The sequence below is a fragment of the Rothia sp. HMSC08A08 genome, from assembly GCF_001808385.1.
Taxonomy (GTDB): domain Bacteria; phylum Actinomycetota; class Actinomycetes; order Actinomycetales; family Micrococcaceae; genus Rothia; species Rothia dentocariosa.
The window spans coordinates 42,451-100,121 of the sequence record NZ_KV793057.1 but is presented as its reverse complement, the minus strand read 5'-3'; the positions used below and the strand labels follow the sequence as shown (position 1 = coordinate 100,121).

General features: G+C 49.5%; 51 protein-coding genes, 3 tRNA genes, 1 other RNA gene and 1 riboswitch (1 of these 56 running past the window's edge). Of the genes, 17 read left to right on the top strand and 38 right to left on the bottom strand.

The annotated features are described in order from the left end of the window. The 4 genes from HMPREF3164_RS10785 to HMPREF3164_RS11290 form a co-directional block, all read right to left on the bottom strand. A protein-coding gene (locus HMPREF3164_RS10785) for a transcriptional initiation protein Tat (RefSeq protein WP_246822567.1) crosses the window boundary here: on the bottom strand, window positions 1–462 show its 5' portion. The gene continues 183 nt to the left of window position 1, outside the view; only the first 462 of its 645 coding nucleotides appear in the window; the start codon lies at window positions 460–462; its stop codon lies beyond the left edge, outside the window. Window positions 463–710: 248 nt separating this feature from the next. Beyond that, a complete protein-coding gene (uvrB, locus tag HMPREF3164_RS02400; protein ID WP_048754322.1) occupies window positions 711–2,879 on the bottom strand; it encodes an excinuclease ABC subunit UvrB in 2,169 nt (722 codons plus the stop codon). A gap of 114 nt (window positions 2,880–2,993) precedes the next feature. Continuing rightward, window positions 2,994–4,193 (bottom strand): hypothetical protein, encoded by a 1,200-nt coding sequence (locus HMPREF3164_RS02395; protein WP_246822566.1) that lies wholly within the window; start codon window positions 4,191–4,193, stop codon window positions 2,994–2,996. A 139-nt stretch (window positions 4,194–4,332) separates the two neighbouring features. Beyond that, window positions 4,333–5,025, bottom strand: coding sequence for an IMPACT family protein (locus tag HMPREF3164_RS11290; RefSeq protein WP_371326039.1), 693 nt, complete (start codon window positions 5,023–5,025; stop codon window positions 4,333–4,335). 33 nt (window positions 5,026–5,058) lie between these two features. Here HMPREF3164_RS11290 and coaE point away from each other — a divergent pair, with 33 nt between their 5' ends. Continuing rightward, window positions 5,059–5,679, top strand: coding sequence for a dephospho-CoA kinase (coaE, locus tag HMPREF3164_RS02390; RefSeq protein ID WP_246822564.1), 621 nt, complete (start codon window positions 5,059–5,061; stop codon window positions 5,677–5,679). 116 nt (window positions 5,680–5,795) lie between these two features. Here coaE and rpsA read toward each other — a convergent pair whose 3' ends face one another. Beyond that, the gene (gene rpsA, locus HMPREF3164_RS02385; protein ID WP_004004572.1) at window positions 5,796–7,256 is read right to left on the bottom strand and encodes a 30S ribosomal protein S1; all 1,461 of its coding nucleotides are present in this window, start codon (window positions 7,254–7,256) and stop codon (window positions 5,796–5,798) included. Between the two features lie 321 nt (window positions 7,257–7,577). Then, on the bottom strand, window positions 7,578–10,523 hold the full coding sequence (gene polA / locus HMPREF3164_RS02380) for a DNA polymerase I (protein WP_080972532.1): 2,946 nt from the start codon (window positions 10,521–10,523) through the stop codon (window positions 7,578–7,580). A 229-nt stretch (window positions 10,524–10,752) separates the two neighbouring features. Here polA and HMPREF3164_RS02375 point away from each other — a divergent pair, with 229 nt between their 5' ends. Further along, window positions 10,753–12,030: a dicarboxylate/amino acid:cation symporter gene (locus tag HMPREF3164_RS02375; protein ID WP_048754319.1), complete on the top strand. Its 1,278-nt coding sequence runs from the start codon at window positions 10,753–10,755 to the stop codon at window positions 12,028–12,030. Window positions 12,031–12,109: 79 nt separating this feature from the next. Here HMPREF3164_RS02375 and HMPREF3164_RS02370 read toward each other — a convergent pair whose 3' ends face one another. Continuing rightward, window positions 12,110–12,523 (bottom strand): nuclear transport factor 2 family protein, encoded by a 414-nt coding sequence (locus tag HMPREF3164_RS02370; RefSeq protein WP_037230878.1) that lies wholly within the window; start codon window positions 12,521–12,523, stop codon window positions 12,110–12,112. Window positions 12,524–12,635: 112 nt separating this feature from the next. On the opposite strand from HMPREF3164_RS02370, the gene HMPREF3164_RS02365 reads away from it, so the two are divergent. Continuing rightward, window positions 12,636–13,100: a PaaI family thioesterase gene (locus HMPREF3164_RS02365; RefSeq protein ID WP_037231482.1), complete on the top strand. Its 465-nt coding sequence runs from the start codon at window positions 12,636–12,638 to the stop codon at window positions 13,098–13,100. A gap of 440 nt (window positions 13,101–13,540) precedes the next feature. On the opposite strand, the gene HMPREF3164_RS02360 is transcribed toward HMPREF3164_RS02365, so the two are convergent. Beyond that, window positions 13,541–14,155 carry an ANTAR domain-containing response regulator gene (locus tag HMPREF3164_RS02360; RefSeq protein WP_004004567.1) on the bottom strand — a complete coding sequence of 205 codons (615 nt, stop codon included), beginning with the start codon at window positions 14,153–14,155 and terminating at the stop codon, window positions 13,541–13,543. Between the two features lie 211 nt (window positions 14,156–14,366). On the opposite strand from HMPREF3164_RS02360, the gene HMPREF3164_RS02355 reads away from it, so the two are divergent. Further along, window positions 14,367–14,446 (top strand) — tRNA-Leu (locus HMPREF3164_RS02355). 199 nt (window positions 14,447–14,645) lie between these two features. Here the strand turns inward: HMPREF3164_RS02355 and pyk are convergent. Further along, entirely contained in the window at window positions 14,646–16,124 is a 1,479-nt protein-coding gene (gene pyk / locus HMPREF3164_RS02350) for a pyruvate kinase (RefSeq protein WP_070448651.1), read from the bottom strand. 509 nt (window positions 16,125–16,633) lie between these two features. Here pyk and HMPREF3164_RS02340 point away from each other — a divergent pair. After that, window positions 16,634–17,206: a flavodoxin domain-containing protein gene (locus tag HMPREF3164_RS02340; RefSeq protein WP_013398977.1), complete on the top strand. Its 573-nt coding sequence runs from the start codon at window positions 16,634–16,636 to the stop codon at window positions 17,204–17,206. A gap of 228 nt (window positions 17,207–17,434) precedes the next feature. Here the strand turns inward: HMPREF3164_RS02340 and lgt are convergent, their stop codons facing one another. From lgt to pnuC, 12 genes are all read right to left on the bottom strand, one after another. Further along, complete coding sequence (gene lgt / locus HMPREF3164_RS02335; RefSeq protein WP_083297320.1) at window positions 17,435–18,571, bottom strand: prolipoprotein diacylglyceryl transferase; 1,137 nt, start codon at window positions 18,569–18,571, stop codon at window positions 17,435–17,437. A gap of 1 nt (window position 18,572) precedes the next feature. Beyond that, a complete protein-coding gene (trpA, locus tag HMPREF3164_RS02330) occupies window positions 18,573–19,424 on the bottom strand; it encodes a tryptophan synthase subunit alpha (RefSeq protein WP_070448649.1) in 852 nt (283 codons plus the stop codon). Further along, window positions 19,421–20,752 carry a tryptophan synthase subunit beta gene (trpB, locus tag HMPREF3164_RS02325; RefSeq protein ID WP_070448648.1) on the bottom strand — a complete coding sequence of 444 codons (1,332 nt, stop codon included), beginning with the start codon at window positions 20,750–20,752 and terminating at the stop codon, window positions 19,421–19,423. The genes trpA and trpB overlap by 4 nt, the downstream gene beginning before the upstream one ends. A gap of 187 nt (window positions 20,753–20,939) precedes the next feature. Then, the gene (gene trpC / locus HMPREF3164_RS02320) at window positions 20,940–21,734 is read right to left on the bottom strand and encodes an indole-3-glycerol phosphate synthase TrpC (RefSeq protein ID WP_070448647.1); all 795 of its coding nucleotides are present in this window, start codon (window positions 21,732–21,734) and stop codon (window positions 20,940–20,942) included. Between the two features lie 94 nt (window positions 21,735–21,828). Then, window positions 21,829–22,083 carry an HGxxPAAW family protein gene (locus tag HMPREF3164_RS02315; RefSeq protein ID WP_048751642.1) on the bottom strand — a complete coding sequence of 85 codons (255 nt, stop codon included), beginning with the start codon at window positions 22,081–22,083 and terminating at the stop codon, window positions 21,829–21,831. A 173-nt stretch (window positions 22,084–22,256) separates the two neighbouring features. Further along, the gene (locus tag HMPREF3164_RS02310; RefSeq protein WP_070448646.1) at window positions 22,257–22,940 is read right to left on the bottom strand and encodes a Trp biosynthesis-associated membrane protein; all 684 of its coding nucleotides are present in this window, start codon (window positions 22,938–22,940) and stop codon (window positions 22,257–22,259) included. A gap of 24 nt (window positions 22,941–22,964) precedes the next feature. Then, entirely contained in the window at window positions 22,965–24,557 is a 1,593-nt protein-coding gene (locus tag HMPREF3164_RS02305; RefSeq protein WP_070448645.1) for an anthranilate synthase component I, read from the bottom strand. A gap of 139 nt (window positions 24,558–24,696) precedes the next feature. After that, the gene (ribH, locus tag HMPREF3164_RS02300) at window positions 24,697–25,170 is read right to left on the bottom strand and encodes a 6,7-dimethyl-8-ribityllumazine synthase (RefSeq protein WP_048751639.1); all 474 of its coding nucleotides are present in this window, start codon (window positions 25,168–25,170) and stop codon (window positions 24,697–24,699) included. A gap of 82 nt (window positions 25,171–25,252) precedes the next feature. Beyond that, window positions 25,253–26,014 (bottom strand): GTP cyclohydrolase II, encoded by a 762-nt coding sequence (locus HMPREF3164_RS02295; protein WP_070448644.1) that lies wholly within the window; start codon window positions 26,012–26,014, stop codon window positions 25,253–25,255. Further along, window positions 26,011–27,288 carry a 3,4-dihydroxy-2-butanone-4-phosphate synthase gene (gene ribB, locus HMPREF3164_RS02290; RefSeq protein ID WP_048751637.1) on the bottom strand — a complete coding sequence of 426 codons (1,278 nt, stop codon included), beginning with the start codon at window positions 27,286–27,288 and terminating at the stop codon, window positions 26,011–26,013. The genes HMPREF3164_RS02295 and ribB overlap by 4 nt, the downstream gene beginning before the upstream one ends. Window positions 27,289–27,479: 191 nt before the next feature. Beyond that, complete coding sequence (ribD, locus tag HMPREF3164_RS02285) at window positions 27,480–28,727, bottom strand: bifunctional diaminohydroxyphosphoribosylaminopyrimidine deaminase/5-amino-6-(5-phosphoribosylamino)uracil reductase RibD (protein WP_070448643.1); 1,248 nt, start codon at window positions 28,725–28,727, stop codon at window positions 27,480–27,482. Continuing rightward, window positions 28,724–29,443, bottom strand: coding sequence for a nicotinamide riboside transporter PnuC (gene pnuC / locus HMPREF3164_RS02280; protein WP_070448642.1), 720 nt, complete (start codon window positions 29,441–29,443; stop codon window positions 28,724–28,726). The genes ribD and pnuC overlap by 4 nt, the downstream gene beginning before the upstream one ends. A gap of 123 nt (window positions 29,444–29,566) precedes the next feature. After that, window positions 29,567–29,706, bottom strand: a riboswitch (FMN riboswitch). Between the two features lie 484 nt (window positions 29,707–30,190). On the opposite strand from pnuC, the gene HMPREF3164_RS02275 reads away from it, so the two are divergent. Continuing rightward, window positions 30,191–31,666 (top strand): GH25 family lysozyme, encoded by a 1,476-nt coding sequence (locus tag HMPREF3164_RS02275; protein WP_070448641.1) that lies wholly within the window; start codon window positions 30,191–30,193, stop codon window positions 31,664–31,666. Window positions 31,667–31,874: 208 nt separating this feature from the next. Here the strand turns inward: HMPREF3164_RS02275 and fabF are convergent, their stop codons facing one another. From fabF to orn, 14 genes are all read right to left on the bottom strand, one after another. Beyond that, window positions 31,875–33,143 (bottom strand): beta-ketoacyl-ACP synthase II, encoded by a 1,269-nt coding sequence (gene fabF / locus HMPREF3164_RS02270; RefSeq protein WP_070448640.1) that lies wholly within the window; start codon window positions 33,141–33,143, stop codon window positions 31,875–31,877. A gap of 88 nt (window positions 33,144–33,231) precedes the next feature. Next, entirely contained in the window at window positions 33,232–33,474 is a 243-nt protein-coding gene (locus HMPREF3164_RS02265) for an acyl carrier protein (RefSeq protein ID WP_004004541.1), read from the bottom strand. 202 nt (window positions 33,475–33,676) lie between these two features. After that, on the bottom strand, window positions 33,677–34,702 hold the full coding sequence (locus tag HMPREF3164_RS02260; RefSeq protein ID WP_070448639.1) for a beta-ketoacyl-ACP synthase III: 1,026 nt from the start codon (window positions 34,700–34,702) through the stop codon (window positions 33,677–33,679). A 56-nt stretch (window positions 34,703–34,758) separates the two neighbouring features. Continuing rightward, a complete protein-coding gene (locus HMPREF3164_RS02255; RefSeq protein ID WP_070448638.1) occupies window positions 34,759–35,658 on the bottom strand; it encodes an ACP S-malonyltransferase in 900 nt (299 codons plus the stop codon). Window positions 35,659–35,952: 294 nt separating this feature from the next. Continuing rightward, entirely contained in the window at window positions 35,953–37,023 is a 1,071-nt protein-coding gene (locus HMPREF3164_RS02250) for a tyrosine recombinase XerC (RefSeq protein ID WP_083297319.1), read from the bottom strand. Between the two features lie 61 nt (window positions 37,024–37,084). Further along, window positions 37,085–38,419 (bottom strand): DNA-processing protein DprA, encoded by a 1,335-nt coding sequence (gene dprA, locus HMPREF3164_RS02245; RefSeq protein ID WP_246822563.1) that lies wholly within the window; start codon window positions 38,417–38,419, stop codon window positions 37,085–37,087. A gap of 200 nt (window positions 38,420–38,619) precedes the next feature. Next, window positions 38,620–40,164 carry a YifB family Mg chelatase-like AAA ATPase gene (locus HMPREF3164_RS02240; RefSeq protein WP_070448636.1) on the bottom strand — a complete coding sequence of 515 codons (1,545 nt, stop codon included), beginning with the start codon at window positions 40,162–40,164 and terminating at the stop codon, window positions 38,620–38,622. Next, window positions 40,164–40,610, bottom strand: a complete 447-nt coding sequence (locus tag HMPREF3164_RS02235; RefSeq protein WP_238789094.1) for a YraN family protein — start codon at window positions 40,608–40,610, stop codon at window positions 40,164–40,166. The genes HMPREF3164_RS02240 and HMPREF3164_RS02235 overlap by 1 nt, the downstream gene beginning before the upstream one ends. A 280-nt stretch (window positions 40,611–40,890) precedes the next feature. Beyond that, window positions 40,891–41,226, bottom strand: a complete 336-nt coding sequence (locus HMPREF3164_RS02230) for a DUF2469 domain-containing protein (RefSeq protein ID WP_037230865.1) — start codon at window positions 41,224–41,226, stop codon at window positions 40,891–40,893. Further along, window positions 41,226–42,020, bottom strand: a complete 795-nt coding sequence (locus tag HMPREF3164_RS02225; RefSeq protein ID WP_070448635.1) for a ribonuclease HII — start codon at window positions 42,018–42,020, stop codon at window positions 41,226–41,228. Before HMPREF3164_RS02225 ends, HMPREF3164_RS02230 begins: the two co-directional genes overlap by 1 nt. Before the next feature lie 163 nt (window positions 42,021–42,183). Further along, complete coding sequence (gene lepB, locus HMPREF3164_RS02220) at window positions 42,184–43,314, bottom strand: signal peptidase I (protein WP_048754298.1); 1,131 nt, start codon at window positions 43,312–43,314, stop codon at window positions 42,184–42,186. 105 nt (window positions 43,315–43,419) lie between these two features. Continuing rightward, on the bottom strand, window positions 43,420–43,980 hold the full coding sequence (gene lepB / locus HMPREF3164_RS02215) for a signal peptidase I (protein WP_239664683.1): 561 nt from the start codon (window positions 43,978–43,980) through the stop codon (window positions 43,420–43,422). A gap of 94 nt (window positions 43,981–44,074) precedes the next feature. Next, window positions 44,075–44,422 (bottom strand): 50S ribosomal protein L19, encoded by a 348-nt coding sequence (rplS, locus tag HMPREF3164_RS02210; RefSeq protein ID WP_004004530.1) that lies wholly within the window; start codon window positions 44,420–44,422, stop codon window positions 44,075–44,077. Between the two features lie 255 nt (window positions 44,423–44,677). Further along, window positions 44,678–45,313 (bottom strand): oligoribonuclease, encoded by a 636-nt coding sequence (gene orn / locus HMPREF3164_RS02205; protein ID WP_048779816.1) that lies wholly within the window; start codon window positions 45,311–45,313, stop codon window positions 44,678–44,680. Window positions 45,314–45,568: 255 nt separating this feature from the next. On the opposite strand from orn, the gene mptB reads away from it, so the two are divergent. Continuing rightward, window positions 45,569–47,212, top strand: a complete 1,644-nt coding sequence (mptB, locus tag HMPREF3164_RS02200; protein WP_070448634.1) for a polyprenol phosphomannose-dependent alpha 1,6 mannosyltransferase MptB — start codon at window positions 45,569–45,571, stop codon at window positions 47,210–47,212. A gap of 172 nt (window positions 47,213–47,384) precedes the next feature. Further along, window positions 47,385–47,457, top strand: a tRNA-Arg gene (locus HMPREF3164_RS02195). 104 nt (window positions 47,458–47,561) lie between these two features. Here HMPREF3164_RS02195 and HMPREF3164_RS02190 read toward each other — a convergent pair. Further along, on the bottom strand, window positions 47,562–48,467 hold the full coding sequence (locus HMPREF3164_RS02190) for an HNH endonuclease family protein (RefSeq protein WP_048754295.1): 906 nt from the start codon (window positions 48,465–48,467) through the stop codon (window positions 47,562–47,564). A 384-nt stretch (window positions 48,468–48,851) separates the two neighbouring features. Here HMPREF3164_RS02190 and HMPREF3164_RS02185 point away from each other — a divergent pair, with 384 nt between their 5' ends. The 4 genes from HMPREF3164_RS02185 (at window position 48,852) to def (ending at window position 51,612) form a co-directional block, all read left to right on the top strand. Continuing rightward, window positions 48,852–49,514, top strand: coding sequence for a single-stranded DNA-binding protein (locus HMPREF3164_RS02185; protein ID WP_070448633.1), 663 nt, complete (start codon window positions 48,852–48,854; stop codon window positions 49,512–49,514). Window positions 49,515–49,647: 133 nt separating this feature from the next. Continuing rightward, window positions 49,648–49,720 (top strand) — tRNA-His (locus HMPREF3164_RS02180). 64 nt (window positions 49,721–49,784) lie between these two features. Then, entirely contained in the window at window positions 49,785–50,978 is a 1,194-nt protein-coding gene (locus HMPREF3164_RS02175) for an acyl-CoA dehydrogenase family protein (protein WP_070448632.1), read from the top strand. 61 nt (window positions 50,979–51,039) lie between these two features. Then, a complete protein-coding gene (gene def / locus HMPREF3164_RS02170) occupies window positions 51,040–51,612 on the top strand; it encodes a peptide deformylase (protein ID WP_004004524.1) in 573 nt (190 codons plus the stop codon). Window positions 51,613–51,697: 85 nt separating this feature from the next. On the opposite strand, the gene rnpB is transcribed toward def, so the two are convergent. Further along, window positions 51,698–52,087, bottom strand: an RNA gene (gene rnpB / locus HMPREF3164_RS02165) — RNase P RNA component class A. 65 nt (window positions 52,088–52,152) lie between these two features. Here rnpB and HMPREF3164_RS02160 point away from each other — a divergent pair. Both HMPREF3164_RS02160 and HMPREF3164_RS02155 read left to right on the top strand, forming a co-directional pair. Continuing rightward, window positions 52,153–52,938, top strand: a complete 786-nt coding sequence (locus HMPREF3164_RS02160; RefSeq protein ID WP_070448631.1) for a YaaA family protein — start codon at window positions 52,153–52,155, stop codon at window positions 52,936–52,938. Window positions 52,939–53,209: 271 nt separating this feature from the next. After that, entirely contained in the window at window positions 53,210–53,968 is a 759-nt protein-coding gene (locus tag HMPREF3164_RS02155; protein WP_238382316.1) for an S-layer homology domain-containing protein, read from the top strand. A 169-nt stretch (window positions 53,969–54,137) separates the two neighbouring features. On the opposite strand, the gene HMPREF3164_RS02150 is transcribed toward HMPREF3164_RS02155, so the two are convergent. Then, window positions 54,138–55,028, bottom strand: a complete 891-nt coding sequence (locus HMPREF3164_RS02150) for a Nif3-like dinuclear metal center hexameric protein (RefSeq protein WP_070448630.1) — start codon at window positions 55,026–55,028, stop codon at window positions 54,138–54,140. Window positions 55,029–55,162: 134 nt separating this feature from the next. On the opposite strand from HMPREF3164_RS02150, the gene msrA reads away from it, so the two are divergent. The 3 genes from msrA to HMPREF3164_RS02135 all read left to right on the top strand — a co-directional run bounded on the left by msrA (window position 55,163) and on the right by HMPREF3164_RS02135 (window position 57,483). Next, the gene (gene msrA / locus HMPREF3164_RS02145; RefSeq protein WP_070448629.1) at window positions 55,163–55,687 is read left to right on the top strand and encodes a peptide-methionine (S)-S-oxide reductase MsrA; all 525 of its coding nucleotides are present in this window, start codon (window positions 55,163–55,165) and stop codon (window positions 55,685–55,687) included. A gap of 134 nt (window positions 55,688–55,821) precedes the next feature. Further along, window positions 55,822–56,586 (top strand): DUF6318 family protein, encoded by a 765-nt coding sequence (locus HMPREF3164_RS02140; RefSeq protein ID WP_070448628.1) that lies wholly within the window; start codon window positions 55,822–55,824, stop codon window positions 56,584–56,586. A gap of 129 nt (window positions 56,587–56,715) precedes the next feature. Beyond that, entirely contained in the window at window positions 56,716–57,483 is a 768-nt protein-coding gene (locus tag HMPREF3164_RS02135) for a DUF6318 family protein (protein ID WP_239661835.1), read from the top strand. Window positions 57,484–57,671: the final 188 nt, after the last annotated feature.

Below are 57,671 nucleotides of genomic sequence, written 5' to 3'. Positions count from 1 at the left end.
TTGTCCAGCGGGGTCGGTGGTATATCGAAGAGTTTTCCCGTTAATAAGTTTTCCTCGAGGATCTCTCAGGGTAATAGTTACTTTAGGATTACCACGGTATTCTCCGGAAGCTGCTCGTGTTTCTATAGCCGTCATATAGATACGTACACGATACATACCACATTCAGTATTTAAAATACTGCTGTCATCAGCTCCTGATTCAAACCCCGCAGTAATCCTAATAGTAGCGGGTTCTTCGCCTAAAGCAGTTGTATTTGAAATCCAATATTCTTTTCCATGAAACGTGCTCGGACGATTAGATCCAGCGGACTTGAGTTTTCCTCTGTCTGGATTCTTAATGGCCCACGAACCCGCCTGGCGAAATCCAGGGGCGCTCTTAGGGTCACATCGGGATGCAGCAACTGCTGGAACCGCTGTAGAAGCGACCACTATCGGGGTAGCCCATGCGACGCCCTTAGCCACAGCACGTCGATTAATAGGTATTGACTTATTTCTGGGCAAAAGCTTCTCCTTGAATGCCTATGCATATCTTGTGAGTGAGTGTAATTGCTTCTCTGCTAACAAGTAATTATAACGCGCAAATTCCTATACATCTGTGAAGTGAAAATAACGCATATCTTCATCGAAGCAATATTCTAAATTTTAGGACAAAACACAATATCTCAACAAGTATAAGGTTGAACCTTTATATTTTCATTCTTAATAAGACATTACGCATGCCCAGCTTCTCGCATCTGCCGAAATTCTTTTTTGAGATCGGTAAGTTCATCACGTAAACGTGCCGCTAACTCAAACTGCAGGTTTTCTGCAGCCAGACGCATCTGCTCACTCAATTGTTCGATAAGTTCCAACAGATCCTCAGCAGGCTCAGCTGCGAGACCATCGGCGCGAACACGGTCTTGAGCTTTGGCAAGAAGAGCATCCGACTCTGGGGTACTTGCTGCGATCTTCGAAGAAGTACTTAACCCTGTCTTCGCTCCGGCTTCAACTGTTCGAGAACCTTTCTTACCGCTCTTGCGTAATTGCAAAAGCTCATGGGTGTCTTCCTCTTCGCGAGCGAGAACATCTGTAATATCCGCAATTTTCTTCCTCAGAGGCTGCGGATCTATGCCGTGCTCCCGGTTATACGCCTGCTGAATCTCTCGACGACGGTTCGTCTCGTCAATAGCAGTACGCATTGAATCGGTAACAGTATCTGCATACATATGTACCTGCCCCGAGACGTTACGCGCTGCACGACCAATCGTCTGGATGAGCGAGGTCGTCGAACGTAAGAATCCTTCTTTATCAGCGTCCAAAATAGCCACCAGTGAAACCTCAGGAAGGTCCAGTCCCTCACGAAGCAGATTAATACCTACCAGAACATCAAAAGTGCCCATGCGAAGCTCACGTAACAGCTCTACGCGTTTGAGAGTATCTACATCGGAGTGCAAATATTGCACACGTACTCCATGCTGCACCAAATACTCGGTCAAGTCTTCTGCCATACGTTTGGTTAGAGTCGTCACCAAAACACGCTCGTCGCGTTCAGTACGCTCTTGAATTTGTTCAAGAAGGTCGTCAATCTGCCCCTTCGTAGGCTTTACAATAATCTCTGGGTCCACCAGTCCTGTTGGACGAATAATCTGCTCAACATAACCATCAGCCTGCGAAAGCTCATACTTGCCGGGAGTAGCCGAAAGATAAATAGTTTGCCCTATGCGCTCTAAGAATTCATCCCATTTTAGAGGGCGGTTGTCCATGGCAGAAGGCAGACGGAACCCATGTTCCACGAGCGTACGTTTACGAGACATATCGCCCTCGTACATGGCGCCGATTTGAGGTACCGTCACGTGTGACTCGTCGATAATAAGCAGGAAATCATCGGGGAAATAGTCTAACAGACAATGCGGAGCCGAACCTGCTGAACGACCGTCGATATGGCGTGAATAGTTCTCAATACCACTGGTGAACCCCATCTGTTCCATCATCTCAAGGTCATAGGTGGTACGCATACGTAGCCGCTGTGCCTCCAGAAGCTTCCCCTGAGATTCTAGCGTTTGTAGACGTTCCTGGAGCTCGTCTTCGATGGAGGCAATAGCGCGAGCCATACGCTCATGACCAGCAACATAGTGGCTCGCCGGGAAGACATACATCTCGTCTTCTTCTCGAATAACCTCACCCGTGAGCGGGTGCAGAGTATAGATAGCCTCAATTTCATCGCCGAAAAATTCAATACGAATAGCATGCTCTTCGTACATAGGGATGATTTCGACAGTATCGCCCCTCACCCGAAAGGTTCCACGGTGAAAATCCATGTCGTTGCGGGCGTACTGCATATTCACGAATTGGCGCAGCAGATCATCACGATCTATCTCATCCCCGCGCTTAAGAGTGACCATCTGCTCCACATATTCTTCGGGCGTACCCAAACCGTAAATACACGAAACAGTCGAGACCACAACAACATCGCGGCGAGTCAAAAGGGAATTCGTAGCAGAGTGCCGCAGACGTTCTACTTCTTCATTGATTGAGGAGTCTTTCTCAATAAAAGTATCCGTCTGCGGAACATAGGCCTCAGGCTGATAGTAGTCATAGTATGAGACGAAATACTCGACTGCGTTATTGGGCAAGAGCTCACGTAGTTCATTGGCTAACTGAGCAGCAAGAGTCTTATTCTGCACCATAACAAGCGTAGGGCGCTGCACAGATTCGACCAGCCATGCCGCCGTAGCAGATTTACCGGTGCCGGTGGCGCCCATCAGAACGATATCTTTTTCACCGTTCTCCACGCGCTCAGTAAGCTCAGCAATAGCCTTAGGCTGATCACCAGCTGGCTGATATGGACTGACAACTTCAAAAGGGGCTACGACTCGTTTAATCTCCGGGGCAAGACTCATACATCTATTCTAGTTGATGTATTCGAGAAATCAGAGGGTTTCACTCTAGGAAGATGCATGCCACCATCTAAGAAATTGATGGGTCTAATATTCCACACGATCCAAACTTGATACTTATTTAACTATAGCTCCCGATAGCTGCATGAAATCTCGTACTGTCATGGGCAGGTAGCCATTTAGCGCTCCCATGAGAGCAACGAGCGTATCGTCTTCGTCAGCTTTCATTGGAATGCCGACCGCAGGCATAGTAATTCGTTGCTTATAAAGATCGAGTACGGCACAAACCGTGCGCCCTGGAACATCCAGAACGTGAAAATTACCGCGATGTGCAACCGGGCGAATATTTTTATCCGGGGTAATAATCAAAGATCGCAGATCTGGCGCAACCCGAGAATCAAACCGTGGAGCGCCATTTTGCGACGATGCATTACAGGTATCATCCTCATCAGTGCTCTGAGGAAAGCACTCACCTACAAGAGCCGTCACCACAATATACCGCGCTCCCATTTTCATGACGCGGTGCACGTTAATTTCAGCGTATTCTTCAACACGGTATCCCAGCTCAAGCCCACATCGAATATCGTTCTCTGAATCTTCTACTTCTTCATCCCAGAAACATGAGAAACATGTATCTGGTGCACCCCGCTCTATGGTATGCACGCGTTGGTAGTCATCGTCGAGGAGCATAACAGATAGCTCATACCCGTCAGGAATTTCGCGTATACCTGTAGCACTCAGCGCCACAGCTTCATTGAAGTTTCCCAACGGAAAAGTTTCCCACAGACTGGGTATAAAGGGGTTAACTGCACCATCGAGCGCTGGATTACATGAGACCGGCTGGGGTTCGGCTTCCATAGGCTGGTAAAAATCTTGAGGCGGCATGGTCACAATTAGTCCACGCATCTTAGGTGCCAAACAGAGCTCTAGGGCTAGGAGTAGACGGGCAGCATGAGCACGAGTTATCAGAGGAGCCTGGATGATATGCAGCATACGAGAATTATCTTGAGAGATTTTCTCCCCCACGCCGCGAGCTGCGTTGGAATACTGATTATAGAGGCGAACTAGGGTTCCTTGAGGAAGATTTTCGCCTACTTCTTGAAGAGTGACTGCAATACGTTCAATTTCAGAAGGAAAAGCACGGCAAATACAGTTAAGCTGTTGCGCAAAATCATGCGGCCGCTGCGTCAACACATTCAGGAGCGTATCTAGGTTACCCTGCGCATAAGCATTGAGAATCTGCTCAACAGTCGCAGGTCCAATATCGGGTTTAGACGTATGTGTGATGGAGCTATGCTGTTCAGAGTTAAAATGCACGGGAAAATTCTCGGCTTTCACTTGCGGTGTATGTGGCAGACAATGCTGCACCGTATTCAACGTACCACAATCAACACCAAGATACTATGCCTATCCTAGTTTAAAATTTAGGGTATGCTCCAAATCTAATATGGCTAGGCTAAAAACAGGGAATATCTACCCACCGGGTATCGCCCCATACGATATTTTTCCGACCAGAAGTTATTGCTATAACACGTTCCTGTGCCTCGCGCTTCTTCTGCTCCCGGTCGAAAACACCTAGAGAGATCTGGGCGCCGTCTACAAGATAATCCGTACCTAATACTTCAATTCCTGATGCCCGAATCTCATTCTCCACTCGCCCAACCTCAGCCAGAGAAACTAAAACGGTGCCTACCCGCATCCGTTCCCGAGAATCAAAATGGGCGTTATCGAGAGTCTGCACCACCGCATCGGTATAGGCGCGCACCAATCCGCCAGCGCCCAGTTTGATACCCCCAAAATAACGCACAACAACGGCCACAAGATCAGAAAGATCAGTACCGCCCTCATCGATGCGTGTCTGGCGTGCTAAAAGAGCTTGAAGCATTGGAATTCCTGCAGTACCGGCAGGCTCGCCATCGTCCGATGAACGTTGAATTTCACGGTCCGCTCCAAGAACAAATGCTGAACACACATGACGGGCATCGTGATAGCTCTTCCGAAGCGAATCTATGTAAGCACGTGCCTCATCTGTTGTGTATACGCGTTTAACATGACCAATAAATTCGCTACGCTTAATCTCAAGAAGACTCTCATAGGGTTCTATTCCATGCAATACTGTGTATCGTTGTGTGCGGGATTCTTGGAACATTTGAGTACTCACAACTACTATTCTAGGGGTTTCATGGACGTTACACAGTACCGTCGCTACGCTCTGACAGGCGGCATTGGAAGCGGTAAAAGCACAGTCGCGCGGATGTTCAGGGATCTAGGCGCCGTTATTATTGATGCAGATGCGATCTCGCGTGAACTCATGGAGCCTGGGCAGGAAGTCCTCACTCGCACAGTCAACCTCTTCGGAGAGTCCGTCCTCAATGCAGACGGAACCCTTAATCGCGCTCGTTTAGCGGAACGTATCTTTGCCCATGACGCAGAGCGAGAGAAACTCAATGCTATTGTGCATCCCAAAGTTCGTGCTCGCGCCGCTGAGCTTGTTGACGATGCAGTAAACTCCCCCAACTTTTCGGGCATTATCATTGACGATATTCCCCTCCTGGTTGAGACTCAACGCGCTGCAGAGTTCGACGGTGTCATTGCGGTACAGACAGATCTCCCCATTCGTCTAGAGCGACTTAGCAAAAATCGGAATATGTCTTATGCAGAAGCTCAAGCACGCATTTCTGCTCAAGCCACCGACCAACAGCGCTCCGCCATTGCTCGGTGGGTTATTACCAATAGCGGATCTCGTGATGATACTCAAGCACAGGTTCAAAAGGTCTGGGACGAGCTACGTGCTGAGGTCTAGATCTGTACGTGAGAAAAAGCGCACAAATACTACATGAGGGTTCCCCAGGTTTGGGGAACCCTCATGCGTGATACTTATACTCTAGAACTAGAGGCTACTACATAAACGAGTAAACCTTAGTTGCCAGTCAGTTTCTTACGCAGTTCTGCTAGAGCCTCGTCAGATGCGAGAGTACCAGCGGAAGACTTCTCATCGGAAGAGTAAGATGATGCGGGTGCTGGCTCAGCTGCGGCAACGGGAGCAGCAGCGGCTGCCTCTGCGTCAGCTTCAAGTGCTTTAGCAACCTGAACCTTGTGTGCCTCGAAACGAGCCTGTGCTTCTGCATACTGTGCTTCCCAAGCCTCGCGCTGTGCGTCAAAGCCTTCAAGCCATTCGTTAGCTTCGGGATCGAAGCCTTCGGGGTACTTGTAGTTGCCAGCTTCATCGTATTCAGCTGCCATACCGTAGAGTGCGGGATCGAACTCAGTAGCGTTAGGATCAACGCCTTCGTTAGCCTGCTTGAGGGACAGGGAGATACGACGACGATCCATATCAATATCAATGATCTTGACGAAGAGCTCTTCGCCCACCGAAACAACCTGCTCTGCCAAATCAACATGGCGCACAGCAAGCTCAGAGATATGAACCAGACCCTCAATACCATCTTCAACACGAACAAACGCACCGAAGGGAACGAGCTTAGTAACCTTACCGGGTACGATCTGACCCAGAGCGTGAGTGCGAGCAAATGCCTGCCACGGGTCTTCCTGGGTAGCCTTCAAGGACAGCGAGACACGCTCACGATCCAGATCAACCTCAAGAACTTCAACGGTTACAGGCTGACCAACTTCGACAACCTCGGAGGGGTGGTCGATGTGCTTCCAGGAGAGTTCGGAAACGTGAACCAGACCGTCCACGCCACCCAAATCGACGAAGGCACCGAAGTTGACGATAGACGATACAACACCTTCGCGTACCTGGCCCTTTTCGAGCTGGTTGAGGAAAGTGGAGCGAACCTCGGACTGAGTCTGCTCAAGCCATGCACGGCGAGAGAGAACAACATTGTTGCGGTTCTTGTCAAGCTCGATGATCTTAGCTTCGAGCTGCTGACCGATGTAGGGTGCAAGATCGCGAACACGACGCATCTCAACGAGGGATGCGGGCAGGAAGCCTCGCAGACCAATGTCAAGGATAAGACCGCCCTTGACAACCTCAATAACGGTACCGGTGACGACGCCGTCGTTTTCCTTGATCTTTTCGATGTCGCCCCATGCACGCTCGTATTGTGCGCGCTTCTTGGAGAGGATCAGGCGACCTTCCTTGTCTTCCTTAGTCAGGACGAGAGCCTCGATTTCATCGCCAACTGCGACTACTTCACCGGGATCTACATCGTGCTTGATAGAAAGCTCGCGAGAGGGAATGACGCCTTCGGTCTTGTAACCGATGTCGAGCAGAACCTCGTCGTGATCAACCTTAACAACCTGACCGGAGACGAGATCGCCATCGTTGAAGTACTTGATGGTCTCGTCAACTGCCTTGAGGAATTCTTCCTCGTTGCCGATGTCGTTGATTGCGACCTGAGGGATGTTGGTGCTCATGTAGTTAGGGCTCCAATTGGATTAATAATAGGTCGACGTCTCCGGCAAGTTTGCGAGCGCTCACTTACTGTTTCCTACTCAAAGCACGAGAGGTGACGTCGAGTCTGACGGATACTTACCGCGCGTATCATCCGGAAGATGCGTAGGTACATGCCTCTGGTGCATAGGGATGCTGATACACGCGATTACTAGTGTACGTGTTTTTCGGGCGTGTCGTCAATGAACGACGCGCATCGATGCGGGTATTTCTTGCACTATTCTGTGTGCAATATATTCCGAATAAGTCCGACGGCATCGTTCATCTCTCTTCGCGGCTTCTGACTAGTGTCCGGCTTCTTCCCAGGACTTGCCCCAGCCAACTTGCACGTCGAGAGGAACCTTCAGCTCAATAGCTTCACTCATCTCCTCTACTAGGATGCGCTGCGCTGCTTCGCGTTCACCGACGGCAACTTCGAGGATAATCTCGTCGTGAACCTGCAAGAGCATGCGGGTCTTGAGATTCTCTTCTTGAAGTCGGCGGTGAATGTTAATCATTGCGATTTTAATGATGTCTGCAGCTGTCCCCTGAATTGGAGCGTTGAGGGCAGCTCGTTCGGCTGCCTCACGTCGAGTTCGGTTTGGAGAGTCAAGATCTGGCAGTGAACGTCGGCGCCCATAAATAGTTTCGGTATAACCGTCGTTATGAGCCTGTTTGACGACCCCGCGCAGGAAACGCCCCACACGACCAAATCGTTTGAAGTAGTTGGTACGCAACTCCCCTGCCTCATCGGAACTAATATTGAGCTGCTTTGCGAGACCAAACCGAGAAAGACCGTATGCCAATCCATAAGACATTGCTTTAACTTTCGCACGCATCTGGGGTGTCACCTCTTCGGGGGCAACCCCGAACACCTCAGAGCCAACGTACCGATGCAGGTCTTCACCATCCGCATAAGCCTGGATTAATTTCTCATCGGCGGCAAGATGCACCATAATACGCATCTCAATCTGCGAGTAGTCGGCGGTGAGCAAACCTTCATACTCTACACCGTCTAAAACTTTTGGAGCCACGATAAAGGCACCGCGGATACGTCGTCCTTCATCAGTGCGGATTGGGATATTCTGCAGGTTCGGTGCCGTCGAGGAAAGACGCCCCGTTGATGCAGCATTTTGCTGGAAAGTAGTGTGTACACGACCATCTGTGACTGCCGCTTTTTGTAAACCTTCGACAGTCTGCTTGAGCTTGATATTATCTCGGTACGCCTGGAGCGCAATCAAGAATTGAGCACCATCTGATTCCGGCGATACTTTGGTCAACAAGTCAGCCACAGATTCTGAATCCGTTGAATACCCGGACTTAATTTTGCGGGTCTTCGGAAGACCGAGCCTCTCAAAGAGTACAGTTTGGAGCTGTTTCACAGATGCCAGGTTGAGGGGCTCACCATTGACGTCACCGCCAATAAGTACTTTCGCCTGTTCCTCGGCCATGGATGCGCGTGAGCTAAACGTATCATTAAGCTCGTTTAGTAAGGCATCTGAGACAGCGATACCCGCCTGCTCCATATCAGCCAGAACGTACAGAAGCGGCAGCTCAATATCTTCATAAATCTTAAGCTGGCCCTGTTCTTGCATTTCGAAGTGCAGAATACGCGCCAGTTCGTGAATAACCCGTGAAACCTGGGTAAAGTAACGTAGGTTCTCTTCACCAGGCATCTCAAAAAGTGAGGGTGCTTCCTCTGGGAAGACAAGTTCACTGAATTCCTGTTGGGGAATCCAAAGATATTTCTCAGCTAAATCCTCAATACGTTCAGCAAAGAGCCTACGATTCGCAGCTGCTATGTATCCGCACATGTACGAGGATAACGACGGATCTTCGATGGCTCCATCGAGTTTATACCCGTACTCACGTAAGAGTTTCCGCTGATTTTTGAGATCCATCACGATCTTACGCATTTGAGGGTCAGAAACCCACTCCGCGAATGCTGAGGCGAGATCTTCGGAAATATTCGTCAGGTTGATCCACAGCGACGATTCTTTCGAGGTCAGAATAATTCCTCGCAGTACCGGATTCTCTTCAGCAGCACGAATCTTAGTCTTGGTAACTTTCACACCTTCACGAGCTACAGGCACATCAATCACAGGGAAGAGCGTAACCGCGCCTTCAAGCCTTTCGGGGACCTCTATGGCATTCCCCGATGCGTCACGCCCATACCCAACGTGGGTTGCATGCTCGCACCATGCACGAAAATCTGCGGCCGATGTCACGGTGATCGAATCATCGGTACGAATCGGCTCAAAGGTGGGACCACTCGGAACCCCGTTATCTGTCATGGGTTCTTCACCTGCGGTACGAGCTTGCGCGCCCAAAGCACGTATGACAGGCCCTAATATATCCTGGGCCCGCTTACGAATAGTGCGGAATTCCACTTCATCGAAGAACGTTTCAAGCTCCTGAAGGTCCGGAATAAACCGCATTTGATCGAACTCAATATCCAAATTGAGCGTGTCAACAAGCTGGTTGAGGCGACGGTTCCTGCGCACATTCTCAATGTTTTCGCGCAGAGCCTCACCTTTTTTACCTTTGATGTTCTCGCTATTAGCAAGTACACCTTCAAGATCACCGTACTCGTGAAGCCATTTAGCAGCAAAGCCTGGTCCAACTCCGGGGACTCCAGGCAGATTATCGGCTTGCTCACCGGTGAGCGCAGCGAGATCCGGATACAGCCGAGGTGGTACTTTTGTTTTTTTCTCAACCGCTGCAGGATCCATACGCTGAATACCTTTGGAGGGACCAGTCGTTACGGGATACAGCAATGTAACATCGTCCGTAACAAGCTGGAAAATATCGCGGTCTCCTGAAAGAATGAGCACTTTGTATTGAGCTTCTGATCCCTGCCGTGTCAGGGTCGCGACGATATCATCTGCCTCATAATTCTCCTGGGTGAGCGCCGGGATTTTCAGAGCTCCGAGCATCTTCTTGATGAGATCAAGCTGCCCGTCGAAGGCTTCAGGGATAACGTTACGACCGCTCTTATATTCGCTGTATTCCTCCGTGCGAAAAGTACCACCGGGCAGATCGAATGCCACCGCAATATGGCTGGGGTTATGGTCTTTAATAATGTTCAGCAAGGTAGACAGGAAGGCATGAACTGCTTCCGTATGCTGCCCGTCGCTTCGCACAAAAACATGGTTTCCCGTTTTCTCTGCCATTGTATAAATGCCAAAGAAAGAGCGAAGGGCCAGTGAATGTCCATCAATAAGGAGCAGGGTATTTTCTGAGTTACTCACAATCCCATTCTAGAGGTTTTCGACGGGGGGAGTGATAGTGAACGCAACACGCCTGAAAACTTCTAAAAGGCCTAGTACCGGCTAGGCGTTTTCATGTCATGAACGTCTGTCCTGTCGCTGGATAAACATATTCATTCACGCTAGGATATAACTCTATACTTGAGTGTTCCCTGAGAATACCGGGGATGAGCGGCATGGATCTTATCGGTCCCAACACACATAGGAAATTATGAAACTACTCAAAAAGATCCCTCTCCTTGCCTGGATTGTGATTGCAATTCTTGCAGGTGTTCTTATCGGTGCTACAACTCCTGGGATGATCGGTGGCATAAATAGCGGGCTGGGTATCTCTATCCCTACCGATGTTGTAGTTCAGATCTTTGTCTCGTTCTCTACTGTTTTCAGTGCGTTCCTGAGCTTCTCTATCCCGCTTATTATTATCGGTTTTATCGTTCCAGGAATTGGTTCGCTAGCCCAAGGTGCAGGTAAGATGCTGGGCATTACCGTAGCTCTGTCATATCTTTCCAGTATTGTTGCTGGATTTTTAGCTTTAACGGCGGCACTATTCCTGTACCCTATTTTGTTGAAGGGGCAACGGTTAGAATCTTTTGATAACCCTGAAAATGCACTCTCGACAGGATACATCAAGTTTGAGCTTGACCCCATTATGGGAGTGATGAGCGCACTTATTCTGTCCTTTATCCTAGGTCTGGGAATAACAGCCCTCAAGACTCGTAGCATGCTCAATCTCTTCGAGGATTTTCAAGTTATCATTGAGAAGCTTCTCAGCTACGTTATTATTCCGCTTCTACCCATCCATATCGTGGGTGTCTTTGCGAATATGACCCTTGCGGGCCAGGTTGCTAAGATTCTCTCGGTCTTTGGCATGGTATTCATTATGGTCATTATCTTGCACTGGGTAACGCTAACGCTACAGTACACAGTTGCCGGAAGCGTTTCAAAACGCAACCCGTTTAGGATGCTCAAGACCATGATGCCCGCCTATTTCACGGCCATCGGAACCCAGTCCTCAGCAGCTACCATCCCGGTAACGGTTCGATCCGCGAAGAAGGCTGGTATTTCTCCTCGCGTGGTTGATTTCGCTATTCCGCTATGCGCTACCATCCACCTTTCGGGTTCTATGATCACGATTACTTCATGTGCAGTCGCAGTCCTGTATATGACTGGGCAAAACCCCAATTTTGCCTCGGTAACTCCAGTAGTGCTTATGCTAGGCATTATGATGGTCGCGGCCCCGGGTGTACCCGGCGGAGGCGTGATGACCGCCATTGGGCTGCTGGAGTCGATGCTTGGTTTCAATGAATCCATGATCGCCCTCATGATTGCTCTGTACCTTGCGCAAGACTCTTTCGGTACCGCAACTAATGTCACCGGAGATGCCACCATTGCAACGTTTACCGAACGTATCTCTAAGATATTGGGAGTTGATCCAACTGCCGGGATTAGCGATGAAGACATCGAAAAAGCAGAAGCAATTTCGGCATAGCCTTGATCTAAACGACGGGGTGCGCGTCCAGAAACCTTGGATGCGCACCCCGTTATTCATATGGAGCTTTACTTACACCTTACTTATTCCGTACGAGGGCTTCGCTAATATGCTGACATCCTTTCCAACCCCAATAGATGCGATGGTTCACAATAAGCCCATCAGATATTTCCATGAGCTCTAAGATATCTATTTGTTCTCCTTCAGGAGTTTCTCGCGGATATTCCCACACCAAAGTTTTCCCATTAGTCAGATACTCCCCCGTGCGGTACCAACGTACAAGTTCATTCGGACGACGGTGGGTGCCCTCTTCCAGAAAATGCTTAATCGCTTCTCGTCCCCGCAAAACTCCGCCGCCAGCTCCGGGAATTATTGCTGGCACGAGGGGGCTTTCAAAAACTGCGTCCTCAGCATAAAGGCTGAGCAGTCCTTCAGTATCACGGTTTTTAGCGTACCGATGCCATTCTTCATAGATACGTGCATGATCATCCATATTCTTACACCTTCCAAAGCAGGAATCTCGTTTCTTCTCAATCCCGACAAACAGATACTTGATAAGAGCTCTTTTTCTACTCCACCCTATCACTGGGAGTACACTTGAAGGCATGACTGAATCTACCCCTAAACTATCTGCTGACCTTATAGCGCAGCTCAACGAGTACGGTGTACCCGCAGAGGCTCATAAATTCTTTCCGAAGGGTTTGGGAGAGCTAATCCCCCGTATGGGAATTATCTTTAGTGAGCTAACTGCTGAGCGAGCTGTGGCATCCATGCCTGTGCAGGGGAATACCCAGCCTGTCGGTTTGCTCCACGGAGGTGCCTCGGCTGTTCTTGCAGAAACTCTTGGTTCATTAGCAGCAGGTATCCATGGAGGAGTTGACTCCATAGCCGTTGGGGTAGATCTCAATGCAACTCACGTGCGCCCCGCTATTAGTGGCCACGTTACGGGAATCTGTACGGCAGTTAAGCTGGGACGTACCGTTTGCGTACACACTATAGAGATTATGGATGAGTCCGATCGAACTATTTGTACAGCTCGTATAACTAATATGATCATTCCACGACCCTAAAGCAGACATATAGAGGATTGATATGGCGCGCCAACCGTATTCCAAACGCTATCCAAAAATCGTCCGTGCAAAACGTATTACATTGCCCTTAGCCATAGCTGCTCTACTGGTATGTTGGGTTGCCGCTATGGGAAATCCAGGAAGTTTCTGGTGGTTAGGACTTTTCATAGCAGCTGGCGTTTTACTCTGGGCTGGGTCCCCAACAGCACGCCCGATTAAAGGTCCTCATGGTAGTGATGACGATGACGACATAACCCGTATAATGCGACGCTAATACATTCATTTCAAGGCTGTCGTGAGCAAATAAAAGCGTAAAGCAGGAGTGTGGATTTTCAGGACAACAAGAGTCTTGTTGTCCTGAAAATCCACACTCCTGAATTTTATATTCTAGAGCAGCAGCTAATCATCGTTTGGGACTTGACACTAAGGTCCCAAGAAGATTACTCAGACAGCTGCTTGATAATAGTATCGGATACCTCTCGCATAGAGAGGCGACGGTCCATTGAGGTCTTCTGAATCCACCGGAATGCCTCAGGTTCGGTGAGGTTCATTTTGGTGATAAGCAAAGACTTGGCACGATCTACGAGCTTTCGAGTCTCAAACTGATCACGAATAGTTGTAACCTCTTTCTCTAGCGTACGCAGCTGTTCATATCGAGAAAGCGCCACCTCGATAGCGGGGAAAAGGTCATTAGGAGTAAAGGGCTTGACCACATATGCCATGGCCCCAGCTTCAACAGCACGATCCACCAGCTCTTTCTGGCTGAAAGCAGTCAGGAGCACCACAGGCGCTATTTTTTCCTTTCCGATTTCCTCGGCGGCTGTAATACCGTCCATAATCGGCATTTTGACATCCATGAGCACCAAATCGGGATGGTGTTTTTTGGCAAGCTCGATAGCGGTTTTACCATTATCGGTCTCTGCCACGACCTCGAACCCTTGGTCCTTCAGGATTTCGACGATGTCCAGGCGAATCAATGCTTCGTCTTCGGCAACCACAACGGTGCGCGCCGAGACCTGATCTCCCTCGTGTTCGTGAGCGGTCTTCTCTGACATAACTCTCTCCTTGGTCTATTTTCAGTCGCCTTTATTCTACAGTAGTTAATAAAACTTCATCTACTGTATAAGGTTGAAATTTGTATGTTTCTCGTCTAGATGCAAAACTATCGTCGAGGATTCAAAGAATACTGTGGACATTTCTCACTCTTTGTAATTCGATTTTATGCCAATCGATAGGGTAAAATCTTATGCGTACCTTTGAGTGCAAGCCCGAGTGGCGGAATTGGCAGACGCGCCTGACTCAAAATCAGGTTCTTCGGAGTGTGGGTTCGAGTCCCACCTCGGGCACATTTACTAAACTCGTCTTGACCATAGTTATGGTTTTGAGACGAGTTTTTATTTTCTTGGAGCTCCAGTTCAATAGATTGTGTACCCGCAACTCATATGGTGGGTCTTTCCGCATATAGAAAGTCCCGCCTCCTGCATCAAAGAGGCGGGACTTCTCATAGATTCAGTTCGAAAAATGTTTACACGATAAAGAAGAACCTTACTTGTGTTCGTCTTCCCCGTAGGGGCGCAGGTGCTCACGCTCTTCCGGTTCATGTTCGCCGGAACCCTGTTCCTTAATACGGTGTACCTTAACCATATTGGTTGATCCCGCCACCCCGGGAGGGGAACCTGCAGCAATCACAATAAGATCACCCGGTTCTGCGAGCTTATGCTCGACCAGGTAGTCATTTACGATGTCGGTCGTACCGTCAATGTTGGTCGCCACCGGCGCATGCGCAGCTTCAACACCCCACAACAGTGAGATAAAAGCACGCACCTTTGGGTTGGGGGTGAAAGCAAGTACCGGCTGCGCAGGGCGTAGACGTGCTAAACGGCGTGCTGAGTCACCCGTCTGGGTAAAAGTACTAATGTAATCTACATCCAATTGTTCCGCAATGTTTACAGCTGCACGCGTGATGGCACCACCACGGGTACGGGGCTTACGGTCCAGCTGTGGTACGCGGTATAGACCTTTTTCCTCAGTATCACGAATAATGGAGGCCATTGCCGCAATGGTAATAATGGGGTAATTACCCACCGAAGTCTCGCCGGAGAGCATCACCGCATCGGCGCCATCCAAGATTGCGTTTGCACAGTCAGAGACTTCCGCGCGCGTAGGAGTCGGGCTAGAGATCATGGACTCAAGTACCTGAGTTGCCACGATAACGGGCTTAGCCCAGCGGCGAGCCATCTCAATAGCTTTCTTCTGAACCAGTGGCACCTCAGAGAACGGCAGTTCCACGCCAAGGTCGCCACGGGCAACCATGATGCCATCAAACTTGTCGATAATATCTTGCAGATTATCAACGGCTTGAGGCTTTTCGATCTTGGCAATCACCGGAATACGGATACCCTCTTCGTCCATGATCTCATGAACGCGGTTTACGTCTTTCCCGCTACGTACAAAGGAAAGAGCAATAATATCTACGCCCAAATTCAGGGCAAAACGAAGGTCAGCCTCATCCTTCTCGGTCAGTGCGGGAAGAGAAACGGCCGCCCCAGGAAGGTTGATGCCTTTATTGTTTGAAATAGGTCCGCCTACAATCACACGAGTGCGAACACGAGTTGGAGTTACTTCAACGGCTTCCAGCTGGATCTTACCGTCATCCAGCAAAAGTTTATCGCCAGGCTTCACATCGCCAGGAAGACCTTTATAAGTCGTACCACAGATATCTTTGGTACCCTCAACGTCCTCAGAAGTAATCGTAAAATCAGCGCCAGGCTTTAGATATTCTTCCCCGTTTACAAAGCGCTCCAAACGGATCTTAGGACCTTGCAGATCAGCAAGAATAGCTACTTCTTTCCCCAACGCCGCGGATTGTTCACGGATAGTTGTGTAAGAGTTAGTGTGAACGTCATGGTCACCGTGACTCATATTCAGACGGGAAACGTTCATACCCGCCTTGATCGCTTCCGCAATTTTTTCGGGAGAAGAAATAGCCGGACCAATGGTTGCAACGATTTTTGCGCGCCTCATGTACCTAACCTTCGTGTGTTGGGGTGGAACTTTCTAAGAAAGATACCCATAATATAGATGGAACCTTCTCATCAGGAGTCCCAATTATTCCCACACAACACCATGTATACACAACATGGCATGTGCGGCATTCATCCCTTCTAGTATATTCCTTCTCAAGCGTTTTCGGGAGGAAAATTCTCGGTATTTTCAGGAAATCCTAGTTTTAACCTCGAACCATGTTGCCCACTCAAGACTCACGTGCTCTCTACCTGCCCCTCAGAACAATAATTAGGTTTTAGTTGTTTTCTGACATCTCATTTGAAACTATGGCCAAGCGCTCCTGTCCGAGAAACAAATATGCCCACATCATGTATGACACACCTTGATGTTCATCACTCACTCCCCTCTTCCATGTGATAAAAACGACACGCCAGTATTGGCTAGGCAATTTCACATTTATCACCACCTGCCATAGACTGGAATCAATAATTAGTATCTTGTATGCAAATTTGCTTTGGGAGGCTTCAGTGACCATTCGTGTGCTGATTATCTTCGGTTCAACCTATGGGTACACCGAGCGTTATGCGAACTGGATAGCAGAAGATCTGCGAGCATTACCACAGGCTCCTGAAGTCGATACTTTACGGGCTACAGAAGTAACCCCTGAACTTGTGGAAGCAGCGGACTCCGTTATTATTGGCGGTAGCGATTACGGCGGGTTCCTTACAGGCGCTCCCAGCCTCAAGAAGAAGATTGTTCCCTTTATTCTCCCTAAAAAGGAACGTACTGCATTCTTCACGGTTTCCTTCACAGGCGAGTACTCCAAGAAACTGCTCGACAAGGCTGTCGCTAAAAGTTATACTGCAGAACTCACCGATGGACGCCCGACTTTCCATTTACGTGGTGGGATTGACTTTTCAGAGCTTTCACTTGCTCATAAGACCGCTCTTAAAGGTCCGGTTCGCGCCTGGTTGATGGCTAATCCAAACCCCAACGAAGGTATTCAGCAAATGCTTGAGTGCTATAAAACCGGTCATGCGGATTACACCAACCGAGAGTCTCTAAAACCACTTGTTGAAGCAATATCCAAATTCCTCTGATATTGCATAGCAGGTTACCAAAATAGACTTGGCCGGAGGTTTTCTCTCCTCCTCCGGTCTTTTGATTCCGGATGCGGGTGCGAGGCCGCGCCGATAACGTATTCGGTTGCAGGGGGTGGGTCTTGTGTGTGCGGCCCACCCCCTCCTTTTATCTTTCATCAAGGAAAAAGTCAGGTCCTCTCCACCATTGAAACAGTGAAGAGGACCCAAGATTAGTTGTCCAAGAATTTACGATTTAGATTTTTTCCACGGGATCTCAGGGGTTTTATCCTGCTTATCACCGGTCTGAACCCTATCTGCAGGCTCTTCCTGGGTGCCTGGTTCTTTGTCTTTTATAGCTTGCTTCTCTTCCGTTACCTTCTTCTCGGATATCCGAGATTCTTCCAAGGTCTCTTTACCCTGGTTAGAAACCTCATCCGAATCTTGGGCGGCAGTCTCAGTCTTCTCTGAGTTGGGGGTCTGCTGAACAGATGATCCCTGCACTGGAGCTTCAGCAATGCCCGCTGCAGCTTTAGCCCTAGCGCGGATACCAGCGGCAACAAAGCCGATCAACCCTAGTACAATCAGGGCACCCGATGTCCACACGTGAACCCGCAGCCCCAGAAGTGTTTCAGAGGTATCAATACGCAGGAACACTTCAATGAAGAACCGTCCAATACCGTAGTACAGCACATAGAGCCAAAAAGTTTGTCCGCGCTTCAGGAACCTATTCCCCAGGAAAATTAGAAGGAATGCGCCCACAAGGTTCCATAATGATTCGTAAAGGAACGTGGGGTGAAAGAGAGTTCCTGCGGGATATTGAGCAGGAAAATTCCCACTCGATTGACTAATCTCCAAACCCCACGGAAGGGTAGTAGGTTTACCGAAAAGCTCCTGATTAAACCAGTTGCCCCAACGACCAAAAGCCTGCGCCAAAATAATACCTGGTGCAACTGCATCCGCAAATGCTGCATAGTTAATCTGGTATCGGCGACAAGCGATCCAGGCCCCCAGGGCTCCTACGGACACCGCTCCCATAATGCCGATGCCGCCTTCCCAAATCTTCAGGAAAGCCCAAGGATCAGAGACATTGGGACCAAAATAGCTGCCAGGGTCTGTAATGAGCACATGGTAAGCACGCGCCCCAATAATTCCAGCGGGAATAGCCCACATTGCCACGTCATATACGCGCTCACGGGTGCCGCCAACTTGTGCCCAGCGCCGAGCGCTAAGCCATAGACACACGATTATTCCGGCTAAAATGCAAAGTGCGTAAAAATGGATACGAAACGGCCCAAGCTGAAGATAAGATACACTCGGCGACGGAATCGACGCCAGAGGAAGGGATACTGCTGAGGTAAAGGATTCCGATAATATAACATTCATACTATGCACGTCCTGCAAGTTCACGAGTTAGTGCTCCCACCGCAGTAGGACCTCCATCAGCTAGAGCTTTTACAAGTGCCGTTCCTACAATCACACCATCTGCATAAGTTCCGATCTCTTCAACATGGGCACGAGTTGAAACGCCTAAACCAACACACGCGTATTCAGCACCTGCAGCATGAAGGTTTTCGACAAGTCCTTGGGCAGCTTCTGAGACTGAGGTGCGAGCCCCTGTAACGCCCATGACAGAAACGGCATAAACGAACCCGCTCGAAGCCTTAGCGATAGTCTCTAAACGTTGATGGGATGACGATAGGGCCGCCAAGAAAATACGATCTAACCCGTATTTTTCAGAGGCTTCGAACCAAGCCGATGCTTCATCGGGTACTAAATCTGGAGTGATCATTCCAGCTCCTCCAGCAGCCGCAAGGTCACGTGCAAAATTATCAACACCGTAGGCAAGTACGGGGTTCCAATACGTCATCACGACAACGACAGCTTGGGTTGCCTCGGTAATGCGCCGTACAGCATCAAAAACCCGAGAAAGTTTGAAGCCGCCTTCTAATGCGGCACCTGTGGCGTGCTGGATAACGGGGCCGTCCATGACCGGATCCGAGTACGGTACACCCAGCTCAATAATGTCGGCACCGTTATTGCCTAGTTCGATAGCTGCTGCCACAGAATCTTCAAAATTGGGAAAACCTGCGGGGAGGTACCCGATAAGTGCTGCACGCCCATCTTCTTTGCATTCGCGTAACCGCTGCACGAGAGGCGAGTTCGGGTTTTGGGGCGGGAAGGTACCGTCAAGGACTTCGTACTTTGCCGCATGCGGCTGTGCGTCTTGATAGCTCATGCGTGCGCCTCGCTTTCTGCCTGCACTGCCTTCTCAGCAACTGCCTCTTTATTGCCTGTCATGAGAGAAGATGACGGGGTTGCTTTCCCTAGATCGAACCATTTCAAGGCGGTCTCCATGTCTTTATCGCCACGACCAGATAGGCACACCACCATTATTTTTTCACGGGCAGACTCAGAATCTTGATGCGCCCACTCCTGACAGACCCGTAACGCACCGGCAAGTGCATGCGCCGATTCGATGGCAGGAATAATACCTTCAGTACGGCAAAGCAGTTGAAAAGCATCCATAGCTTCAGTATCGGTCACCGGCTGGTAGCTGACACGGCCTAAGTCTGAAAGGTACGAGTGTTCGGGCCCAACGCCGGGATAGTCTAGGCCAGCAGAAATCGAATGCGACTCTATAGTTTGCCCATCTTCGTCTTGCATCAGGTAGGTTACGGCACCGTGAAGCATTCCTGGGCGTCCTAGATTAATAGTTGCGGCGTGACGTCCGGTTTCTACACCGTCTCCCCCCGCCTCAAAACCGTAAAGTTTTACATCGTGGTCATCAAGGAATGCATGGAAGATTCCAATGGCGTTTGAACCCCCACCAACGCATGCAGAAACTCCGTGGGGAAGACGCCCAGTCATCTGTTGAATTTGTTCGCGTGCTTCAGAACCAATAGCATCATGAAAGAAACGCACCATTGCAGGGAAAGGATGTGCTCCCGCCGCTGTACCCAGCAGATAGTGGGTATTCTCGACATTAGCGACCCAGTCTCGAAGAGCCTCATTAATAGCGTCTTTCAGAGTACGGGAGCCATTCTGAACGGCAATAACTTTCGCGCCCAAAAGCTGCATACGCGCCACGTTCAAAGCCTGCCGCTCGGTATCTTCTTCACCCATGTAAATCACACAGTCCATGCCGAAAAGCGCAGCAGCCGTTGCCGTTGCTACACCGTGCTGACCAGCACCGGTCTCTGCGATCAGACGTGTCTTACCCATGCGCTTTGCGAGAAGTGCTTGTCCTAAAACATTGTTAATCTTGTGGCTACCGGTATGGTTAAGATCTTCACGTTTCAGAAAGATCCGAGCCCCAGCGTGCTCTGAGAACCGCGGAACTTCCGTTAGCAATGAAGGACGATTCGAGTATTCAGCAGAGAGTCGCTGAAATTCCGCAATAAACTCTGGATCCTGCTTAGCATTCTGGAAGGTAGACTCAAGCTCATCCATGGCGGCAATTAACGATTCAGGCATCCATCGCCCACCGTATTGCCCGAAGTAGGGACCGGGTGCATTTTTGAGGGATTTCCCCTCAAGAAATGCGTCTGCCAGGTTTTCGCTCATTGTTGTCCTTCCCGGGTACTTTTATTTTCATCCATGAGTTAGGTTTGTACACTTAACTCATGGTACGGCTTGTTCGTATTCTTACTATTCTACGCGGAATGACATAGCGTCAGCGTATATAAAGAAAAGCCCTATGATTATTCACATGTGAAAAACTGTCATCTACGTAAGATAGCTCTAATCTGCATTAGAGATGATGTACAGCCGAAAATTCACGTACAGTTTTCTCCGGGTCTCCAGATTTGACCAGAGTCTCACCAATAAGCACGACATCAGCACCAGCCTGCGCGTAGTTCTGTACATCGCTCAGCCCAGATACACCAGATTCTGCAACTTTAATAACGCTTTCCGGCAGATCGGCCGCAAGCTCTGCATAATGCGCGTTCTTGACTTCAAGAGTTTTTAGGTTGCGAACGTTAATACCTATAATTTTGGCTCCGACACGCTGAGCGATAGATATTTCTTCTGAAGTATGTGCTTCTACGAGAGCATTCATACCAAGCGATTCGGCAAGCTCTAAGAAAGCGCTCAAGGTATCTTCTTCCAAGGCAGCAACAATAAGAAGCACCAGATCTGCGCCGTGTGCACGTGCTTCCCAAATCTGGTACTCATCAACAATAAAATCTTTACGCAATATGGGAATACTGACGTGAGCACGCACCGCATCCAGATCCTCCAGGCTTCCGCCAAAACGGCGTTCTTCGGTAAGCACCGAAATAGCTGCTGCTCCTCCACGCTGATACTTCACCGCTAGTTCCGCTGGATCCGCTATTTCCCCCAGGATACCTTTCGATGGAGACGAACGTTTCACCTCTGAAATGATACGCACAGTTTGGCCATCACCACGTAAAGCACATACAGCGTCAAGAGCTGGTGCCGTAGAGAGCGCTAGCTCCTGCACCTTTTCCAGAGGATGTTTTGCACGACGAACCTCTAAATCCTCACGTACTCCACCAATAATTTCATCTAGTACGGTACTCAACAGTGTTCCTTCTCATAGTCATCAAATATCCAAAAGTTTGAGATAGCACAAGAGAGAGCGCCTCGTCATGGGCGAGGCGCTCGTAGCGTATTTACTAGTGACGCTCAGTATTTTTGGTTTTAGAACCACCTTGACCGTAGCCAGCACTCTTGAGAAGCAATCCAGCCACTAGACCCAGCACGATAATGCCAGCACCAACAAAGACGATAACGGGCTGAGCCAGATCATACGCAACAGCACCAACAAGTACCCCGGTCGTCATGATGGCGATCATAACCCACGATGCTACGGTGCTACCGTGATTTGCATACGGGCGTTCAGGAACAATAACAACTTTCTCTTCCGTCACGAAAACTCCTCATGTGTGTGCACAGATACGCGAATAATGCGTACAGACGTCCTTTCTTCGATTTTAGGTCATGACCTCGTCTTCTGTGAATTTGCTGGTGAGAATCGTACAAATATTTAGACGAGCAATGTTGTACAACTCGCAGTGTTTGAAGCCTCTTTCACTATTTAAAACTATTTTTCTACGGTAGGGTCTTCTCCCCTGCTCAGCAGATCCCATGCATCCATATTGTCGACCTCACCAGGAGCTTCTTGCGGGTTACGCACTGTGCGGTTATATTTACGCCCACCTTGCCAGTGTCGAGCCACTACAAGAGTCCAAAGTCCCACGCACATAATAAGAAAACCTGATATGCATGAAATCCACGGCCAAACAGTCACAGCATACGTACCTGTAGACGCCACGGTTCCCGTTACCTTGCTGGTCTCAGTTACAACCGCATCTGCGGGATTCATCACCACCGACAGCGCAGAAAAAATAATACCCACCCCGGATCCTAAACTTACCAATGCGATAACATACCGCAAAAGCTGAGGGGCTATGCGCGCCGCTAAAGGAGCTGCTAAAGCTACCATCGCCAGTGCGCTTACTGCGGGCGCCGCTTGAGACCCGTTAATGTCAAGGTTTTGTTCCCCCAAGACCCCGTTCACATGCGCTTGGACCCAAGGAAAAAGCGTCGTGCTAAAGGCAAGGGCAGCCACAGCAAGCCCTGCTAAAAGCACCAGTCCAGGCGCTTGTAGTCGCGCAGGTTTCGAGTGTAAGTTTTCATCCGCCGCACTAAAAGCCGTAGCAGTACTCGTTGTCTCGTAATTATTTGATTGATTCAAAGACGAGGATTTATGCCGCTGTGTATTCATGGGATTATGCCCTCCCGCAGGTTCTTAATCTGCTGTGGTAATGCGTTTTGTCTGCAAAGGTTTCAGGCCCGATGCCGTCAATACAGCACGGAGCGGAGCGGCTGATTTATTTACGGTCTCTTCAGTCTCGGACTCCGGGTTGGAGTCCATCACAATACCGGCTCCAGCCTGTACATAAGCTTTTGTTCCCTTGAGAACAGCAGTACGAATTGCAATAGCCATATCCATGTTTCCAGCAAAATCAAAATATCCGCAGACACCCCCATAAACCCCACGGCGGGTCGGCTCATACTCGTCGATAAGCTGCATGGCCCGCGGTTTAGGAGCCCCCGAGAGAGTCCCCGCCGGAAAAGCAACGCGAAGTACATCGTAAGCACTAAATTGAGGGTCAAGTTCAGCACTCACTGAGGAAGAAATATGCATAATATGGCTAAACCGCTCAATCACCATGAATTCATCAACAGAGACCGTTCCAGGCTTTGCAATCCTAGACAGATCATTACGCGCCAAATCAACCAGCATCAAATGCTCAGAGCGCTCTTTTTGATCGGCAAGAAGCTCTTCAGCAAGAGCTATATCCTGTTCACGAGTTGCACCGCGAGGCCGGGAACCAGCGATAGGATGCGAGGTCGCACGCCCCTCCTTGAGGGTCACCAAGGCTTCTGGGGAAGAACCGACAATTTGGAAAGGAATACCCTCAGCATCCTCAAAGTTAAAGAGGTACATGTAGGGTGAAGGGTTAGATTGGCGAAGTACACGGTAGACGTCAAGCGCATCCGCGCCAGTTTCAACTTCAAAACGACGTGAGATCACGATCTGAAAGACGTCGCCATCAATAATATTTTTCTTACAACGATCAATTGCGTCTTGATAACCTTGCACCGACCAAGTTTGAGTAACCTCACGATGAATTCGAGCATTTACCTCAGAAACTCCGGTTAAGACCGATGCCGTTTCAGAGGCACCCTGTTCTAGCTGCTGCAGCATACGGTGCAGACGTTCGACCGCATCGACGTATGCATCATCCACATTTTCATCGGTATCGTTGAAGTTAATGGCATTTGCGATCAAGAGCACTGTACCGTCAGTATTATCATGGATTGCCATATCAGAAACCATGTTCAAGGCAAATTCTGGGAGATTCACGTCATCAGCTGGCGGATACGGCAGGTTCTCCCAGCGGCGTACTACGTCCCAGCCCAAGTAACCTACCAACCCCGATGTTAACGGTGGAAGGCCAGGAACCGGTTCAGTATGAAGCATACGAAGGGTTTGTTTGATAGCTTCAACGGGGTCGCCTTCTGTTGGGGCCCCCGCCGGAGTTTGCCCTTGCCAATACATCTTGCCGTCTCGTGTGGTCAGGGTTGAACGAGAAGAAGCGCCGATAAAAGAATACCGGTCCCAAGCTGCCGATTCCCCCTCGGTCGCGATCTTAGCCGATTCAAGCAAAAAAGTTCCAGGATCAGCGGCACCATCGTGTAGAACCAGCGAACGATAAATACCAATGGGTGTGAGCGAGTCTGCAAGAATTTTGATGCACACCGGAATAACTCGGTGAGTCACTGCGCGTTCCCGGAATTCTTCAAGAGAGGGTGAGATAATGCCCAAATCCTGCATAGGACTAATCCTTCGTGCTCGATTGCTGATGCCCAAACTGTTGCCTGGGGCTCTCGTATTAGTGTACAAGTTCCACCACATCTAACAGTGGTTTGAACAAACAGCGCGAAGTATCAAAATTGACACTTCGCGCTGTTAATTAGCTCAGTCGTTTGAGAGTCGCTGCGGTTTGCAAAGCTGCCGCCGTTGCCTCATAGCCTTTGTCTTCAGAGGAACCAGGAAGTCCGGCACGGTCTAGAGCTTGTTGTTCATTATCGCAGGTGAGTACCCCGAAACCGACCGGGCGACCAGTCAGCACGGAAACATCGGTCAGACCACTCGTAGCGCCCTGACATACGAAGTCAAAGTGAGGAGTTCCACCGCGAATAACAACGCCGAGGGCAACAATCGCATCGTATTTTTCGGCAAGACGGGTTGCTGCAACAGGTAGTTCAAAAGTCCCCGGAACACGCACAATAGTCGGCTCCAGCCCCGCATCAGCGGCGGCGCGCTGCGCCCCATTGAGTAACCCTTCCATGACCTGAGTGTGCCAGCTTGCCGCAACAATAGCTAGTTTGAATCCAGTGTAGTCCTCGGGATTGAGAGTGGTATCTGCTGCTCCTGCGCCGCTCATATTTCTTAACTCCTTGGTGTCGTTGGTTTATATCGCAAAGTCGTCCTCTGACCACACAGCAAGCTGTTATCAGCCAGAAGAACTATATACTAGGCCCATGGAGCCTATGCCCCATACGCCGACGTTTTGTTTCAAGGTACTTGGCGTTCTCAGCACGCGCCGGAATTTCGTCAGGAATTACCTCATGTACTTCAAGCCCCAGCTCGGTCAGCGCGTCAACCTTTGCCGGATTATTTGTGATAAGTCGCAGATTATGAACCCCGAGTTCTTGCAGAATAAGTGCCGCCTGCGTGTAATCACGCATATCTTCGTCTAAGCCAAGCGCTAAATTTGCGTCTAGGGTATCAAGGCCAACATCTTGAAGTGCATAGGCTCGCAACTTATTTACAAGCCCAATACCCCGCCCTTCATGATTGCGAATATAGAGAATCCAACCACCATAACGCGAGAGAATTTTTAACCCATTCTCAAGCTGCTGACCACAGTCGCATCGGAAGGAGCCCAGAATATCTCCAGTAGCACATTCGGAGTGGATTCGCACTGCGGGAATCTGAGCTTCTCCCGAAAATGCAATAGGGTTCCCTTGGGCGTCTATAGCACGAATGCTCATATGCTCAGCACCATCGGCAAACCGCCAAGCACGTACCCCAAAGTTTCCATGGGGTGTAGGAACAATAACCTCAACGGTCGATTCCACCAGTTGCGGGCTGGGATGAGGCACTAAGTCTAAAGGCGAAGCTGTGTATTGGTGGGCAAATCTCTCAGCAAGATCGCGTTTCTCGAATTCGAGCTCTGAGGGTATGTGCTTGTGCTGAGTGCTCTGCTTTTCTGGAGTATCACTCATGCTCGTTCCTTCACATACTGAATAAGGTCTTCGATCGAAATCATGGGGAGGCTGTGTGCAGCTGCAAAAGAGCGCAAAGCCTCAAAGCGCATCATACTTCCATCATCATGAACAAGCTCGGCGATAACGCCTACGCCCGAAAGACCTGCCGCACGAGTAAGTTCTACGGCCGCTTCTGTATGCCCAGCACGTTCCAAAACCCCACCAGCTACGGCACGCAAGGGAAATATATGCCCCGGACGGCTCAAATCTTCAGGGCCCGCTGAGGCGTCTGCAAGAACTCTGACTGTACGGGCACGATCGGCAGCGCTAATACCTGTTGTGCTTCCTACACGCGCATCGCAAGAAACCGTATATGCAGTACCTTTAGGATCTTCATTGTGCGCGGTCATCGGCGGTAAGTTCATGCTGTCTGCGCGTTCGTGACTCATTGGAGCACATATCACTCCGGAAGTATAGCGGATAGTAAATCCCATGAGTTCTTCTGTAGCATATTCAGCCGCAAAAATTATATCTCCCTCATTTTCACGGTTTTCATCATCCACTACAACGACAGCTCGACCGGCGGAGATAGCCTCAATGGCCTCCTGAATAGAATCCAGCTCTTGTGCAACTACGGAAGTTTCATGGAAATCTATATTTCTCGTTTCCATCAACCGGGCTACATATTTAGCGAGCGCGTCTGTTTCAAGATTGACAGTATCTCCTACGGTAAGCTGCCCTAGATTAGTTGCGCTAAGAGTTTCAGGAATTAAACCGACTTCAAACCAGGGAGCGCTCTCAACAGAGGCAGAAACCGCTGTTACTGTCAGCGATACGCCGGAGACGGCAATAGAACCTTTCTCAACCAGATACGGAGCAAGTTCTTGAGGAATGGAAAAACGAACAGTGCACCATGCATCATGTTCCGTTATTGATGTAACCGTCGCGATACCATCTACGTGTCCCTGGACTACGTGTCCGTCGAACCTTCCGCTGGCAGGCATGCACCGTTCAAGGTTAACGACCGATCCTTGAGTTAGTGTGCCTAGATTGGTCCGAGTGAGCGTCTCCCCCATGGCATAAGCGCGAAATTGCTGCGGTTCAATGCTATCCTCATCAACGGCAGTTAGGCATACACCGTTGACAGCTAGGGATCCTCCATGGTCCAAGTCAGAGACAATGTCACCAGCGTTAATAGTGATATATGCAGCTCCGGTCGAAGCCCCTTGAGCATTATAGACTGGTTGAACGGATTCAACGGTACCTAGCGCACCGATAATTCCTGTGAACATGTGTGTCTTCTCCTCTGTGGCAGCTGCACCGAGATGGAATTCAGATGCCGCTACGATACTTGCACTACAACTATAAAGACGAGTCCTTTATTCCCCGAAATATCGTGCAGGTGCATACCGGAACGATCTCAAAGACGATGTTCCCTTTCCTACACTTTGTTTCCAGGAATTATGCGTAACTTTTGTAATTTTTATTCTCGTGGTTCTGGAAAATATTTGTGAGTGAAACGTGGGAGTACACGACGAATACCCGGCGTATTTTTTGCGGTACTGCGTGGGCTTGGTATCAGGTGCGTTGCGGTGTCTTCGCCTAAGACCCGAACTGCGGGAAGCATCCCGAGATCATCAAGCTGCAGACGAGGGGCATTTTCCAACGTGTTGGTAATAAGTCGGTACATTGCACTTTTACCGTGCCCCATGAGTATAGGAGCGCGGTACCAAACAAGTTCGTCAAGAAGATCTTCCCCGGTAAATAGACCAACCATTCCCGGTCCTCCCTCAATCATGAGGTGTCGCACCCCACGACTGTAAAGTTCGTCAAGAAGGACTCTGGGCTCGTGAGTGTAAACCTGCATGTAATTTTCTGGGTCTCTTGTACCTAGACCACACACTTTATAGGTGCTTGGTATATCTGTTTCTCCCATGACAACCCGTAAAGGCTGTTTCTTGTAGCGTTGCCCTGAGATATCACGGGCATCTAGTGAGGGATTATCAAGGAGTGTAGTGCGGGTTCCGATCATCACGGCGTCTGCGCGTTTTCGGATGAGATGCCCATCAGCACGTGCTTGTGAACCAGTTATCCATTTACTGGTGCCGTCTGCTGCCGCGATAAAACCGTCAAGAGTTGAAGCAGATTTAACGGTAATAAACGGTCGTTTTTCTGCGACCGAAATAAACCATCGTTCATTTAGCGAGTACGAGTCCTCAGCAAATTCTCGCATATACGTTGTTACGACTCCGTGAGAGCGTAAATATTCTGCTCCGCCAGAAGCCTGAGCGCTCCTATCTGGATATGCATAAAAGACCTGAGAAATTCCAGCTTCTTTGATAGCATGCGAGCATGGACCAGTTTTGCCTGTATGATTGCAGGGTTCTAGCGACACATACATTTTTGCATCGCTCATATCCGTGCCAGCCGCGCGGGCTTGAGCTAGGGCATCAGCTTCAGCATGAGGTGTTCCTGCCCCGCGATGCCATCCAATATGCAGTACTTGACCGGCAGAGTTTGTAATAACCGCTCCAACAAGTGGGTTAGCCCCCCGTATACCCTGACGAGCGGCTTCTATAGCCAAACTCATAGCACGATCATCGGTCAATGCCCCTTCAGGGACCTTCACAGTTACCGAAGCGGGTATTCCTTGAAGATGACCGTACTCCGCAGCAGAATAGTCAAGATCATTTACGGGCGTATACATCTCAGGACCTAGATACGTTGTCATGATTTGCTCGATTCCACGTCAACAGTAATATCCGGAAATTGCGTTTGGACTCGGGTTTTTTCTTCACGATTCCGAGTACTCCACCATACGAAGAAGCCTACAAGAGTAAAGCATCCGTAGAAAACATACATCAGAGAGGTGGCATAGTAGCCTGCGCTCCAAAGCAGCGGAACACCAACAATATCAACAGCAACCCAAATTAGCCAGAACTCTACCCATCCTCGTGCCATACCATAGGTCGCTATAAGCGAACCGGTAAATATCCAAGCATCTGACCATACGGGCTCGTATGACCCTAGAGAACGAAATATTGGAGTTAACGCTATCGTGCCAAGAATAAGTACAGAGATAATGCTAAAACGTTCCAGCCTGGATGCCCATCGTGGAATTACAGCTGCCCCCTCGGCACGCGTTCCTTGAGCTCTGCAGGACTGCCGCCAACGATACCAGCCCCATACAGAAACAGTTATGAACATAACCTGGCGCCCAGCCTGACCAAGCATATTAATGGGGTTGGGGCTGCCGAAGAAGGCACCCATAAAAACGGTAAAAAGCAGCAGATTTCCGGCTATACCGATCGGCCATGCCCAGACTTTACGGCGCATTCCGCCCAAAGCTGAGGCTAAACCGAAAAGGTTACCTAAAACTTCGCGCACAAGAAGAATCTGGTCTCCAAACTGTATTTGTGCGTCGAAGAGCCACCGCAGAACGTTCACTGTTCCTCCCTTTCATCGTCATTGCGGCGACTCCGGGGAGAACAAAATGCATTGATTCCGGCAATTGCTGGAACATTAGATAACGGTTTCGAATATATACCGTGACCGCATCCCGTGCTTTCTGCTCGTGCTGCCTACCATCCAGACTGTACTGTCGGTACCGGAGTTGCACCGGTTCGGCCGTAAGCATCACAATAACTGATACGCACGGTTCGCGGACTGTCACCGCCGGTTCGGAATTTCACCGACCCCGGAGCACGATTACGGGTCAATTATGGCATACCACGCAAGATCGCCAAAAGCAGGTCTTGGAGAAGGCACCAGTACTTGCACATGTGTAGGTAAAGATATAACTAATTTATGTACATCTAAGTCTGTGATTTATATATTATACACTCTCATATAGAATGTATTGTTCACTCCCACCTGTTTATATTAAAAAACATAAAACCATTTTCGCCATATATGAGGTTTAACATATAATTTAATGATATTAAATCTGGAATATAAGGAATATTAATACCTGATGCTCAAAAAATACTCACAACCCCGAAAAACCATGCTACAAAGCAGCAGAATATTTGAAATTTATAGGAAATTATCTCTAGAATACATTTCGTTCATGCTTCCCCTGAAGAGCACGAACTGCAGTGCATTTTTAAGAATCGAAAAACTCATTCGTATTTTTAAATCATGCGCAGCACATATCACTCTCACATACACAACTAAATAAAATTGCAGGTAAACATGAAACTTTTTAACCGGCAAAAGTCTATCTCAAAGACCATCGCAGCCGTTGGCGCTATGGCGCTGGCTTTAGGGACTATAAGCCCGGCAGTAGCTCATGAAAATACTTCTGATGCTTCTGCTACAGCTCAAATTCCCGCTCACGAGGAAATGAATACTCCAATGGGTGCAGGTGAGCGAGCTCGCCTTGCAGAGTCGCAATCCTCAACTCTTGGCAAAATCTCCCCTAATGCCACTTCCATGTGGACTCCCACAGGTGGGACCCTCGGTATGGACGTTTCTTCATACCAAGGAAATGTAGACTGGAACCGTGCATATAATATGGGCTCCCGTTTTGCATACACAAAAGCAACAGAGGGTAACTATTACACTAACCCTTACTTTGCTCAACAATACAACGGTTCCGCACAGTCGGGCATGATTCGTGGTGCCTATCATTTTGCCAACCCACGCTCCACCTCTGGAGCTGAACAGGCACGCTATTTCGTCAGACATGGCGGTGGATGGAGTAACGACGGAATTACAATGCCCGGCCTACTCGATATTGAATACAACCCATATCCGAGTCTTGGCAACACCTGCTACAACATGAGCAGTGCCGATCTCACTTGGTGGATTCGTGATTTCATGGAGACCTACCGCAGCCTCACCGGTCGATATCCTATGATTTATACCGCTAATTACTGGTGGAGACAATGCGTAGGCGCAACAGAGTTCGGTAACCACCTCCTGCATCTGGCAAATTACAACTACTATCCCGGTCCTATGCCAGCCGGGTGGGGTAATTACGATATCTGGCAGTTCTCTTCTGAAGGACCTTTCGTTGGAGACTCGAATTTCTTCCCAGGTACGGTTCACGATTTACGTGCACTAGCCACCAACGCGGGGGCAAAGAACCGTTCATGGCATCCTCAACCCGCGCCCCGAGTAGAAACGGCTCCTAAGACCCGGTTCCGAGATGTTCCGCAGAGCTCGCCTTTCTATAAAGAAATTGAATGGTTAGCCAACGAGAAAATTACTACCGGTTGGCCGGATGGCACTTTCCGACCGGACGCAGGTGTAGAACGCGCTGCGATGGCAGCTTATTTCTACCGTATGGCTGGCTCTCCCCCGGTTAATCTTCCAGCACGTTCACCTTTCCGCGATGTAGCGCCTCAAGACCAGTTCTATCGCGAAATTGTCTGGATGCATCAGCAAGGTATCGCTACCGGTTGGGCTGATGGCACCTTCCGTCCGCACGATAGTGTTAACCGCGATGCGATGGCAGCTTTCTTCTACCGTTTTGCGGGGAAGCCAGCGGTGCCCGCAGGCCGTAATTTCTCAGATGTTGGAGCGAACAATCAATTTTATCGAGAAATTATGTGGCTCAAAGGTACTGGTATCGCTACCGGTTGGGCTGATGGCACCTTCCGTCCTTGGCAACCTGTTGAACGGGGTGCGATGGCAGCGTTTATCTACCGCTATAAGCACAAGTAAAACAGTCGCTTCTCATTAATAATCAGGGAGGATTCCCCACAAAACTGTGGGAATCCTCCCTGATATTATTACCCGCTGTACTTTCAGATATGACAGCTGCGTTAGGTATGCATACCTAACTGTTTTTCATGGCTTCAGCTGTACACAGATACGAAAAGGGCCTTCTCAGGTAATTCCTGAGAAGACCCCAATGCAGTATTATGCAGAGTTACTCAACAGAACGGAACGCGACGACTGCATTATGTCCACCAAAGCCGAAGGAATTCGAGATACCAACAATCTCTCCTTCAGGAAGCTCCCGTGCCTGCGTCACAACGTCAAGATCAATCTGCGGATCTTGGTTTTCCAGATTAATAGTAGTCGGAGCTTTGCGGTTGTAAATCGCCAATACGGTAAGCACTGCTTCAAGGGCTCCTGCACCACCCAAAAGATGCCCCGTCATAGACTTGGTTGCAGAAACAGCAATATTCTTTGTATGCTCACCGAAAGTAGCATGCATAGCAGTTGCTTCCGGTAGATCCCCCGCAGGAGTTGAGGTTGCGTGTGCGTTAATATGCACAACTGTAGTAGGGTCAATATCCCCATCTTTGAGTGCTTCGCGTAGAGCTCGTGTGGCTCCTAGAGCATCAGGATCGGGAGCGGTTATATGGAAGGCATCAGCAGAGACACCGGTACCTGCTAGCTCGGCATAGACTCGCGCTCCACGGGCTCGGGCATGCTCCTCTGACTCAAGAATCATAGCCGCGGCACCTTCGCCCATCACAAATCCGTCACGATCCACATCATAAGGGCGTGAGGCTTTTTCGGGGTCATCGTTACGCGACGATAGTGCCTGCATACGCGCAAAGGCCGCTAACGGAAGAGGATGAATTGCTGCTTCGGAACCGCCGACAACAACCACATCTGCTTTACCTGTGCGAATCATATCGACCCCCAACTCCATAGCTTCCGTTGAAGAAGCACAGGCAGATACGACGGTTTGAGCAGCGGCGCGCGCTTTCAGGTTCATCGACACAGCGGCTGCGTTGCCGTTAGGCATTAACATGGGAACTGTCATGGGAAGAACCCTTCGAGGTCCTTTCTCACGCAATGTATCCCACGCATCAAGCAGGGTCCACACACCACCGATACCAGTACCAAATGCTACACCGGTGCGTAAGGGATCAACTTCTTCTGCGGATTCAGCGTCGGAACCCGAAAAACCAGCATCTTCCCAGGCTTCACGAGCAGCGATAAGTGCTAGCTGTCCTGAAGGATCTAAGCGCTTTGCTTCAACTTTGGTGAGTCGTTCTGACTCGTGAGCAGGCTCTGCGAGGCGCCCAGCGATGTAAACAGGCAAGCTGTATTCTTCTACCCAGGGCTCATCAATTTTAGTGATACCCGAGACGCCTGTAAGCGCATTTGCCCAGGTGGTGGGGACGTCGCCGCCAATAGGAGTGGTTGCGCCGAGACCGGTCACCAACACTTTTCGAGACATCTTCACACTTTCTTGGTTATATCGGTGGAGGGTGAAACTAGACAGGTGGGCGCGGTTACTTGCCCGCGCCCACCGTCGGCAGCCTAATTTAGGCTGTTTTTGCGATAAAGTCTACTGCGTCACCAACAGTCTTGAGGTTCTTGACCTCTTCGTCTGGAATAGTAACTTCGAACTTTTCCTCAGCGTTCACTACGATAGTCATCATCGAGATAGAGTCAATATCGAGGTCTTCGGTGAAGGACTTATCCAGCTGAACATCTTCAACTTCAACACCGGTCTCTTCGTTTACAATCTCAGCAAGACCTGCGAGGATCTCTTCTTTGTTAGCCATGAAGGGCTCCTTTGTCATAGAAGTGGTAGCACGCTCCTGGTTAAGAGCATGTGCATAATCGAGTTTATCGTGTCTGTGTAAGTATCTCACACAATAACCCCGAGTTTTTCAAATTCGTACTGTAAATCTAGTGTTTGCAGGTACGAATTTGAGCTATCTCATAAAAGTTATATTCAGATACCTTAAGAATGATCTCGATAACTTACGGAAGAACAACAACCTGTGCCGCATATGCAAGACCGGCCCCAAAACCAATCTGTAATGCAAATCTTCCAGAAAGTTCAGGCTGTTCCTGCAAAAGACGATGCGCTGCCAAAGGAACGGAGGCGGCAGACGTGTTACCAGCATCAGCAATATCTCGCGCAATAGCGACATTTTCAGGCAATTTCAGGGTTTTTGCCATCTGATCGATAATGCGAGCATTAGCCTGATGCGGAATTAATGCACCCAGCTCATCCGGAGTAATACCTGCCGATTCTAAAGCCTGCTGTGCAACTTTTGCCATTTCCCACACGGCCCAGCGGAAGACTGAAGGTCCATCTTGACGCAGGGTAGGCCAAATCTTTTCGTCTTCCTGCACGGGGTTAGCGACAAAATCACGGTTACGGATATCGAGGAGGGAATGGGTCATTCCAACAGTTCCCCAACGAGAGCCGTCTGATCCCCAAATAGTCGGGGCGATACCAGGCTCATCTGATACGCCAACAACAGCCGCACCCGCTCCATCTCCCAACAAGAATGAGATAGAACGTTCCGTATTATCTATAAAATCTGAGAGTTTTTCAACGCCTATCACGAGAACATTCTGCGCCATACCAGAACGAACCATAGCATCTGCCTGAGCTATACCATAGCAGAAGCCAGCGCAGGCCGCAGAAATATCGTAAGCAGGACACCGAGACCCAATGGCATCCGCAACCAGAACAGCTAGTGACGGAGTAGCATACGGATGGGAAATTGTTGAGATAATAACGGCATCAATCTGTTCACCCATCACGTGTGAGTTGGCGAGCGCATCATGAGCTGCTGCGATTGCAAGGTCATTAACGGTTTGGTTTTCGCTAGCTCGATGTCGGGTTGAAATCCCGGTACGCTGCTTAATCCACTCATCAGACGAGTTGATAGCTTCAACGATATCGTTATTATGAACAATCACCTCACCACGGGAAGCCCCATAGCCTAAAATGCGGGAGTAACGATTGTTCTCATATTGTTTGAGGGTAGTCACGTGTTTACTGTTCCTTGAGCTGTTTCTTCGTGGGTCTGATCTGATACGCCTTAAACCTATACACCAAATTTTTCGAGGTCTTCAGGAGCGTTAACGGCGGTGAAAGGTACACCACGCATTGCGCGTTTTGCCAATCCGACGAGGGTTCCTGCAGGTGTTACCTCAATAATATCGGTGACTTCGTCTTGCAACATCTGAGCCATACACAGATCCCACCGCACAGGGTTTGTAACCTGCTTGACGAGAGAATCGAGAAATTCCTGTCCGGTAGCGACCACAGAGCCATCGCGATTACTCAAAATTTTGTGCTTTGGATCTTCAACCGTGATCGTGTCTGCAAATTTCTTGAGTGGTTCCACGGCCGGGGCCATAGCTTCTGTGTGAAAGGCACCAGCAACTTTAAGCGGAATAACACGAGTACGAGCCGGTGGATTCTCAGTGAATTTTTCAAGAGCGTCAAGTGCGCCTGCTGCAACGATTTGTCCACCGCCATTGGAGTTGGCTGCAACCAGCTGCGCCGCTTTAATTGCTTCACGAACCTCTTCTTCATCGCCGCCCAGGACTGCTGCCATACCGGTTGGGGATGCAGTGGCGGCTTGGGCCATGCCGGTGGCACGAACGCGAATAAAACGCATAGCATCTTCATCGCTAAGAATTCCAGAAAGCGCAGCTGCTGTAATTTCTCCTACGGAGTGCCCTGCGAAAAGTAAATTCTCTGTTCCTAGACGAGCAAGCGTTAGACGCCCGGTGACAATACCTGCAGCAACAATCAAAGGCTGGGCAATAGCGGTGTCTTTAATAGCCTCTTCCTCGGCTTCGGTGCCGTAATGGATAAGGTCAAGCTCTGCTGCTTGTGAGAGACGCTCAAGGTGTTCACGAACTCCGACAATCTCAAGCCAAGGAGTGAGAAAGCCCTTTTTTTGAGATCCTTGACCGGGGCAGACAATAGCGTACATTCTTGACCTTTCAAATAGCTCATGACGCTCTCGCGTATAGTATTCTATCGCTTTATCATCGTACGGAGTAGCTCAAAATGCCACATATTATGATAAACGCTCCAGAGATATTCTACTCATCTTTTGTCCTAGCCGGTATATTCCATAAGCGCCCACCACAGGCTCCGCTGGATATTGGTCTTGACATCTTATGCCTTCTAAGCACCAGTTGCTTCTTGTAACGTCATCATTTTTCGCTTACCGCGCAGGGCAAGCACACGAAAAACTTCAATAGCCTTTTCCGCTTCCGTACAATCAAGCTCGCGGATGAGCACGAATATAGGTATCTGCTAAACGTTTCATGGAGACATGGGTATAGATCTGTGTCGTTGAGAGCGATGCGTGCCCTAACAGCTCTTGAACGGTACGAATGTCTGCCCCTCCGTCAACAAGATGAGTTGCAGCAGAATGACGAAGGACATGTGCCCCTGAAACCTCGGTATTCTCAAGTGTACGTAGGATTCGGCTAATATCTTCACGAATTTGTCGAGGGTTTGCACGTTTGCCGCGTGGCCCTATAAACAGGGCAGTTACATCGCGTGAACCTTTGGCTATCCAATACGGGCGCCCTATTTTGACCCACTGTGAAAGAACTTTCATCGCGGGGGTTCCCAATGGTACAACACGTTCTTTATTACCTTTACCGATAACGCGAACCGTCTTATTAGCTCGGTCTATACTCGATAGATTCAAGCCTGTAAGTTCTGAGATACGCATACCCGATGAGTACAGAACCTCTAGAACAGCCCAAAGCCTCAGCATCCGGATATCCTGCGGATTTTCGCGGCATCGCAGTGCTACGGTGTCCAAAACGGAGCTCATCTGTTCCTGACTCAGGACAGCAGGAAGATGTCGGTCACGCTTAGGCGTACTCATTCCCCGGGTAGGATTTTCTACGATGAGTTCTTCCTCATGAGCCCAGCTGAAAAAAGTGCGCAGGGTTGAACCACGTCGAGCTACAGTTGTCTTGGCATTTTGTTTTAGGTGCATAGACCCCAGCCATTCACGGATAAGCTGCAGGTTTACATCTTCAACACGGCTAATTCCCCGTCGTCCGATAAAGCCGAAAAACCCGCAGAGATCAGATATGTACGATCGGATAGTCTCTTCGGAACGATACTTCTCGTACCTGAGATAACGTTCGAAATTCTCGACAATAGGTAAAAATACTTCTCCAGATAAGGCGGGAGCAAGGTCTGGGGTGGAATCCTGCTGGCTTGCTGATATGGGGAGGGTAGGGGCTAATGAACTTTCCGGTAAAACTGCATCGGGCATAGGTAAAGTCTTTGAAAGCTCTTTATTATCATCCCAAAATGCTGCTGTCATTTCTCTTTCCCCCCCTTCTGCCCCTATCTCTTCTGCGAGGTTAGCAAGTCCATGTACTAAGCTATGATGCTGAGCGAGCTGCCTGCCGTATTTTACGCCACCCGAACCCATCGCTTTCTGCCAGACCTTGTTGCGCCAATTGGCTCAGTTCTACCATAGTACCGCGCAAAGGCAAGCCGATGTGGCCCGCAAGCTCCTCCGCCGATCGATAGGTCCGCGGGGACATCATGTCCCAAAGCCGTCCCTGCACCTCCGACATGGTATCGAGAACTGTGCTTTGCTCGTGATCATGACTTTGCTTTTCTTCCTGCAGAGCATCGAACCCTTCACGAGCTTCCAGGATATCTTGTATCTCGCTCAGGATACGAGCATAGCCATCCCGAATAAGCCTGTGACAACCTACAGAGTTCGGAGAGTTAATATTCCCTGGAACAGCCCAAAGTTCCCGTCCGATTTCAAGTCCGTGCCGGGCGGTGTTGAGGGCGCCCGACCTCCAACGTGCTTCCACCACCACAATGTCGTGTGAAAGGGCGGCAATAAGACGGTTACGCTCTAGGAATCTCCACCGTGTGGGGGTATTTCCAATAGATACTTCGCTCAGAATAAGACCCTCCTCCACAATACGGTGCAGGACCTCACTGTTCTGTACGGGATAGAAATGATCTAGACCCCCAGCCATGAGCGCAATCGTAGGAACCGAAGAACTTCCTGCGGCAAGCGCAGCACGATGGGCAGCTACATCAATGCCATAAGCACCACCGGAGATAATAATGTGCCCCTTCTGTGCTAATTCATGTACTAAATATGATGTTGCATCAGCACCGTACACACTTGCATCGCGCGAACCCACGACCGCAACACATTTCTGAAAATACTCTGTTAGTATCCGTAATTTTACGGGATCACCCTTGCCCCACAGGCCATACGGAGTTTCATCCCCTAAATCTTGCAGGTAGTTAGGCCAAAAATCATCAACAGGGGTTACAAGCCATATGCCGCAAGATACCGCCATAGCGCATTCACGTCGAGGTTCAAATCGCTGACGCCCCTGCCATCTCCTACGCTTCTTCGCGATACCACGAGTAAAGTCCTCATAGCTCATGGAATGCTGACCGGGTGTATAACTGACCCCTGCGGCACGAAGTACATCGGCAATTTCTTCGCTGGGTTCTCCCCCATTCCACCACGTTTCCGTCATTCCTTCCGGATTAGTCACGCAATACAAAGTAAGCGGAGCCCCCAAAGTTTTTAGTCCCTCAACGATCAGAGGGTCCGCAGGATCAGCAAAGCGCATAATAAGGGCGGTACATAACCGAATATAGGCTCGCACCTGGCGTATCCGTTCTTCCGGTTCCAGGTTTTCCTCAAATAGCAGCTCGGCTTCTTCATCCTGCAACTTCGCATTTATTCGCCACTGAAACGGTGTTGAACTTTCAAAAGGTTCCGGGATGTACGCTTGGTCTAGGCTTTCAAGCTCTTTCCGGCGATACATCATTAGCTGTTGAAAATATGTATGGTTTTCTACGTCTAAAAGTACGTCTGACATGATATTTCTCTCTTCACTATGCTCGTTTATTCCATCAACGTGGATGATTTTTATAGCCCTTGATGCCCACCTTGCTGCCGCAGGAATAAAGCCACATCAAGATGTTCCTGTTGGGGTGAGGTCGTGCCGTCTAGGTCGCTCAGGGTCCATGCGGTGCGTAACACGCGATCGTATCCGCGCGCTGTTAAAGTGCCCCGGTCTACGGCTCGGTTAAGACCTTGTACCAAGGTTGAGTTCAGCCGAAGCGGTCCGCGTAGAATTTTTCCATTCGTCTCAGCGTTAACCCGTAACCCATAGGGAGATAATCTTTCCACCTGAGCAGCACGAGCTGTGATAATCCTTTCTCGAATGCTACGAGAACTTTCCCCGCGTTCTTGGCTAGCAAGCTCGGCGGAGGATACTTTAGGAACCATCAGATTGAGGTCTATACGGTCAAGAAGTGGTCCCGATAAACGGTTGAAATATGAGCGTCGCTCACGAGGGGTACAGGTGCAATCAGCACCGGTACCTACGTTCATTCCACAAGGGCAAGGGTTGGCAGCAAGAACTAATTGAAACCGGGCCGGGTAAATTGCTGAGGCCGCAGCTCGATCAAGAACTATTTCTCCGCTCTCCAAAGGCTGGCGCAACGAATCGAGCACTGTACGTTTAAACTCTGGAGCTTCGTCCAGAAAAAGTACTCCGCGATGGGCTTTTGAAACGCAACCCGGTCGCGGGATTCCGCTGCCTCCTCCCAAAATAGCGGGTGCAGATGCGCTATGGTGCGGAGCTTCAAAAGGCGGTATACGCACTAGTTCGCTCAAAGATGCGTCCGATGAGCAGAGCGATTGAATCGCTGTTACCTCCATAGCTGCTTCATCATCAAGAAGAGGCAGAATAGTAGGAAGCCGCTCTGCCAGCATTGTTTTCCCAGATCCGGGAGGACCCTGCAACAAAATATGATGTCCCCCGGCGGCAGCAATTTCGAGGGCAAATCTTCCCTGTTGTTGCCCCGCAACATCAGACATATCAGCTAATACCGCAGTATGCGCAGAAGGATTCGGAGTCATCGACTCAACCGGCGCTGGTGGATATTTCAGGTTCTCTGTGCTCGCTCCGAAAGCAGAAAATACTTCTGCCAAACACCGAAATCCGGCAACCTGAATTCCCGGAATTAACGATGCCTCTGCAACGTTGGCATGGGGCACCACTACGCGCGAGTGCCCCGCATCAGCGGCAGCTTTTACAGCTGGCAGTATGCCAGGAACAGACCGCAAAGAACCGTCGAGCCCTAGCTCCCCAAGAAAAACGCAATCGCCGCTAGGATGTAAATTTCGTTCAGCTTGCAGAGCCGCGATTACCATCGCAAGATCAAACCCAGAGCCACGCTTAGGCAGTGTTGCGGGTGTCAGGTTAATGGTGAGTCTGTGCTGTGTTAACGAAATACCCGAGTTCTTAGCGGCAGAGCGAACACGCTCTTTAGATTCGTTAAGAGCTGTATCAGGAAGGCCCAAGAGCACAAATCCGGGAAGCCCTTGAGAGACATCCGCCTCAACATCAACGATATGGCCGTGAAGCCCAACCAATGCTACAGAGTACGTACGTGCAAACCCCACTACGCCACCCCCATCAAGTGTTCGAAGGTGAACTTTTCAGGAGTTCCTGTCACCGCAATAGCATCAACACGAAAATGCCCAAAATCAAGGTTCTCGCGTAGACGACACCATAGTATAGCGAGTTCACGTGTGCGTTTAGCCTTATCACCATTGATAGCTTCAAAAGGATGCCCGTACTCTTCTGAGGATCGAGTTTTAACTTCGACAAAAGCCAGCTCGTCCTGGGGAGTAATAGCAATAAGATCTAGCTCTCCCCGCAGCGGAATATCTAGCCCTGCGGGCGGACGCCAATTACGTTCCAGAATCCGGTACCCATTAACACTAAGAATCTGGGCAACTAGGTCTTCGCCCCAGCGCCCCACCCGATGTGCCTTCGCAGGTCTACGAATCCAGCTTGGCTTTCCCAGTGTGCGGCTCGATGGCGTGCGCGACGTTATAGCTGTCATAGTGGCTCCTCATGAGAACACCAAAACTCATGCGAAGCTCACTAGCTCCCCAGATTCTTGGCGCATAGCAGATGTTCTTGCCTCTACTATGACCGCTGTATCCATAGTACGCGGGCTCTACTCTGAGATTTGTGGAAAACCTAAGGGAGTGGGACACTTTTCTTTGTTATCCACAGCGATTTATGCGAAAACTTCCTATTAACCCCCAAAAATTTGAATCTGAGAGCCGGCTATAAACCGCTATATTAAGCTCAGTCTTTTTGCCGCGCTACGGTCGCTTTTATCCTAAATCATCGGGGAGATCAGCAATTTCTGGCACCGTAAAGTCCTGATTTGGTAGCCGTTCTTCAACATTTACGTCACGAGTCGAAAAAGCTCGAACATTCTTGACGAACCGATTAGTGCGAAAAACATCCCACACCCACACATCATTCATCACGACCTCAAAGTATATGGTTCCCTCCCGGATCTGAGGCGTTACATCGACCTTATTTGCGAGATAAAACCGGCGGTCCGTTTCAATGGCATAGCTGAATAGCGACATAACATCTTGGTACTCTCGGTACAATGCCAGTTGAGCATCGGTCTCATAATTTTCCAGTTCTTCTGCACTCATTAACTTTCCCCGTCTTCCCCCAAAATTTTCAATACTTCGCTGCGACCGATACGTGTATTCGTCAGCTGTTCTTCCGTAGCCGGTAATGACCATGAAAGACGATGGTAAATGCTAGGTCCATACTCACTAATAGCCTGACGATGCGCAACAGACCCATACCCCTTGTTCTTCACCCAGTCGTAGTGTGGGTTCTCTGCCGATAAGGATTCCATAAAGGCGTCACGATCGACTTTGGCAACCACCGATGCGGCAGCTATAGAAGCGCACTGATAATCGCCCTTAATAATCGTGGTGACTGGGCCACTCCAACCTTTTTCTACGGCCGAGTTAGCACCGTTCCATACACGGTGAAGCAATTCCTCATACCGGCGATGTACAGGGTCCATAGAGTCGAATAGATTCTCAGGCGGCGGGCTAAGCCAATCGTGTTTTCCGTCCAAAAGCGCAGCCTCCGGGTATAAACCGCGATACGCCAGATCGGCGAGTGCTCGCTGCGCCGCCAGTCGCAGTGCGTAGGTCATTCCTAAAACGTCTATTTCGGCGGGTGTAGTGTGCCCAATAGCGTAGGAACACCATTTTTGGATGCGCGGTATGAGAGCTTCACGGCGTTTTGGGGTTAGAGCTTTTGAATCCGTGAGTCCTTCAAGTATCCGCTGATTTTGTTGGTCTAACACGGCAACACCTACGCTTACGGGGCCTGCTAATGCTCCACGTCCGACTTCGTCGAGACCAGCGATCAAGCGATACCCTGCGGTAAAAAGTTTTTGTTCATGCTCAAGATTCGCGCTATGCATGTGTAGTCTTATCTTTCCACGTGAAAATGCAAACGGACGAGGGGCTTGGTATCGCCTATATAAATATCGTGTATATGAGATATACAGTTTTATAGGTACGAGGTGGAATAGGATTTTCTTCCTATTCCACCTCGTGAATGGGCAATATGTTCGCGCTGGTCAATTACGGGTTAGGGACCGAGTCGAAGACCTTCTTTTCGTCATCCAACATTCCGAAGTGGTTCAGCGGCCAGGCGATGACGAAAACTGTTCCCGCTATGTCATCTCGTGGGATGAAGGCGTGCCCGTCGGCAATGTGAAACCGGGAATCGGCAGAGTTATCGCGGTGGTCGCCCATCATAAAGTACTTTCCTTCGGGTACCGTCACCTTAAAGGGAATGTCTGAGGGGTTTGACCCGGGATGTAGATAGGGTTCCGTGATCTCGACACCGTTAACCTTGATCTTTCCGCTGCCATCACTTTCTACCGTATCACCGGGCAGACCAATAACTCGTTTCACCAAGTAGTTTGAGGATGTGTCGGGCAGAATGCCAACAAAGGTAAGTCCGTCGGAAATGGGGTTGGAGTTCTTCTGTCCTGAGGGAATCCAGCCCTGTGAGTCTTTAAAGACAACAACATCACCACGTTTGGGGTCATTGAAATACGATCCAGCAACGTTAATGAAGACCCGATCGTTAACCTGCAGAGTATTTTCCATAGACCCTGAGGGAATGTAAAAGCCGCGAATCAGGAATGTTTTAATAACGAAAGCAATAATCAGAGCATAAAGGATGATCGTGCCTGTTTCACGAACTTGAGTCCAAGCCCATTCGCTTACTCGACCCTCAGCTTGCGCCTGTTTGAGGGTCAAAGCCTGTTTCTCTTTTTTCCTTCGCTTCTTTTCTTCTTTAGCGCTGAGAGCTGGAGCGGGTTGTTCTGTCTCTGGTTCTTCCTCATCAGCTTCTATGTCTTCCGTATATTCTGCCTCATCATTACCATCATATTCGGAAAGATAATCGTCATATTCAGCCGAGGCTTCCTCAAAATCTACTGGTTCTTCCTCATATTCCGGATATTCCACATACTCTGAGGCATCATATTCTTCCGGTTCATACACATCCTGCTCGTCTTCATAAGCATAATCCGTGTACTCGCCCTCTGGATCGTCTTGCGACTCAATGTACGACTGTTCTTGCTCTTCATAGACCAGGCGCTCTTCAAGCTCCCGGCGCTCACGGCGGCTCCGCGGCTGATAGTTAGCTGGGACGGAGTTCTCATCGCGTGATGAACGTGACGAGCCGTACTGGTTAGCCATATCGAAGACCTTTCTAGGGGCGAATGGTTCTTAGCTATTGTATAGGTGTCTGCCCTTCAAATGCAGTTTATTTGGGGGTTTTACGCCTGTAGACATACACAGATGTCAAAAATGGAGACGAAAATCCACGGTTCCAATAATCTTATCGGTTCGGATTAGCCCTCCACCAGGTGCTCCTAGCAAAGACCTAGAGTCAACTGATACCGAGCGATGATCACCCATGACCCACATGCGTCCGTGCGGTACTACAACGTCAAATTTTGTGGTTGAAGGTGAGTCTTGTGGGTAGATATAAGGCTCGTCTAGAGGCTCTCCGTTGAGAGTTATCTTTCCTTGGTCGGTGCAGCAGGATACGGTATCGCCCTCAAGTGCAATCACTCGTTTAATGTAAACGGTTTCTGTAGGGGCTAAACCCAACCACTGACCTGTGTGTTTTACTGGGTCGTTCCAGAACCCATCCCCTGATTTATAAGGCGACAGTGAACCGGCACCATCGAAAACGACAATATCGCCTCGATGTATGTGGGAGCTATCAGACAGCTTCGAGACTAAAACACGATCCCCGGGCATATAGGTAGGTTCCATAGAGTTAGATGGAATGTAGTAAACATCCGCTATAAAGGTACGGATGCCCAGCATAATGCATAGTGCAAGAGCGCAAGCCACAAGAACAAGGCGCCATCCCCTAACGGAATGACGCCTTATCTGAGGTTCTGCCGAAGAATCGGCTAACTCCATATGTATAAGACCTTGATATGTCTTAGAACTCGCGCTTCTCGCGGATACGAGCTGCCTTACCGTGGCGATCACGCATATAGTACAGCTTGGCACGGCGAACATCGCCGCGGCTAACAAGCTCAATCTTCTCAATTACCGGGGAGTGCACCGGAAAAGTACGCTCAACACCAACACCGAAAGAAATCTTACGCACGGTGAAGGTTTCGCGAATACCAGCGCCCTGGCGTCCAACAACAAAACCTTTGAAAACCTGAACACGGCGGTTCTTACCCTCAACAATGTTCACATGAACGTTCAGAGTGTCACCGGGTGCAAATTCGGGAATATCGTCACGAAGGGACTTCTTGTCGAGGAAGTCAAGAGTTTGCATGTGTTGTTCTCCTGAGTCATCTGCCGCAGGTCAAATAGACTCGATTAAATCTATCGTCCAAGGTGGTGGATAGAAGTTCTAATAACTTAGAACATGATTGATGTTCTAAGGTTCGCACTGTTATGGTCGCTCTTCCCCCTACGGCAGGGGCGTGCCCAGCGCAAACACAGTTTTTTATTATGGCAGATGCTGCAGCGGTGGGCAACTACGAGCTTCTATCGAAGCACGTTTTCAGAGCCTAAGAGGGCGTATCTCTTACGCCTTTTCAAGAGTCTGACGTTCCACTTCTACGTCGCGAGCTATACGAGCTGCGGTAATCGCATCCGGCGCATCTGGAACAAAAATTGCGCGACGGTAGTATTTGAGTTCATCAATCGAGTCTTTGATATCTCCAAGAGCACGGTGGTTTCCGGTCTTAACTGGCGCATTATGACGAGCAGCCGGGTACCAGCGAGCAGCGAGTTCTTTGATCGTCGATACATCAATTACGCGGTAGTGCAAATGCTTCATAAGATCTGGCATATCGCGCTCCAAAAAGCGTTTATCCATGCCGACTGAATTTCCGCCCAACTGCGCTTTGCCCGCTACAGGAACATACTTCTTGACGTATTTAAGAACTGCTTCCTGCGCTTCATGCATAGATACGCCGTGTTCAAGGTCCTCTAATAACCCCGAAGACTCATGCATATTTCGCACATAGCTATTCATGTTCTCGAGAGCGCCAGCGGGTGCCTCAGAACCGGGTTTGATCACGAGCTCCACGCCTTCACCCAAAATATTGAGGTCAGAATCCGTCACAAGAACACCTATTTCAATCAGTGCATCCTGTGTAAGATCGAGCCCGGTCATTTCGCAGTCAATCCATACAATACGTTCACTTGAAATACTCACGCTTTAACTCTACAGATTTTCTACGTACTCTCCCAGCTACAGCAGTTCATAGCTTTCTTATTTTCTGTATCTACCGCCCTAAAAAGTTTGATTGTGACCTATATGAGAATTAAACCTTCTCCACACGCGACCTAAAACACGTGCGAAGAACGGTAGTCTTGTGGGTTTCACACAGGAGACAATGAAGGTGCTCGGGTATTATGGAGAGCGTATTGGATGTAGAGCTAAAACCCCTAGTGAAGGGATTCCTAACGCATGAAAACGCGGTATATGCAGTGGCGGTCAAGATTTTTTACAAAGCCCACCGCAACGTCGCCGCGTCTGCAAAAGTACATTGACAGTAACCGTCTTCGCACGCTACTGCTGGGTGCCTTTGGCTCTATTCTTATCACTCTCAGCTCATACGGCGTTGGTTGGATTGCAGATAGCTCAGGTTTTTGGCGCAACAATCTGATACGCACTATACGTTATGAAGTTTCGTGGGTAATCGTTTGTATTATCGCGCTTTCACTAGGTGCCATGATTATGTGCCGTGAGTGGCTGCGTATCTACCAGAAGATGGGTACCTGGAATAATTCTTCGCTCAGGTGGATGATCGCAATTGTTACCTGCTGGTCACTGCCCCAGGTTTTTGCTCTTACTATTTACAGCCGCGACATGTTTTCCTACTATGGGCAGGGCATGGTTATGGCTCACGGACTGAACCCCTATAAACAGGGGGTTTCTGAGATAGCGAACTTCATGCAAAATGGTGCGGACCCGCAATGGGCTGAGTCTCCTCCGCCCTACGGGCCTATCTCACTCAAAATCGAAGAATTCATCGCTCGCATCGTCGATGGAAATATCGATCTCGCCATTTTCTTGTTTCGTCTTGTCAGTGTCCTCGCCGTTATCGGCATTTTGTTCTTTGTCGTAAAACTCGCACAGCTTTACAAATATAATCAAACGCGAGCGCTCTGGCAGGTAGGCGCTAATCCCCTGTTCATAGCTTCTTTCATAGCGAGTGGTCACAACGATTCCTTGATGACCATGTTTATGCTTGCAGGTCTCTACTTTGCGAAGCGATACCCCAATGTCTATGGTGGCGTTCTTGGCGTTACGATGGTGACTTTCGGCGTCGGGGTGAAGCCTCTAGCACTTGTGGTGCTCCCCTTTGTTGGCTTGCTGTGGGCGGGTAATAACGCCAGCTGGGTACGCAAATTCACTATCTGGTTTATCTCAGGAATTATTCTTCTTGCCGAGCTCGCTATTTTAGGTTACATAAGCGACCTTGGTTTCGGTTGGGTCAGCGCGCTATCTACTACGGGCGGTCAGTACATTTGGTACACTCCCATCGGCTTAGTGATCGGTTTCATTGGGCTTTTCGCACACGGTGATTCCTTCGATGCTGTCAAGAAAATTCTTGAGAATATTGGCAAACTTCTAGGCATCCTGAGCGCGTTAAGCTTCGCATTTGTCGGTCGATACCGTAACGTGGTGCGATACGCAGGTCTCGCGATTCTCGCCATGCTCTTTTTCAGCCCTATGATTCAGTCATGGTACATTCTCTGGGCTGTTCCTATGATCGCCGCGACAGGTCTGCGCTCTCACTTCCAGCTGATGTGGTACTTCGTGACAACCCTGTTCTTTATGGCGTATGCGGTATGTGATCAGCTGTATATCTCACCATATCTGAACGATTTCAACCAGGGAATGGCGCGTCTTATCGCCATTTTGATCTGTCTGGCCTATATCGTCTATCTGATGGCGTTAGACCCGGCAACGCGACGTATGGTGTACTTGAGCTTCCATCCGCATCAGGTAAAGCGAACTATCACACGGATGTGGTGGCAGCTCTTCCCTCAGACACGTGAAAGGCTCCGTGCGCGGCGCACCCGTCAAATATTACAAAAACATTAAGCTCGACGAACACTTGGGGGTAAACCCCTGTCATGGCGCGGAACCAGGCTATGGCGATTCAGGATTTTTTCCATAAATTTGTGTCATTTTTCGAGTTCGTTTACCATAATGTGACTTTTCGGTGTACTCTATAAATGTATTTCACACCGATATCGAAGACAGTGAAATGCATGCCTCAGTAGCTCAGAGGATAGAGCAGGAGCCTTCTAATCTCTTGGTCGGGGGTTCGATTCCCTCCTGGGGTACCTGTACGCACAAGCGCCGTTCCCTCAAATTGAGGGAGCGGCGCTTGTGCTTGTACCGATAACCCCGTAACCACCTGCGCATTCTTGCAAACAGGTGTGTACCGTTATTTCTTCACAGGGTTCGTGTCTTTACACGAGTTCAGCACGTTCTCCATAACGCGTTTTTCATCGGCAGTGACCCATAGCTGATACTTTGCTTTTACATGCACCTGCCGCGCCACATATGTGCATCGGTAGGCCGTATTGCCAGGAAGCCAATCAGAAGCATCGGCATCAGATTTCTGCATATTTGCGGGCCCGTCTGCTGCTACCAGGTTCTCGGGGTCGTTCGCGAGCTCACGACGTTTTTCCTCGCCAATATCTTGAGCCCCGGTCTGCCACGCATTCGAAAGCGCCACCACATGGTCGATCTGAACGGCACTTGAAGACTTCTTACCTCGTTTAAATTCGATTGTCCTGCCGGTATAAGGATCGTCAAGAGTTCCGGTTTGTACGGTGCAAGCACGAGTTCCCGCTTTGAAACGAATATTTGTTAAATCACGACGCAAAATATCATCACGAGTATTACATCCATTATGATCGACATCGTCCCAGGCAGCACCAAATTGCTCACGCGTATACCCGGCTTTTGATGCCCGCTCTTTCACAGGCAGGGCAGCAAGCTCCTTCTTCGCCGTCGATAAGTTAGGTGCATATGCTGTGGCTGGATCAACCGCATCATGCGGGTTCTTGACCTCTTCCAGAGACTCAGTTTTGACGTTCTGCTCTTCGCCGTCCCCTGTAGCAGAAGATGAGGCACTAGGGTTACCCAACAGCCCGCCTTGGCTATGCCGCCCAATATAGATAACGGCAATAATCAGCACGATGATCACAAGAATAGCCAAAGCAGTATAGAGAAAACGCTTGTTCTTAGGATCCATATCTGGAGGCAAAATCTTGCGCGGGTCTACATCGGCAATCTTCTTAAAATCGCGAAGATTCGGCGTAGGAGGCCTTTTAGACTTTGTCACGATGTTCTCCAGTACGTCTACGGCATAGATATGCTGTTAGATTTAGTGCGCTCATAAAGCTTACGAATGATAAAAAATCTCATGCTAAAACCGAATTCACCGGTATTGCACTACAAGGATAGGGGTTTATAGAGCTAGAAAGAAATCCAGAGGTAAAGGGTTTTCTTTACCAATATTGTGACACGTATCAGAAGTTCCCCGCCTCTCCTGTCTATCCACAGGATCAGAATTCTTGTCCCGTTCAGATAGGCTATCCACATGTGCACATACAACGCTCTCTTTATCACACTACATTGAGGCACACTAGAAAAACCGCGCCCCACTCTGACAGGGGACGCACATTATCTAAATAACACACCACCTAACATTTCAGGGAGCTCTATCATGGCTGATACCGTTATCCTACGCGGGTTTACCGCAACCGCCCCACAGCTACGCACACTTCCGACCGGAATTCCAGTCGTCAATTTTAGGTTGGCAAGCACGCCACGCTGGTTTGACTCAGCAACAAACTCCTGGCGCGAGGGACAAACAAGCTGGTACACTGTCTGCGCCTACCGCAAGCTGGCACAAAATATTGCCGCCTCCCTCACAGTGGGAAGTCCCGTACTCCTCACCGGGCGCGTTCGCACACAACAGTGGCAGCGCGAAGACGGTTCTCAAGGTGCATCCGTCGAAGTTGATGCCAGCAGCATCGGTCTTGACCTTACCTTCGGCACCAGCACATTCTCACGCGCTGTAGAGCACAGCGGCACGCAATCCCACACTCAGGATGACACAACAAACCCGATTCAGAAGGATGTATCGCAGGACGGCCATGCCGCTCCCCAACAACCATCGAGTACACAGCAATACCTAAACCGCGCCCTTCAAGAAACTGGACCACGAGGAACAGCATCTTCACCTCAACGGGAATTTTCACAACCCAAAAACACTGTTTCAGCATCTACAGATACGCACCAGACTGTTCAACAATCTTCAGAACCTACAAATAGTTTTGAGTATGAGAAACAAAGCGATCAAATATCTGAAATGGCACCCTTCTAGAATTCAACATCACAACTTCTAAAAACCGCATATAGCGTGCCGCGTATCACCTTGAATTGATTTGTCACAAGTTATCGAACTCATGTAGAGTAGTATCCGTTGCAATCGCGCGGGAAACCGCATGATGTACATGGTGGTCGTAGCTCAGTTGGCAGAGCGCCTGGTTGTGGTCCAGGAGGTCGCGGGTTCAACCCCCGTCGATCACCCCGTCACTAGGGTCGTTATGGTAATCCCCATAGCGGCCCTATAGCTTTACCTACTAGACTTTATATGTTTTATTCCCCTGAGGAAAGAGGATTTTCTGTGCAATCAACTCTGACATTTTCTGAAGACCATGAGCTGTTCCGAGAAGCAGTCCGTGAATTCGTGGCACACGAAATAACCCCTCACTACCCCGAATGGGAACAAGCACATATTATGCCTCGCTCAGTATGGCAAGCCGCCGGAGAAGCAGGAGTATTAGGACTTGCGGTCCCCGAAGAATTTGGCGGAGCCCATCTGCCCGATTACGAGTATCAATTAGTTCTAACCCAAGAACTCGCAGCCGTTGGAGGATATGGGTTTGCGCTCGCGGTGCATCTTCAACAAGATCTGGTGCTCCCCTATTTACTCGCATGCGGTACACATGAGCAAAAGGAACGTTGGCTGCCTCAAATGGTAAGCGGTGACCTCGTGACTTCATGCGCTTTTACAGAACCAGGTGCAGGATCTGATCTGCGTGCATGCCGCACATCCGCAGTACGTGATGAGAACTCTTACCTTCTCACCGGGCAGAAGACTTTTATCGGATCCGGTATTTCGGGGGATGCAGCCCTCGTGTTGGCCCGCACTGATGGTTCCTCTGAACGTGCTTCTGAGGATTCATTTTCCCTCTTTTTCGTCGAAAAATCTGATGGTTACACCCCGGGGCGACAGCTCGACAAGATAGGTATTCGAGCCTCAGACACTGCCGAACTATTCTTCGAGAATGTACGTGTTCCCGCTGAGAACCTTATCGGTGAGCCCGGTCAAGGCTTGACCTATATCAAACAGCATCTGCCCCAAGCGCGTTTAGCGATTGCCGCTGCGTCCGCTGTCATCAGCAGGACTACTCTCAACGCCACACTAGAGTATGTAAAAGAACGTAAGGTTTTTGGGTCTCGTGTGGCAGATTTTCAGAATACCCGTTTTGAACTAGCTAATGCTCTCATGAATACCGAACTTTCCGAACTCTACGTGGCACGCGCTATAGCGGCTTTTAACGCTGGGGAGCTTACCGCTGAGGACGCCGCTAAAGCCAAGGTCTTTGCCTCTGAACAGGCCTGCACAATTACCGATCGGTGTCTGCAGCTTTTCGGCGGCTACGGCTATATTAATGAGCATCCTGTAGCCCAAGCGTTCCTCGCGGCACGGCTACTGCCTATTTTTGGGGGTACAAACGAGCTTCTGCGCGATAACATAGGATTTGACCTACTCGCTGAGTAGACGCCAATATACTCTATCAACAGCTCTTTACTTTGTGATTTCGAGAACGAAGGATTTACCTGTGGCTATTCGCCCTGTTGTTATTTATGGCAATCCCGTTTTACACCGACCGGCTGCTCCAGTCACGGCCTTTGACGATGAGTTCAAAGCTCTTGTTACCGATATGTATGAAACTATGGATGCAGCCCACGGAGTGGGTCTCGCGGCTCCTCAAATCGGGGTAGGTTTACGAGTTTTTACCTATCAGATGGAAAATGAAGATGGTGTTACTCCCCGCGGGTGCATCGTTAATCCCAGGCTAACTCTCGGCAAGGTGTCCGCGGCAGAGCCCGACCCCCATGACGAAGAAGAAGGGTGTCTTTCGTTCCCAGGCTACGGTTTTCCCCTCAAACGTGCTGAGTGGGTTACTGTCAATGGATTTGATGTCGAAGGCAATCCGCTCAGGTTTGAGGCAACCGGCTGGTTTGCCCGCTGTATGCAGCATGAGACCGACCACCTTGATGGAAAACTATATGTGAATCGTCTTAATAAAAAATGGACCTCTCGCATGAAGAAAGTTGTTAAACGCGAAGGCTGGACTGTTGAGGGTAATAGTTGGATGCCCGGTGTAGATCCTGACCCGTTCGGACATTAAAAACATAAAATCATCCACACTACCGGTGCGCCTGATTCTTGATACACAGAATTAGGCGCACCGGTGTTGTATACGAGCGTCATGAGAAGCAGGGTGCCCTATAAGCCGGGTTCTGTCATCGGTACCGATGAAAGCTCTGTACCTGAGGCAATCATCTATCTAGGGCTTATGTTGCCATAAGCGTCAAGCGGCCTACCCGAACACGCGCCGCAGGCTCGGGCGCACTACCCTATCATGGCGTGTTCTGTTTGGCCTTGCTCCGCATGGGGTTTACCTAGCTGAGCACGTCACCGCGCCCACTGGTGGTCTCTTACACCACCCTTTCACCCTTACCTCGATGAGGCGGTTTACTTTCTGTGGCACTAGCCTGCGAGTTACCCCGAGTGGATGTTATCCACCATGCTGTGCTGTGGAGCCCGGACTTTCCTCGACATACCCCTCAGAAGAGGTATCTCGCGATTGCCCAGGCACCCTGCTTCAGCCTTCTATTCTAGCGGAGTTATTATCGCTGCTCTATTTCTGCCCGGTAGAATAAGAAGCATGCTGATTCTTCTGCCTCCTTCTGAGGGTAAGACCCCTGCGCCTCGCACACACGCACCAGTTAATCTTGCCGAGTTATCGTTTCCAGAGCTCACAACCGAACGTGAAGATGTGCTGGAAGAACTCATGCGAGTTTCCGCTCAGGAAGACGCTCTAGATGTCCTCGGGGTGGGTGCATCACTCACGGCGGAGATTGAACGAAACACGCGGTTAGTGGAGGAACCGGCGCATTCGGCAGCTAAAGTCTATACGGGTGTGCTCTTTGAGGCGCTGGATTACGCCAGTTTCTCCCCCGATGAACGGAAGTTGGCTCAGAAGTCCGTTCTTATTTCATCTGCTTTATGGGGTGTGGTGCAACTTGAGGATCATATTCCTGCGTATCGGCTGTCTATGGGAACCAAGCTTGGCGCTATAGGTGCTCTGGCTACATATTGGCGCGGAGTTTTGGGGAATGCTTTGACCGCATACGCGCAGGGGCAGCTCATTCTTGACTGCCGCTCCAGCGCTTACGCAAAATCGTGGGTATCGCCGTCAGCCCAGACATTAGCGGTTCGTGTTGAACGCGTTGCAGAAGATGGTTCACGCAAGGTTGTCTCACATATGGCAAAGCATTATCGCGGAAAGTTAGCGCGTTACGTGATCACTCATACCCTTGCTGAGCGACCTTTTGAAGGCACAGCGGGCATTTCAGAATTCTTAGAGGCGCTTGACCGCGATTGGGACCTTGAATGTACCTTACCGACACCTAAGAAAGCAGGAACACTGACCCTTCTTATCCGTGAATAGATTTTTCAGGTGTGAATATAGTGTGTACTCTTCTGGTATCTACGAGAATTCTCCCGCTATCAACACCCTGGGAAAGAACTGTTGTTCTTAATTTCGAAGTGTGGAGGAAATAGATTCTGCATACCCGGCACATTTTCTAAGAATGTGTCCAGAAAATTTTCCCACAAGGTTTATAACAGTTTTATAAATATCTTCGAAGCTCCTTTACCATATATGACATCCCTGGTACATTGTAGGGAGTCATATCGCACTAGCCATGATGGATTATTGTATGTCTTTCACTTTTAAACTTCGTAAAGCTCCCACAACTATATGCTCGCTTACCCTAGTTGGCGCTACTCTTGCGCCTAGCACCCCCGTCTTTGCAGAGACTCAGCAACCCCAAACCACCGATTCTCAGGGGCAGCCTGCCGTTATTGCACAGGAAGATCTCTCGACCCTAAATCAGGTGGAAGGTAACGCAACTCCGCAGACCGTTTCGCCCCAGAAACGTTTTATTGACGTTCCTGAATCTTCTGCTTTTTATAATGAGATTACTTGGCTTTTTAACCGTAAAATCACGATTGGTTACCCCGATAGCACATACCACCCGAAAGATTATATTGAGCGTTCGGGTATAGCTGTTTATTTCTATCGTCTGGCAGGCTCCCCGCAAGTTGATCTTCCCGAAAAGTCGCCTTTCACAGACGTTTCTCCTAACGATATGTGGTACAAGGAAATGGTCTGGTTCCATCAGCAGGGTCTTACCACTGGCTGGTCTGATGGAACTTTCCGCCCGCATGACCTGGTAGATCGTAATGCTATGGCGGCGTTCTTCTACCGCTTTGCGGGCAGCCCTCAGTTCGAGGCACCTGCTGTCTCTCCTTTCTGGGATTTGAGCCCAGACGAGCCTTTCTATAAAGAGATTACCTGGCTTCGCAGCACAGATATTACGACCGGGTGGTCAGATGGTTCTTTCCATCCCTATGAGCCTATTTCACGTGAAGCAATGGCGGCGTTTATTTATCGTTATGCACATATGAAACATTAACAATCGGATTTTAGAAAAGTATGGCGTGCTCCTAATACAATAAGGGGCACGCCATACTTATACCGTTGCATTATCACCAAAATACTATTCAGGAAAAATAGTAATGCTACAAAATATAAATTTTTCTCACATTTATTTTAGAAGTCCCGTCGAGCTGCTCTGAATATTTTTAGCGAGGTGTGCTTGCTGAACCAGCAATTGGTCCGGTATCTACATGAAAATCCCAGGGGTCGGTATTTAGTGAGGATACCGAAATTTCAATACTGTATCCTTGGTCCGCTAGGGTTTCTTGCAGACGTTCTGCGGCACGGTTCAACCATAAAGATTCACTTGCAGCATGCGAGCAGTCAATAAGCGCAGTATCAGTACCTCGCACAAGTTCTTGTTCACGGAACTCGCTGGCGGGGTGATGCCGTAAATCTGCGGTGATATAGACATCTGCTTCAGACGCCCGCACGGCTTCAAACAAAGAGTCACCGGCACCTCCGCAGAGAGCAACACGACGAATAAGTTTTTGTGGGGATCCCGCAACGCGCAGCCCACCCGCTGTTGCGGGAAGAGCAGCAGCTAGTTCTTTAGAGAGTTCCTGCAATGTAAGAGGGCGGGCAAGAACACCTACACGGCCTGTTCCAACGCTATATTCCTCGCCCACAAGTTCCTGTTGCTGCTGATCAGTCAGCGGTTCGTATCCTTGCAGATTAAGCGCTTCACAGAGAGCCTCGTTGACACCGGCGACGGCGGCATCAGCATTGGTGTGCGCACCGAGCAGGCCACATCCACCTTCAATGAGAGTATGGAGCACGTTGCCTTTGTAATCGGAGTCGGGTATGAAGCTGGTACCACGCAAAAGAAGCGGGTGGTGAGTAATAAGAAGACCGGCCCCAAGATTTACAGCTTCTTGGGCGGTTGCTGATATGGCATCAACCGCAAAATGCACATGTTCGACGGGTGCCTGTAAACGCCCACAAACTAGCCCGGAAGAATCCCAGCTAGCGGCAAGGTGCGGCGGATACAGGCCATGAAAAGTATCAACAATGTGGGATAGCGTAGGTGTTGTCATGATTCTATTGTGGCATCTAGCAGCAGAAAGACGAGCTATTACACGTCCCGTAGCAGACATCGGGTAGGACGGGGAATAATAGTTGATACAGCTATGCTGTAAAGGAATGTACATCTATTTGTGGGAGAGGCCTTATGAAAAGCTTTGTTGTTGGCGGCGGTTGTTTTTGGTGTATTGACGCTGTTTTTCGGCAGTTCCAGGGTGTGAAAGCAAGCGTATGCGGGTATGCGGGCGGGCACACCCAAAACCCCGATTATCGGTCTGTATGCTCGGGAACGACGGGGCATCACGAGGTTGTTCGGGTTGATTTTGATGAATCGGTTATAGGTGAAGACGCGATTTTGGATATTTTCTTCGCCGCGCATGATGCCACAAGCTGGGATCAGCAAGGTGCCGACCGTGGTTCGCAGTACCGTTCCGTGCTGCTGTATTCCTCTGACGAACAAAAGGCTGCATTTGAGGCTGCGAAAGAGCGAGCCCAGTCATTCTTCGACGCCCCAGTTGTCACCGAGATTAAGCCGTTGACTGAGTTTTGGGAAGCAGAAGGATACCACCAGGATTACTACGCAAAGAACCCTTACCAGGGGTACTGTTCCATAGTAGTTGGGCCTAAGGTAGTGAAAGTACGCAAACAATATGCTCATCTTTTGAAAGACTAAATACAGATCAGACCATTATTATTCCCACGGAGAGTTTGAACTCCCGTAAATCTGTCCTTGAGAAATAGAAATTTTCCATGTTTCACGTGCAGGATGACGTTATGATGGAATTAGTACAGATTTGAAAGGGCATCATGACTCTAGTTTCACGTCGCCAAGCTGTGTGCTTGACCGGTACAGGTCTCACAGCGGCAACGGTTACTGCCTGTGCGCCAAAGGTTCAGCCGGCAGGTAATGATGCTTCTCCATCGCCCGGCGGTACCGCATCTGCTGAGAGCGCAGCCTCGGCTGCGGGGGCTTCCCCATCAGCATCGGAGGGCCTGCAAAGTTCTGGGAAGAACTATCAAGGACCTGTAAAACTAGAGAAATACGATTCTAAAGGTGAGTTCAAACCGGGCACCCGCGAGCATAAGGCAGAGAACGTACCGGCTCCTGTGGAACCAGAAAATATGCATGAAGAGTCTGTGGACGGCATGTATTCGTTCATTGCCTTCTGGGTTGAGGCACAAAATTATCTTTACTTAACGGGTGACGGTGCTCTGTCGCGTAAAGCTGATCCGGCTGACGATTACACCGAAAGTATTGATCTTTATAAAGCCTTATACGACAGCGGTGTAGTGTGGGTTCTTGGGGAACAGCATACTATGAAAATTTCACTCAACTCTGCAAAACCGGTGAAGAATCCGCGGAGTGAAACATCGTATATGTGGATTGCTACCGTTGAGTTTGGTGAAGGTACTGAAATCTATAATTCGCAGACTCAGGAGACTTACCCCCTTAATGACCTTATGCAGTCTGGGTCTAGGGTCTCGGTGATCACTCAATATGAGAACGGCGCATGGCGTATGCTCAAGGACGACGGCTCGCAGGCTTCGCCCGGTGGCACTAAGGCTCCTTAGAGATCTCTACACATTTTAGGTGTGCTAGGGTTTTACCGGTAGATTTTATAGAGAACGTATATATTTTACGTTCTATTCTTGTGAAGTTTTTCGCGCAGGCGGAAACGTTTTTTGATGGGAAGGTTTCTCATGAGCTCAATGTCGCGTCGTGGCGCTTTCACTGTTGTAGGTGCCGGTTTTATAGCTACTTTTACCGCGTGCTCGTCGCAGAACAAGGATGCGGCGCCAAGTGCTAGCGCATCTGCCAAGGCTACATCGCCATCACATTCGGCTGCTTCTGCATCTGCTACCCCTTCTGGCCCTAGTTTTAAGGGCGAGTTGAAGTTGGAGAACTACAGATCGTCTGGTGAATTTGAGCCCGGCACGCAGGAGCATCCGGCGCAGCATGTTCCTGTTCCTGTGGAACCCGCGAAACTGCGTGAAGATTCGGTTGAGGGCCTACATGCCTTTGTAACCTACTGGCTCGCGACTTTGAATTATATGCTTTTGACGGGTGACGGTAACTATTTCACGAATATTGATCATACGGGCGATTACACAACTATTGCCGATTTCATGCAGGATATGTACGCTTCAGAGACTGGCTGGGTGACTGGCGTGCAGAACCCGTTGACGATGTCTTTGGATACAGATCACCCAACGAAGGATGAGAAGAACGGATTTTATACCTGGAAGACAACGATGAAGGTTAATCGGGAGTCTGCGGTGTATACGAAGACGACGAACCGTTCGCAGCCGCTTCCTGAGGTTTTTAAGGTGCCGAGCGGGGCTGTCTCGGGCCAGGTGACGGCTCATTATCTTGAGGGAACGTGGCGTATGGTGCACCGTGCTCCTGCCGCAGCGGGTGCTTCTGCCAGTGCGCAAGGGTCTGCGAGTGCGGGCGGGGAGAATAAGTAGGCTGCTCCCCGTTTCTGGTTATTCACATTATGACGCGAGCAGGTTAGGTTTTGCTGAAAAGGTTATATAAGTGCCTTTTAGAAAATCCTGACCCCCTTGGCATTTATAAAGATAAAGAGAATTCCCCGGTTCGCCTGAACCGGGGAATTCTCTTTTCCTAGTGTGACCCCAACCGGATTTGAACCGGT

Bases quoted from the DNA above. Each gene is read 5' to 3' on its own strand.
- uvrB (WP_048754322.1), bottom strand. From the start codon at position 2,879: ATGAGTCTTGCCCCGGAGATTAAACGAGTCGTAGCCCCTTTTGAAGTT.
- HMPREF3164_RS11290 (WP_371326039.1), bottom strand. From the start codon at position 5,025: ATGTTCCAAGAATCCCGCACACAACGATACACAGTATTGCATGGAATA.
- coaE (WP_246822564.1), top strand. From the start codon at position 5,059: ATGGACGTTACACAGTACCGTCGCTACGCTCTGACAGGCGGCATTGGA.
- rpsA (WP_004004572.1), bottom strand. From the start codon at position 7,256: ATGAGCACCAACATCCCTCAGGTCGCAATCAACGACATCGGCAACGAG.
- HMPREF3164_RS02375 (WP_048754319.1), top strand. From the start codon at position 10,753: ATGAAACTACTCAAAAAGATCCCTCTCCTTGCCTGGATTGTGATTGCA.
- HMPREF3164_RS02370 (WP_037230878.1), bottom strand. From the start codon at position 12,523: ATGGATGATCATGCACGTATCTATGAAGAATGGCATCGGTACGCTAAA.
- HMPREF3164_RS02365 (WP_037231482.1), top strand. From the start codon at position 12,636: ATGACTGAATCTACCCCTAAACTATCTGCTGACCTTATAGCGCAGCTC.
- HMPREF3164_RS02360 (WP_004004567.1), bottom strand. From the start codon at position 14,155: ATGTCAGAGAAGACCGCTCACGAACACGAGGGAGATCAGGTCTCGGCG.
- pyk (WP_070448651.1), bottom strand. From the start codon at position 16,124: ATGAGGCGCGCAAAAATCGTTGCAACCATTGGTCCGGCTATTTCTTCT.
- lgt (WP_083297320.1), bottom strand. From the start codon at position 18,571: ATGAATGTTATATTATCGGAATCCTTTACCTCAGCAGTATCCCTTCCT.
- trpA (WP_070448649.1), bottom strand. From the start codon at position 19,424: ATGAGCTATCAAGACGCACAGCCGCATGCGGCAAAGTACGAAGTCCTT.
- trpB (WP_070448648.1), bottom strand. From the start codon at position 20,752: ATGAGCGAAAACCTGGCAGACGCATTTCTTGAGGGGAAATCCCTCAAA.
- HMPREF3164_RS02310 (WP_070448646.1), bottom strand. From the start codon at position 22,940: ATGAATACACAGCGGCATAAATCCTCGTCTTTGAATCAATCAAATAAT.
- HMPREF3164_RS02305 (WP_070448645.1), bottom strand. From the start codon at position 24,557: ATGCAGGATTTGGGCATTATCTCACCCTCTCTTGAAGAATTCCGGGAA.
- ribH (WP_048751639.1), bottom strand. From the start codon at position 25,170: ATGAGCGGCGCAGGAGCAGCAGATACCACTCTCAATCCCGAGGACTAC.
- HMPREF3164_RS02295 (WP_070448644.1), bottom strand. From the start codon at position 26,014: ATGAGTGATACTCCAGAAAAGCAGAGCACTCAGCACAAGCACATACCC.
- ribB (WP_048751637.1), bottom strand. From the start codon at position 27,288: ATGTTCACAGGAATTATCGGTGCGCTAGGTACCGTTGAATCCGTTCAA.
- ribD (WP_070448643.1), bottom strand. From the start codon at position 28,727: ATGACAACGTATCTAGGTCCTGAGATGTATACGCCCGTAAATGATCTT.
- HMPREF3164_RS02275 (WP_070448641.1), top strand. From the start codon at position 30,191: ATGAAACTTTTTAACCGGCAAAAGTCTATCTCAAAGACCATCGCAGCC.
- fabF (WP_070448640.1), bottom strand. From the start codon at position 33,143: ATGTCTCGAAAAGTGTTGGTGACCGGTCTCGGCGCAACCACTCCTATT.
- HMPREF3164_RS02265 (WP_004004541.1), bottom strand. From the start codon at position 33,474: ATGGCTAACAAAGAAGAGATCCTCGCAGGTCTTGCTGAGATTGTAAAC.
- HMPREF3164_RS02255 (WP_070448638.1), bottom strand. From the start codon at position 35,658: ATGTACGCTATTGTCTGCCCCGGTCAAGGATCTCAAAAAAAGGGCTTT.
- HMPREF3164_RS02250 (WP_083297319.1), bottom strand. From the start codon at position 37,023: ATGACAGCAGCATTTTGGGATGATAATAAAGAGCTTTCAAAGACTTTA.
- HMPREF3164_RS02235 (WP_238789094.1), bottom strand. From the start codon at position 40,610: ATGACAGCTATAACGTCGCGCACGCCATCGAGCCGCACACTGGGAAAG.
- HMPREF3164_RS02230 (WP_037230865.1), bottom strand. From the start codon at position 41,226: ATGAGTGCAGAAGAACTGGAAAATTATGAGACCGATGCTCAACTGGCA.
- HMPREF3164_RS02225 (WP_070448635.1), bottom strand. From the start codon at position 42,020: ATGCATAGCGCGAATCTTGAGCATGAACAAAAACTTTTTACCGCAGGG.
- lepB (WP_048754298.1), bottom strand. From the start codon at position 43,314: ATGGCTAACCAGTACGGCTCGTCACGTTCATCACGCGATGAGAACTCC.
- rplS (WP_004004530.1), bottom strand. From the start codon at position 44,422: ATGCAAACTCTTGACTTCCTCGACAAGAAGTCCCTTCGTGACGATATT.
- mptB (WP_070448634.1), top strand. From the start codon at position 45,569: ATGAAAACGCGGTATATGCAGTGGCGGTCAAGATTTTTTACAAAGCCC.
- HMPREF3164_RS02185 (WP_070448633.1), top strand. From the start codon at position 48,852: ATGGCTGATACCGTTATCCTACGCGGGTTTACCGCAACCGCCCCACAG.
- HMPREF3164_RS02175 (WP_070448632.1), top strand. From the start codon at position 49,785: ATGTTTTATTCCCCTGAGGAAAGAGGATTTTCTGTGCAATCAACTCTG.
- HMPREF3164_RS02160 (WP_070448631.1), top strand. From the start codon at position 52,153: ATGCTGATTCTTCTGCCTCCTTCTGAGGGTAAGACCCCTGCGCCTCGC.
- HMPREF3164_RS02155 (WP_238382316.1), top strand. From the start codon at position 53,210: ATGTCTTTCACTTTTAAACTTCGTAAAGCTCCCACAACTATATGCTCG.
- HMPREF3164_RS02150 (WP_070448630.1), bottom strand. From the start codon at position 55,028: ATGACAACACCTACGCTATCCCACATTGTTGATACTTTTCATGGCCTG.
- msrA (WP_070448629.1), top strand. From the start codon at position 55,163: ATGAAAAGCTTTGTTGTTGGCGGCGGTTGTTTTTGGTGTATTGACGCT.
- HMPREF3164_RS02140 (WP_070448628.1), top strand. From the start codon at position 55,822: ATGACTCTAGTTTCACGTCGCCAAGCTGTGTGCTTGACCGGTACAGGT.
- HMPREF3164_RS02135 (WP_239661835.1), top strand. From the start codon at position 56,716: ATGAGCTCAATGTCGCGTCGTGGCGCTTTCACTGTTGTAGGTGCCGGT.